Origin of the sequence: Clostridium gallinarum (genome assembly GCF_014836325.1) — a bacterium.
In the GTDB taxonomy this organism is placed as follows: Bacteria; Bacillota; Clostridia; order Clostridiales; family Clostridiaceae; genus Clostridium; species Clostridium gallinarum.
On the sequence record NZ_JACSQZ010000016.1, the window covers coordinates 1 to 57,671 of the forward strand.

A 57,671-nucleotide genomic window follows, 5' to 3' on the forward strand; every position below is an offset into this window, starting at 1 on the left:
AATATAGTTGAAGCTAAATCTTATAAAGAGTTTATAAAGAAATTAAAGCTTTTTGATGATTTTAATTTATATTTAGATAAACAAAAAATAAAAATAACTGAAAAAGAAGCTCAAATTAAATACTTAAATATAGATTTTGTAAAAGAAAATTATAAGGAAAATAAGGAATATATAAATCATATATTAAATTTAGCTAATTGTTATGATATTAATGAAGTGTTATTAATGTTTGCAAAATATGAAGATATTAATAAAGAGGTATTATCTTTAAAAATAGATATTGAAAAGCAAGAAAAATCTATTGAAAAGCTAAATAATGAATTAGATATTAGAGAAAAGAGAATTAGGGAAAAGCTAGAATATATAGGTCTTGAAAATGTAGATTTATATGATTTAGAGGAAAAGCTATTTGAAATTAAAGAAAAAATAAATCAAAAGAATGAAATATTAAAGACCTTAGAAAATATAGAATCAGCTTATAATGCCTTAACAAAGGATAAGGATATAGAAGCTATAAAAGAAGATTTAAAAGATATAATAAATGAAAATATAAATTATAGTTATTCATCAGAAGAAGAAATAGATAATCAGGTTTCTATAAAATCACATGAATTAATAGAAATAGAAAAAGAAATTAAAGATGTTGAAAATCATTTAAATAATAGATTTATAGGTAAAAGACCAATACCTCAAATAGAAGAAGAAATTAATGAGATTAAAGAAAAAATCAATAAATTAGAAACTTTACTTAAGGCTACAGAAATAGCAATAGAAAATTTAAATGAATCTATAAGAGAAGTAAGAGGAAATTTTGGAAATATATTAAATTCTAATGTAATTGATTATTTTAAAACATTAACAGATGGTGAATATGAGGATGTTATGGTATCTGATTCTTATGATATGAAGGTAAGAAAAGGAAAAGAAATACTACCTGGAGCAATATTAAGTAATGGGGCAAATGATCAATTATACTTATCATTAAGATTAGCTTTTATAAATATGATTTATAGGGGGATGGACTTCCCTGTAATCTTAGACGACGCCTTTGTTCAGTATGATGATATTAGAGCAGAAAAGGCTCTAGAAGTTCTATTAGAAGCAAACTTTAATCAGCTTCTTATATTTACTTGTCAAAATAGAGAAAAGAATATATTAGATAACAAAAATATAGAATTTAATTATATATTTTTATAATGATGGTAATAATAGTATTGACAAGGTAGATAATAGAATATAGAATTGTACTTATGAATAATGCAAATCATTTGCATAAACGAGGTGGAATAATGAAGAGAAAATTAATAAGTCTAGGACTTATATTAGGTATATTATTTTCTTTTGCTGGTTGTAAAAGTAATGAAGACTTAGATGATGATAATGGAGAAAGATTAAGAGTAGGAGTTACTATTAATCCATTAAAAGATTTTGCGGAAGCTATAGGTGGAGATAAAGTAGATGTATTTTCAATAATACCAGATGGAAGTGATGCTCATGATTTTGATCCAAAACCAAGGGATTTAAATGATTTAGTGAAATCTGATATTTTCATATATAATGGACTTGGTATGGAAGAATGGATAGATTCTGTTTTAACTACTGTTGAAGGAAAAGATGTAAAGATAGTAGAGGCAAGTACCGGAGTAGATGAAATAAACTTATCAGAAGAAGATGCTCATGAGCATGCTACTGAAGAAGAACATAATGAGAATCATGATGAAGACCATGATCATGACCACGATCATGACCATAATGGAAAGGACCCTCATACTTGGTTAAGCTTAAGTAATGCTATTATAGAAGCAGAAAATATAAAAAATGCTTTTTGTGAAGTAGATCCAGAAAATAAAGGTTACTATGAACAAAATTTTGAAAAGTTAAAAAGTGAATTTAATTCACTATATGAAGAATATGTTCCTAAATTTAATGAATTAAGTAATAAAGATTTTGTTACTGGACATGCAGCCTTTGGGTACTTATGTAGAGATTTTGGATTAACTCAAAATAGTATAGCGGATGTATTTGGAGAAGGAGAGTTAACTCCTAAAAATTTAGAAGCCTTAATAAATTATTGTAAGGAAAATGGAGTTAAAACAATATTTAGTGAATCTACTTCAAGTGAAAAGGAAGCAGAAACTTTAGCTAAAGAAGTATCTGCAAAAGTAGTAAAAGTATATAGTCTTGAAACTAAAGAAGATAATATGAGTTATTTAGAAGGAATGAGATATAATCTAGAAACTATATATAATGAATTAAGTAAATAAAGATAATATAGAATATTATTTAAATTAAGCAAGAATAATACTAAAATAATGAATTAATTTTATAGGATATATATTATATTGAAAAGTCTTGGAGAAAGTTCAAGAGTTGAGCAATATTTTATGTATCCTATAATTTTATTTTATTATACGAGGAAAGTATAAAAAGTTATGCCTTATTATTAACTATTTATACTTTCCTTCCTTCAGTTTGGAAGTGTTAAATATCATAGCAAGGTGACTTGGAGCTTGCGACGGAACCTGGATATGATACTTTAACACTTTTTTATGTAAATTATAAGAGTAAATTAAATATTTTTTGTATTGTAAAAATGAAATAGGTTAATAAGTTTTTGACTGATTTTCTATTTGTATGATACATTACAAAAGATAATTGAAAACTATATAGGTTTTTATGGTAAAATTACTAAGTAAGGTGGTGTATATATGAATAGGGCATTAAAATATTACGAAGAGGAAATTTCTAAAAATGAAGATAAAATAAAAGACTTAAATAAAATTATTAATATAATTTCAATTATAAGACTTGGAATAGTATTAGCAGTTATAGCTGCTGTATATTATTTTTTCAAAATAGAAAATGTAGTTTTACTAATTTTATCTATAGTAATAGGGTTAGCTATTTTTCTTATTGTTGCTATTTTTCATAATAAAAAGATAAGAGATAGAAAAGAAACAAAATTAATTATTTCAATTAACAGCAAGGGAATAGATAGAATTAATGGGAACTTTAAAAAAGTAGAAGATAAAGGGGAAGAGTTTTTAGATGAAAAGCATCCATTTACTAGTGACTTAGATATATTTGGTAGGAACTCCTTATTTCAAATGATAAACTCTACTAAAACTAAGTTTGGGAGAGAAAAACTTAGTGAAATAATTTCTTTAAAAGAAATACCTAGAAAAGAAGAAATAGTAAAGAGACAGGAAGCTATTAAAGAATTAGGAGAAAAAGTTAAGTGGAGGCAAGAGATAGAAGTAAAGTCTACTCTTAAGAAAAGTGGATTAAAGGATATTAATAAATTATTAGAGTGGGCAAACTCTGAAAGAAAAATTAATTCTTTATTTAAAATAATTCCTTATTTTTTCATAGCACTTACTATTATATCAATAGTATTAGTTACTATTAAAATTTTACCTATAACATATTTAATATTAGTATTTATGATTAATTACTTAGTTGTTAAAGTTCTTACAAAGGATTTGTCAGAAGTAATTTCTTTATTTGATAGTCATAAAAAAGATATAGAAGCTTATTCAAATATATTGGAGTTAATAGATAAAGAAGATTTTAAATCAGAGTTATTAATAAGTTTAAAGAATAAACTAAGAAATAATGATACTAATGTAATAAAAGAAATGAAAAGACTAAAGTCTTTAGTTGACTGGTTAGGGGATAGTAGTGCCAACGGATATTATTTAATTTTAAATGTAACTCTACTTTCAGATATATTTATATTAAGAAATTTAGAGGAGTGGAGAAAATTAAATGGAGATAAACTAAAAGAATGGCTTGAAGTCATGGGAGAAATTGAAGCTTTAGCTAGTATTTCAAACTTAGCTTTTGATTTTGAAAGTTGGTGCTATCCTAAGATATATGATGAAGATATTTTGGAAGTAAAAGATTTAGCACATCCAATGCTTGGAGAAAAAGCAGTTTCTAATAGTTTTAATTTAAATTCAAGAAATGGTGTTAGTAGAAAGGTAGCTTTAATTACTGGATCTAATATGTCAGGAAAAAGTACATTCTTAAGAACTATAGGAGTAAATTTATTATTAAGTTATATAGGAGCTCCTGTTTGTGCTAAGGAATTTAGTTGTAGTATTTTTAGTATATATACATGTATGAGAACTAAGGATAACTTAGAAGAAAGTATATCATCATTCTATGCGGAAATATTAAGAATAAAGATATTAATTGAAGCAGCAAAAAGAGGAGAAAAAGTCTTCTTCTTACTAGATGAAATTTTTAAAGGTACTAATTCTAGAGATAGACATGAAGGAGCTATGGTTCTTATAAATCAGTTAGTGAAGAATGGAGCTATGGGCTTAGTATCAACTCATGATTTAGAACTTTGTGATTTAGAAAAAACTAAGGAATGGATTAAAAATTACAATTTCCAAGAATATTATGAAGGAAATAAAATTAAATTTGATTATACTCTTAGAGAAGGAAGAAGTAAAACACAAAATGCTGTTCATTTAATGAAGCTGGCTGGTATTGAATTTAATGAAAAATAATATTATTTTTAGAACTTATAAAAGTCTTAAATAAAACTTTTATAAGTTCTTTTTTATTCTTTAGGAAATTATATCTATGGACAAGTTATGGATAATTTTATTAGAGTAGTAAAATTCGTAGTGTAAGAAATAGAGCTTTTATAATTTCCTTCCTTCAGTTTGAAAAGAGATAAACATTGTATGACGGCGACTTGGAGCGCATGCGACGGAGCAAGGAATATAATGTTTATCTCTTATTTTATTTGAAGAATGTTTTAATAATAGAATTTTAAATTTAAAAATAAATCAGGAAGCAAAGTTTTCTATATAAATTTAGTAAAATTATACAAATAGTAATGAAAGCTAATGAAAAAAATGGCATAATATACTTAGAAGTATAAAAAAATTGAGAGGTATGAAATGGCATTTATAATAATTGATTTAGAGTTCAATAATTTAGAGGAAATACAGAAATATTTTCCTAATATATTTAAAGAAAATCCAAACTTAGAAAGTGTTGCTTTAGATAATGAAATAATTGAAATAGGTGCAATAAAGCTAGATAATTATATGAAGCCACTAAAAGAACTTAAGATGTATATTAAGCCATCAGCAATACCAGTTTTAAATCCTAAGATTTCAGCAATAACTAATATAAGCGAAGAAGATTTAAAAGATGGTCTAACTTTTGAAGAGGGGATAGAGGAGTTATCTAAATTAATAGATGAGGGAGATATAATATGTTCTTGGGCTAAGGATGATATTATAGAAATAATAAATAATGCATTATATTATAATTATAACAATCTAAACTGGCTAAAAAATTATTTGGATCTTCAAGAATATTCTACAAAAATATTAGGAAAGAAAAAATCTCTAAGTTTAAAGAATGCCTTAGAGGAGCTAAAAATTAAGGTGGATAATAACAAATTACATGATGCCTTAAATGATGCCTTATACACATCAGAAGTATTTAAAAGAATATATAATTCTAGAGTATTAAAGAACTATATAATTAATGATATTTATAATATGCCAGCTGTTGAGGTAAAAAATTTAGCAGAATATAAATTAAATAAATATAAAATAAAAAATAAGTGTCCAAAGTGTCAGGAAAATTTTGAGTTAGAGTATGATTTTATACCAATAAAATGGAGATTTGTATCTCTTGGAATGTGTCCCAAATGCAATAATAAGATAATGAATGAAGTTATAATAAAGAAAACCTTTAGTGGGGAAGAAGTTTATAATGAAATTTCTACAATAATTAATGAAATTGAGTATATTAACTGTAGTTATAAGATTAAGAAAATAATTAATAAATTAATTAACTATTAAAATTCCTATAATATTAAACAATTACATTACAAATATGATAAAATATATATAGATAAGTTGCTATAAATGATATTAACTAACTTTATTATTAGTTAAATAAATATTTAAACAACTTATAAAAGTAAATAATATTATGCTTTCATTTTTACTATTTTACTTAAATAAGTCTAATAAATAAAATTGCAAATATATATGTTATTGATTAAACATATATAGCTTAATATTAATTTTAAGTATAGGAGAATAAAGATTATGAATATTGCATTTTTTTTAACACCGAAAAATGAGGTGATTTACGAGTATTTAGATGCAACAATGAGACAAGTTATAGAAAGAATGGAGCATCATGGATATACAGCAGTTCCTCTAATAGATAAAGATGGTAAATATATGGGGACTTTAACGGAAGGAGATTTGCTTTGGAAGCTTAAAAATACTCCTGATTTGAATTTTAAAAATTCTGAGAATATTAGAGTTAAAGATATACAAAGGAAAAGAAAACATAAAAGTGTATCAATAAATTCTGATGTTGAAAGTTTAATATCTTTAGCGACAAGTCAAAATTTTGTTCCGGTAGTTGATGATGAAGGGATTTTTATTGGAATAATTAAAAGAAGTGATATAATTAATTATTGTTATAGTGAAATGAAAAAGAAAAAAATAGTTTAAATTTAGATAAAAGGAGGATTATTATGATAGTAGTTATTTCTCCTGCAAAAACTTTAGATTTTGAGGAAAAAAACAGTAATTTACCAATGAGTGAACCAAGGTTTTTAGAAAAATCGCAGGAAATAATAGATGAAATTAAAAATTATGATAGCTATTCTTTAGAAAAGCTAATGAAAATAAGTACAAAGTTAGCGACTTTAAATAGAGATAGATATCAAGTTTGGACACCTAGCTTAGATACTGCAAAGCAATGTATTCTTGCTTTTAAAGGTGATGTATATAGAGGGCTTGATGTAGGAAGCTTAACAGATTCAGAACTTTTCTATGCAAATGAGCACCTTAGAATTTTGTCGGGTTTATATGGAATTTTAAGACCTTTTGATGGCATTAAGGAATATAGACTTGAAATGGGAACTAAGCTTAAGGTTAATGATTTAAAGGATCTTTATGAATTTTGGGATAGAACTTTAGAAGAAAGTTTAATTGAAGAATTAAACAATCATAATAATAAAACTATAATTAATTTAGCTTCAAATGAATATTTTAAATCAGTAGAAGGATTAATGAAAAGTGATAAGGTAAATGTAGTAACTCCTACATTTAAGGAGTTAAGAGGAGACGAATATAAGATTATATCCTTCAATGCTAAAAAGGCAAGAGGGATTATGACTAGATATATAATACAAAATGAAATAGAAGATATTGAAGATATTAAAAAATTAGATGTAGATGGGTATTTATATAATGAAGAAATGTCTACGGATAAAGAATTAGTATTTATAAGAGAATAGTAATATAAATTAATATACATTACAACATATTTTAAGGAGTGAAGAACATGACAAACCAAAACTTAGAAGGCACAATGGGGGATTTACTAAAAGACTTCGATGTTAAAAGAATAAAAACTGGAGATATATTAGATGGAGAAGTAATTGATGTTACTGATAAAGAAGTTTCAGTTAATATTAATTATGCCTTTGATGGGGTTATAGAAAAATCAGAATTAACTAATATGGATAAAGATCCTAGAGAAGTTGTAAATAAGGGAGATAAAATAAAGGTTTATGTTTTATCACCTAATGATGGAGAAGGATATGTTCAGTTATCAAGAGTTAAAGCTTTAGAAATAACTGAAAGAGAAGATATTAAAAAAGCTTTTGAAAATGAAGAAACTATAAAAGTTTATGTTAAAGAAGAGGTAAAGGGTGGCTTAGTAGCTTACTATGGAAATATAAGAGTATTTATACCAGCTTCTTTAGTTTCAAGAGAAAGAGTAGTATTAGCAGATTATATTGGAAAAGAATTAGAAGTTAAAGTTATTGAATTAGACTTTAGAAATAGAAAATTAGTTGCATCAAGAAGAGTAATTGAAGATGTAATATACGAAGATAATAAAAAAGAACTATGGAAATCAGTTAAATCTGGAGAAAAGAGATCAGGTGTTGTTAAAAAGATAATTAAAGCAGGTGCAATAGTTGATATCGGTGGAATAACAGGACTAATTCACTTAAATGATTTATCATGGGGAAGAGTTCATAGAGCAGAAGATATAGTTAAAGAAGGCGATAAAGTAGAAGTATTCGTTGGAGAAGTAGATGCTCAAAATGAAAGAGTAGCATTAATATTAAAAGATGTAAATGAAGAACCTTGGACTAAATATAGTGAAGGGCTAAAAATAGGTGATATCTTAGAAGGTAAAGTAATGAAGTTCTTAAACTTCGGTGCTTTTGTTGAATTATACCCAGGAATTGAAGGATTAGTTCACATAAACGAAATTACAGAAGAACATATAGCAAAACCTTCAGATGTATTAACACTAGGACAAAAAGTAAAAGTAAAGATTTTAGATGTTGATAAGAATAATAAGAGAGTTTCTTTAACAATAAAAGATGCTGAAGAAAAATCTAAAGAATACTTACAATATAATGATTCAGATGAAGGAGTATCATTAGGAGACTTATTCAAGGGATTATTTGATTAATAAATAATTCAAAACTAAATAAGAAATATAAAAAAGTAGTATCTAATTTTAATTTAATGCTACTTTTTTGTGTTTTAAGATTTAAATGATGAAATTATTGAGTTTTTAAAATATGTAGAGCATTCAGATGATAAAACAGCAAATGAATCTACAGGGACTTTAGTTAAAAATATTCATAAAAAAGTAATTGAAGTTAAGAATAATCCTAAGGTGGAGGTAGAATTTATGACACTTTTAGAACGTGATAGAGAAAAATTGGAAGAAGGAAGACAAGAGGGAAGAGAAGAAGGAATTGAACTTGCAAAAAAGGTATTTAAGCTTTTAGCTATGGGAGAATCAATAGAGAATATAGCTAAAATATGTGGAATATCTGAAGAGAATGTCAGAAAGATAATAGAATAGAAATTAATTGAAGTACCTATAGAGTTAGGTACTTTTATTTTTTAGAAAATATATTAATATACATTATGAGTATTGGCAGTATCAATATATAAGAATGTATAAAAAGTTTTCCAGAGTATTACTTATTTAGTTATATTTCAATATATTTAGGGAAATATAATATGGAATATTAAAACGGAGGTAATAATATGGAAAATAATATGGAGTTAGAATATCCAATGTTTTGCTATCAATGTGAACAAACTGTAGGGGGAAAGGGTTGTACTAAATTAGGGGTATGTGGTAAGACTCCTGAAATAGCAGCTCTTCAAGATTTACTTATTTATCAAGTAAAAGGGATAAGTTGTTATGCAAAAGAAATAATTGAAAAAGGTGAGAATTTAGATAAAGATATAGTAAGTTTTATAGAAAATTCGCTATTTACGACATTAACAAATGTAAATTTTGATGCAGATGTTCATGTAGAAATGCTTAAGAAATCTCAAAAAATAAAAGAAGCTTTAAGAAAAAGAGTGGGAAAAATTAAAAATGATACAGAGCATGCTACATATAATTTAAGTAGCACAAAGGCTGAAATGCTAGAGGATGCTAAAAAAGCAGGAATAATGTATGACAGAAATTTAGATCCAGATATTCGTTCTTTAAGACAAACAATAGTATATGGTCTTAAAGGAATAAGCGCATATGGTCATCAAGCAAGAGAGCTTGGATATTATGATGATCAAGTAGATAATTTTTATGCAAGGGCGTTAGAAGCTACATGTGATGATGCTTTAGATGTGGAAGAATTAATAAGATGGACTATGAGAACTGGTGAGATGAGTGTAGCAGTTATGAAAAAGCTTGATGAAGCTAATACTACAGTTTATCAAAATCCATCACCTCATAAAGTTAATGTTAATATTAAAAAAGGTCCATTTATTATAGTTTCAGGACATGACTTGAAAGATTTAGAAATTTTATTAGAACAAACAGAAGGAAAAGGAATAAATATTTATACCCATGGCGAAATGATACCAAGTCATGGATATCCAGGACTTAATAGATATTCTCATCTTGTAGGGAATTTTGGTTCAGCATGGCAAAATCAACAAAAAGAATTTGATAATATACCAGGCTGTATTTTAATGACAACAAATTGTCTTATGAAACCAAGAGATACATATAAGGATAGAATATTTACAACTAGTGTTGTTGGTTGGGATGGAGTTAAACATATAGGTAAAGGGAAAGATGGCAAAAAAGATTTTAGTGAAATAATAAATAAAGCTTTAGAGCTTGGTGGATATGAAGAAGATCAAGAACCACATGAAATCTTAGTAGGATTTGGACATAAAGCCACTTTAAGTAATGCAGAAACAATAGTTAATGCAGTTAAGAATGGAGATATACGACATTTCTTCTTAATTGGAGGTTGTGATGGAGCAAGACCAGGTAGAAATTATTATACTGATTTTGCAAAGAAAGTACCTAAAGATTGTATAATACTTACATTAGCATGTGGAAAATATAGATTTAATAAACTGAATTTTGGAGAAGTTGCTGGACTTCCAAGATTACTAGATGTAGGTCAATGTAATGATGCTTATTCAGCAGTTAGAATTGCGACAACACTTGCAGATGCTTTTGGTACAGATGTAAATGGATTACCATTATCATTAATTATATCTTGGTATGAACAAAAGGCTGTAGCAGATTTATTAGCATTATTATCACTTGGAATAAAGGGAATATACTTAGGACCTTCATTACCAGCATTCTTAAGTCCTAATGTGCTTCAATATTTAGTTGATACTTTTGATTTAAAACCAATAAGTACACCAGAAGATGATTTGAAATCTTGCTTACAACAAAGATAATAAATAGCCCTCTATTTACTTGTAAAAGTATATAGAGGGCTATTCTTTTTATATATAATTTAAATTTTGTTTTATATCATAGGGGTGAGTATGCATACTAATATTGTTGAATTAGTATATATTAAAATCAGTAATCATAAAGGAGGATTAAGATGTCAAAGTATAATTTACAATCCAATGAATCTTTTATTTTAGAAAACGATCATGTTAGACATGGTAATAGTAATGGCGAGTTAATATTAACTAATTTAAATCTTGTTTATATTACAACAAAAGGCGTTTTTAGAACTAATTATATACATCAAATATATCCAATTAAGCAAATAAAAGTGTTTAATGAGAAAGCTCAAGTAGTTTTGGGTAAGGATGGTAATATTGATATTTACTTTGTAAATGGTATGGAATCATTTAAATTTTGGAATACAGATTCTCTATTTAGCATGAAAAAGGCAGAAAAAGAAGCAAGTAGATGGATAAATGCAATAAACAATTTAATTACTGGACAAGTTTCTGAAATTGACATGGCAGTTACTTCTAAGTCAGTAGATTCAGGAGTAATAGCAGGAGCTATAAAAGATACTTTTGAGGTATTTAAAGGAGCTTTAGGAGGTAAGACTCAAAATAATAATGAAATAGCAAAAAAAGTAGCAAAAAAATGTAGTTTTTGTGGTGCTCCAATTTCTGGAGTGGAAGGGCAAATTGTTAGATGTCAGTATTGTGATGGTGATCAACAACTATAAATGAAAGGAGTTAAAATATAATGGGAATAATTAGAGCATTTACAGGAGCGATTAGTGGAACTTTTGCAGATCAATGGAAGGATATAATTACTGCAGGGAACTTTGATGAGCATACTGTTGTTAATCAGGGAGTATATCAGCAGACTAATAAAGGGCGAGGTTCTAATTTCAATGGTTCTATAGGTGTAATTTCAAATGGTTCAAAAATATTTGTTCCTGAAAATACAGCTGCATTTATTTTTAGTAGTTCTGGAATTGAAGAAATTATTACAACTCCAGGTGGATATGAATATCAGAATGGACAAAAGAGTATTTTTAATGGAGATGGAATAACTAGTGCTATTTTTAATCAAGTAAAAGATAGGATAGCATATGGAGGACAGACGTCTGATCAGAAACAAATTTCATTTGTTAATTTAAGAGAAATACGTGATATAAAATTTGGAACTCGCGGGCCATTAGTTTATAATGATATGTTTTATGGTACTGATTTAGAGATACTTTCTTTTGGAACATTTTCTATAAAAGTGATTGATGCTGAAAAATTTATTAAAAATTATGTTCCAGCTAATAATACTTATTATTCCTTTGATGATATAAAGGCAAGATCTCAAATTATTTCTGAGTTTGTCCAATCATTTACTGTAGCATTAAATTCATTATCAACAACATATCGAATATCTCAATTACCTTCACAGTCTAATCAAATTGCAGAAAAAATATCTTCTGATAACTCAAATGCAGGAACTTGGAAGGAACGATTTGGTTTTGAAATAGTAAAGGTTGGAATTGAAAATATTGAATTCTCACAGGATTCTAGAGAGTTAGTTAAAGAATATTCTTCAAACAAAATGAATCTTAAAGCTTACGAAGATATTTCACAAAAAGCATCAAATATTTCAGCACAACAAAAAATAGCACAAGGGATTCAGGATAATGGACTAGGGGATGGTGCTGGTATGATATTTGGTATGAATATCGCTCAAAATATGAATACTCAGACAGCAGCACCAATAAGTAAAAAATCTGATATGTCCTTGGATGAACAAATAGAGGCGGTAAAAAAGTTGAAGGAATTAGTGGATATTGGTATTCTTTCACAAGAGGAATTTGAAATTAAAAAGAAAGAAATTATGGGATTATAAATACAGTATAATAATACACAAATACTTAAATGGAGGTAAGAGATCATTTAAGTATTTTTTATAACTATAATTAAATTTTTATGAAAAATATAATATTTATATACTAAAATAGTTTAAATAGAAATAGGTGTAGGAACTTATTGTAAATAAATGTAATGTTTGATATGCTTTAAAATAGATATTGATAAATTAGAGTTTTATAAGTGTAAAATACTTTTGACATAAGTAAAATAGCAAATGTCAAATGACTTTGATAGTGAAAATTCATTTTAGATTATAGAATTATTATGCAGGAGGACATTTTATGGAGATTGGAAAACAAATAAAAAAGTACAGAAAAGTGATGGAGCTTTCACAGGAGGAATTAGCTGAAAAGATATTTGTATCTCGTCAAACTATTTCAAATTGGGAAAATAATAAAAATTATCCTGATGTGAAAAGCTTATTATTATTAAGTTCTTTTTTTAATGTCTCTCTTGACATATTAATTAAAGGAGATATTGATGAAATGAAAGAAAAGATTAAAACAGAGGATATTAATAAATTTAAACATGATAGTAATATCTTTGCTGTACTTTTAGTATTAACTATTTTATTACCTATTCCACTTATGAAATTTATGGGACGTGCTGGTATTATAATTTTTGCTACGATTTGTATAGTAGAAATATATTATGCAATTAGAATTGAAAAATACAAAAAGAATTTTAATATCCAAACTTATAAGGAGATTATTAACTTTTTAGAGGGGAAGAGTATAAATGAAGTTGAAAAACATCAGGAGTATGGGAAAAGACCTTATCAGAAAATTTTATTAGCAATGGGATCGGGATTATTAGCAATAGTAGTTTCAGCTATTATGATGTATTTATTGTTATAAAAATGATATAAAAAAGTTATAAAGTAACCCTATAAAATAGATATTAGAAAAAATCTATTTTATAGGGTTTTTATATAATATAATATAATTTTGTATTATACTAGTATTTAAATAATTCTAGATATCTGCATTCTGTAATATCACCTAAATTAATCATCATTTTTTCATCGCCATTTAAAATTCTTATAGGAGTCCAAACACCATCTATAAACTCTCCTTCTTCTAACTTTATTATGTCTGTTTTTAAATTTTCACTTGCTTTGTTTATTATTTGAATTGAACACATCATTCCAATAATATAGAAACAATCATCACTAACTTCGATAATTATTCCAGAACCCAATGGTTTAAAAGGTTGACGAGGTGCATAAGTTACTTTTATATCATATTTACTAAATTTTAAAAGTACGCCGTGATCATATTCAGATTTTTTAACAAAGGCTTTTAATTTACTAGTTCCTCTATATTTTAAATAGAGAGGTGTTATTTCTTTTATTACACTATAAACTTTTGATATATAAGGTTTACAACCTTCTATATCAAAGGCTGTTGGATCTATATTTAATGCCTGCATTACTGCTAGAGGAGGCTTGGATACTTTTGCTGGATCCATTGAATATTCTTCTACTGCAAATAATGAATAGCAAAGAGCGTTACATTGACCAATAGCATAAAGAGCATATGAAGCTGTAACAGCATCTTTTCTTACTTCTGGAACTATTAAAGGATTTCCTGGATAACTATATTCATCCATAACATAAGGAACGTAAGGAACATATATATCTGGAGCAAAGGCTATTATAGAAGGAGTACAAATTCTCCAGATTTTATGTGTTTCTAAAACAGGTCCTCCACTTGGATAAGAACCTGCAAACCAAGGGAATTGTTTTAGCCATGCATTCACATAATATGGAATATCATATTCCTCTTTTCCATATGAAGAAATGTATTCAATAGCTGTAGCAAAAGCATAGGCCATAAAACTCTCAGCAGCATCTTCACCAAATACTTCCTGCCAAGTACCGTCTAACGCAAAATTTTCTTTAATTTCTTTTGGAACGTTTTCATTAAAAGCTAAATTAGCTTGATCACAGTAATCTCTATCGGTATTAAGTAAACCTATTTCATTTTCTATTTGCATCATAATTACAGTGTTTTCTACGGAATCAATATCTCTTATATGAGCCATAAGATTTTTAAAAGCAAGAGCATCTTTTTTTATAGCTTCACTACAAAAAGGTGAAATAGTATTTAAAGATTCACCATTTTTCTTTTTAGCTCTGAAGTATTTTTTTGAGTCTCTTTTCATCCAACTAGGAATATACATAGACTCGGCATTTTTCCATAAACCAAACCATAAAAATATTAAATGAATATTATTTAATCGTGCATTTTTAATAATATTATCAACTAATGAAAAGTCATATATACCTTCATTTTCTTCAATACATTCCCAATAAACTGGAATCAATACTGTGTTTAAATTTAAGTCATTTAAATTAGGCCATAAATTTTCTTCCATATATCTAATATTGCTAGCATTAGAGTTATGTATTTCACCTCCAAGTGCAATAAAAGGTTTGTTATGAACAAATAATGTATCGATACCATCTATATTTTTAATTTCAGGTAAATTTAAATTTGATGTTTCCATTTAATTATCCTCCCATATTTTATATTAGTGTAAAGTTTTTTAAATTACTTTTCTTTATATACTAAGGTTTAGAGAATTTTTTTCATAAAAAACATATGTTAAATTTGAAATTCAATCCTCTTATCTATATTTTAGAACAGCTTGAATTTTATGTAAATGATAATATAATAATATATATAACACTATATTAGGATGGAGTAAAAATAATGAATTTTCAAACCAATATTAATCAAAATAAAAGTGAAAGTGAAAATTTACCTCTTAAATTAATAGCATTTGGAATAGAGTATAATCAAGAACCGATAAATAGGCCTAAAGGAATACAATGTCATCAATGGATTCAATGTGTTAAAGGAAGCGGAGAGTTTATAGTTTCTAATCAAAAATTTTTAATTACAGAGGGTTGCGGTATGTTTATAATGGCAAATACTCCCCATTCTTATAAAGCTATTGATGAAGAGTGGAAAGTAAATTACGTATGTTTTGATGGTACTGCGTGTAATGAGATTTTAGATAGTCTTCAATTAAAGGAAACAAGTGTATTTAAGGTTGTTCAATATAGATTAATAGAAAAAAGTATATATAAGTTATATGATATATATAATACTGATAATACATATATTTATTCACAATATTCTTGTGCATTGTATGAACTCTTAATTAATATTTCTAGAAATATTTGCCGTATATTTAGTAGTGAAAGTATTTCTAAAAACATAGGTATAGAGTTAGTTATACAATATTTAGAGGAAAATTATATGAAGCCAATAACTTTAGAAGAAATTTCACAAGAAACTAATTTTTCAAAAGAGTATTTATGTGCCTTATTTAAGAAGCATATGGAAAAAACAATTATCACATATCTTCAAATAATAAGAATTGCTAATGCAAGAATTTTTCTTTTAAGATATCCTCATAAAACTGTTTCAGAAATAGGTAATTTGTGTGGTTTTGATAATACAAGTTATTTTTGTAAAACATTTAAAAAGCTTGAGGGGGTTACACCACAAGTATTTAGAGAGAAAAAATAATAGCAGTTATTTATAAACCCTATAAAATAGATATAATAAAATCTATTCTATAGGGTTTTTCTATTTGGAATTTTATCTAAGTCTTATAGATACTAATAAAATTAAATAGATAAAAAAATAAAAAATAAGAAAAAAATTTTTTTATAAAAAATCTATTGAAAAAAATTTTCAAGTATGTTATATTTTACCTAGAAAATGTTTACAAAGGGTTTGGGTGTAAATTTAACTTATAACTTAAGAAAAGATATTTTGAAATTATAATATGGTTTAAAGGGAATAAAATTAAATTAGGTACTTTATTAAAAATTAAAATAAAGTTTATTATGGGAGGGTATATTAAATGAAAAAGAAATTATTAGCAACTATACTTGCTGGAATGATGTCCATTTCCTTCGTGGCTTGTGGACAAAAAAGTAATACTGACTCAAATAGTAGCGACACTGGAAAAGACACTGCAAAAACACAAATAACATGGTGGGCATTTCCTACATTTACTCAAGAAAATGCAAGTGATGCAGTAGGAACATGGGAACAAAAAATAATTGCCGCATTTGAAGCAGAAAATCCAGATGTAACTGTAAAATTAGAAACATTAGATTTTACTTCAGGACCTGAAAAAATTACAACAGCAATTGAAGCAGGTACAATAGCGGACGTCTTATTTGATGCACCAGGACGTATAATTACGTATGGAAAAGCTGGTAAATTAGCAGATTTAAATGACATGTTTACAGATGAATTTGTAAAAGATGTAAACAATGATGCTTTACTACAAGCTTGTAAAGCAGGAGATACAGCTTATATGTATCCAATAAGTACAGGTCCTTTCTACATGGCATTTAATAAAGAAATGTTAACAGAAGCGGGAGTTCTTGATTTAGTTAAAACAGGATGGACAACTGATGATTTTGTAAAGGTTTTAGACGCTTTAAAGGCTAAAGGCTATAATCCAGGATCATTATTTAGTAATGGACAAGGTGGAGACCAAGGTACACGTGCTTTCTTCACAAACTTATATAGCACTAGCATAACAAACGATACACTAACAGAATATACTACAAATGATGCTAACTCTGTTAAATCAATGGAATTAATTAAGAGTTTAATAGAAAAAGGTTCATTAATGAATGGATCTCAATATGATGGATCTGCTGATATTCAAAACTTTGCAAATGGACAAACTGCATTTACACTTTTATGGTCATCAGCTCAACCAGGTACACAAGCTAAATTATTAGAAGCTAGTAAGGTTCAATATTTAGAAGTACCATTCCCTTCAGAAGATGGAAAACCAGAATTAGAATACTTAGTAAATGGATTTGCTGTATTTAATAATGGTGATGATGCTAAAATAGCTGCATCTAAAAAGTTCATCCAATTTATTTGTGATAACGAAGAATGGGGTCCAAAGAATGTTGAAAGAACAGGAGCATTCCCAGTTCGTACATCATTCGGTGAAATATATAGTGATGCAAGAATGAAAGAAATTGGTTCTTGGACACAATATTACTCAACTTACTACAATACAATTGATGGATTTGCTAAAATGAGAACTTTATGGTTCCCAATGCTTCAATCAGTATCAAATGGAGAAGCAGATGTAAAAGCAGCTTTAGATGATTTTACTACTAAAGCAAATGAAACAATAAAAAAATAAGTGTATTGAAATAATTTCTTCTTGTACATTAAATCAATGTGCAAGAAGATATTTTTAAAATATTACTTATAGATAGGTGATTGGAGGGAAAATATGAAAGCTTCAAGCAAATTAAAGATGAGAGAAACTGTTGTGTCATACCTTTTTCTTGCTCCTGTATTAATATTTTTTATAATATTTGTTTTAGCTCCTATGATTATGGGATTTGTTACAAGTTTTTTTAATTATACAATGACTGATTTCACATTTATTGGAATAGATAATTACATAAGTATGTTTAAGGATGAAGTATTTATAAAATCGTTAATAAATACTCTAATAATTGTAATAGGATCAGTTCCAATTGTGGTAATCTTCTCCTTATTTGTGGCTTCACAAACATATGAAAAAAGTGCATTTACTCGTTCTTTTTTCCGCTGTGTATTCTTCTTACCTGTTGTTACAGGTAGTGTAGCTGTTACAGTTGTATGGAAATGGATTTATGATCCATTATCAGGTATATTAAATTATATTTTAAAAACAGGAAATTTTATTGATCAAAATATTAGCTGGTTAGGTGATAAGAGATATGCATTAATTGCAATTATAGTTATATTACTTACTACGTCAGTTGGTCAGCCAATTATACTTTATATAGCATCACTAGGAAATATAGATAAGTCCTTAGTAGAGGCAGCTCGTGTAGATGGTGCTAATGAATTCCAAGTTTTCTGGAAAATAAAGTGGCCAAGCCTATTGCCTACAACACTTTATATAGTAGTTATAACAACAATTAATTCATTCCAATGCTTTGCTTTAATACAGTTATTAACATCTGGAGGACCAAACTATTCTACTAGTACAATTATGTACTATCTATATGAGAAGGCATTTAAACTTTCTGAGTACGGATACGCTAATACAATGGGAGTATTCCTAGCAGTATTAATTGGTATTATAAGCTTTGCACAATTCAAAATTTTAGGTAATGATGTAGAATATTAGGAAGGAGAGAGAGCATAATGAAGAAAAAAATCACACCTTTTGGGGTAATAACAATAATACTTTTGAGTATCTTAACTATTATTTTTGTCTTTCCTTTCTATTGGATTATGACAGGTGCCTTTAAGTCTCAGCCAGATACTATTAAAATTCCACCGCAATGGTGGCCAACAGCTCCAACAATGGAGAATTTTAAACAGTTACTTATTCAAAATCCAGCAGGAAAATGGTTATTCAATAGTATTTTTATAGCAGTAGTTACAATGCTTTTAGTATGCATAACATCTTCACTTGCAGGATATGTTTTAGCTAAGAAGAAATTTTATGGTCAAAAGTTTTTATTCTCAGTTTTTATAGCAGCAATGGCACTTCCAAAGCAAGTTGTATTAGTTCCTTTAGTTAGAATCGTAAACTTTTTAGGAATACATGATACATTAGCAGCTGTTATCCTTCCTTTAATTGGATGGCCTTTTGGAGTATTTTTAATGAAACAATTTAGTGAAAATATTCCAGGTGAGTTATTAGAATCAGCAAAAATTGATGGTTGTGGTGAACTTAGAACATTTATAAATATTGCTTTTCCAATTGTAAAACCTGGCTTTGCGGCACTAGCAATATTTACTTTTATTAATACATGGAATGATTATTTTATGCAATTAGTAATGCTTTCATCAAGAGATAAACTTACAGTTTCACTTGGTGTAGCAACTATGCAAGCTGAAATGGCAACAAACTATGGATTAATAATGGCAGGTGCAGCACTATCAGCAATTCCAATAGTTGCAGTGTTTCTAATGTTCCAAAAATCATTTACACAAGGTATCACAATGGGAGCTGTAAAAGGTTAAGTTATATAAATGGAACTATCAAAGCACAATGACCTTTAACTAGCAGGCATGTGAAAGGTAGTTCCATTTTAGTTTTCTAAGAAAAGGGAGAATTTGTATGATATATGATGTTATAAAGAATATTGGTAAATATAGAGGACAACCTATATGGTTAGATAAAGCAATTAGTTTTTTAGAAACTACAGATTTAAATTCACTTCCGATTGGACGTACAGAAATAGAAAAAGATAAAGTATTTGTAAATGTAATGGAAGCTAATGCTAGAGAAGAAGATGAGCTACAGTTTGAAATTCACAAAAAATATATGGATATTCAAATTGATATAGAGGGATCTGAAAATATTAAGATTGGATTTGATGTAAATAATGTTTTTCAGTCATATAAAGAAGAGATAGATTTTGGAGCTGTTGATTGTACTGAATCAATAAGTTGTAGATTAGGAAACGAAAGGTTTATTATTTGTATGCCAGATGAACCTCACAAACCTGGAATCGCTACAAGTGATAATACTTATCTAAAAAAATGTGTAGTAAAGGTAGCTGTAAATTAGTAGTTAGAATATTTGATAGGAGAAGAGTATGTCAGGAAATAGAGGGGATTTATCAAGTAAAATATTTAATCTAGACAATTGGATTATGAGATTTTTTTCAAGAATATTTGATGTTGTAATATTGAATTTTGCATTTATCATATGTTGTATTCCTATTATAACAATAGGAGCATCACTTACTGCTATGTATTCAATAACATTAAAAATGGTAAGGAATGAAGAATCTCATATTATAAGAGGTTTCTTAAAAGCATTTAAACAGAATTTTAAACAGGGAACTGTAATTGGAATGATAGCAATTATAATAACATTTTTCATTACAGTAGACCTAAGAATTATAGGAATAATTGGAGATGATAAGTTTAAAGTGTTACAAGTGTTGTGCTATGTATTAGCAATTTGGGCATACATTATATTTCTATATGCATTCCCACTTTTAGCTAAGTTTAAAAATACAACAAAAGAAGTGTTTAAAAATTCTTTTATACTTAGTGTTATTAATTTAAAATGGACAATACTTCTTATACTTCTTAATATTCCATTTGTTTTAATGTTATTTTATTCTGGGTTATCTATGTTTTTACTTTTTACAATATTAATTATATGTGGGTTTTCTGGCCTAGCACTAATTCAATCATTTATTTTTGGCAAAGTATTTGAGAAATATGAAAGTTAAAAGTTAATTAGATAAATTTAAAATAATGTGATATAGAAGGGAAAAAATTATGAGTGATAAGGTTAATAATTTAAAAGGTAATTTAATAGTTTCATGTCAAGCCTTACCCAATGAACCGCTTCATTCCTCGTTTATTATGGGGAGAATGGCACTTGCGGCTAAAGAAGGTGGCGCGGCTGGAATTCGTGCAAATACAAAAGAAGATATTGCTGAAATAAAAGCACAAGTGAATCTACCTATTATTGGTATTGTAAAAAGGGACTATGATGATTCTGAAGTTTATATTACGCCAACTATGAAAGAAGTTGATGAGCTTATGGAAGTAAAACCAGATATTATAGCAATTGATGCTACATCTGCACTAAGACCAGAAGGAAAAACTTTAGATCAATTCTTTAAAGAAGTAAAGAATAAATATCCAGATCAACTACTTATGGCAGATTGTTCTACTGTAGAAGAAGCTCTTCATGCAGATGAGTTAGGCTTTGATTTTATAGGGACAACTATGGTTGGTTATACAAAGCAAAGTGAAAATCTTAAAATAGAAAATAATGATTTTGAGATTATTAGAGAAATTCTTTCAAAAGCAAAACATCCAGTAATTGCAGAAGGTAATATAAATACACCTCAAAAAGTTAAGCGTGTAATTGAATTAGGATGCTATAGTGTTGTAGTTGGTTCTATTATAACAAGACCACAACTTATTACAAAATCATTTGTAGATGAGTTAAAAAATAATAAATAAATTAGCCTTATGTGGCAGAAGGAGATTATTATGAGAGATTTAAATAAATATAAAGGAGTAATTCCTGCATTTTATGCATGTTATGATGATAATGGAGAAATAAGCCCAGAAAGAGTAAGAGAGCTTACAGAATTCCATATAAAAAAAGGTGTTAAAGGTATTTATGTAAATGGATCTTCAGGAGAGTGTATTTATTTAAGTGTAGAAGAAAGAAAGCTTGTTCTTGAAAATGTAATGGCAGTTGGAAAAGGAAAGCTTACTGTAATTGCCCATGTTGCATGTAATAATACAAAGGATAGTGTAGAACTTGCAAAACATGCAGAAAGCTTAGGGGTAGATGCTATTGCAGCAATTCCACCAATATATTTTAGACTTCCTGAATATGCAATTGCAGATTATTGGAATGCTATGAGTAATGCAGCTCCTAATACAGATTTTATAATATACAATATCCCACAACTTGCAGGTGTTGCTTTAACACAAGGACTTTATGCAGAAATGCGTAAGAATCCTAGAGTAATTGGAGTTAAGAATTCATCTATGCCAGTACAGGATATTCAAATGTTCTGCGCAGCTGGTGGAGAAGATTATATTGTATTTAATGGTCCAGATGAACAATTTATTAGTGGACGTGCTATTGGTGCAGAAGGTGGTATTGGTGGTACATATGGAGCTATGCCAGAATTATTCTTAAAGTTAAATGATTTTGTAATTGAAAATAGAATGGAAGAAGCTAAAAAGCTTCAATATGATATTAATGAAATTATATACAAAATGTGTTCATGCCATGGAAATATGTATGGAGTAATTAAAGCAATCCTTCGTATTAATGAGAATTTAAATATAGGAAGTGTAAGAGAACCTTTAGCAGCTTTAGTTGAAGAAGATATGGAAGTTGTAAAAGAAGCTGCTACTATGATTAAAAATGCTATTAAAAAATATTGTTAATATAAATACTCAGAAGAGGTGAAAATGTGAAAAACTATGTAAGTATTGATATTGGAGGAACTGCAATAAAATACGGAGTCATTTCTGAAGATGGAATAATATTAATAAAAGATAAAATGGATACAGAGGCACATAAGGGTGGCCCTGAAATTTTAAATAAAGTCTTTAAAATTATAGAAAACTATTTAGAAAAATATAAGATAGAAGGAATTTGCATTTCAACAGCAGGAATGGTTGATACTGAAAAAGGAGAGATATTTTATGCTTCCTCTTTAATTCCAAATTATATAGGAACAAAATTCAAAGAAGAGATAGAAGGAAAATATGGAGTACCTTGTGAAGTTGAAAATGATGTTAAATGTGCAGGGCTAGCAGAAAGAATTTCAGGAGCAGCTATTGATAGTAAAGTAACATTATGCCTTACTATAGGTACTGGAATTGGTGGATGTATTCTTATTGATGACAAAGTATTTCATGGTTTTAGTAATAGTGCCTGTGAAATAGGATATATGAAGATGTTTGATAGTGATTTTCAAACACTAGGAGCAACTAGTATTTTAACAAAAAAAGTTTCAGAGAGAAAACAAGAATCAATAGAAATATGGGACGGATATCATATATTTGAAGAAGCTAAAAAAGGTGATGATATATGTATAGAAGCTATTGATGAGATGGTAGATATAATTGGTCTTGGAGTTGCTAACTTATGTTATGTAATTAATCCAGAAGTAGTTGTACTAGGTGGAGGAATTATGGCTCAAGATACTTATTTAAAGCCTAGAATAGAAAAAGCTCTAAAAAAATACCTTTTACCAAGTATTTATGAAAAAACAAGATTAGAATTTGCAAAGCATAAAAATGACGCAGGAATGCTAGGTGCATTCTATAACTTTAAAAATAAACATGAATAAAAATATATTTTAAATGGATAGGAAAGTATAAAAAATTATATCTTATTATTAACTTTTTATACTTTCCTTCCTTAAGTTTTTAAGTGTTAAAGTATCATAGCAAGGTGACTTGGAGCGCATGAGACGGAACCTGGATATGATACTTTAACACTTTTTTAAATTTTTTCTATTTTAAGCATATTAGTTCCACCAGTAGTAGCACTTGGCATGCCTGCGGCAACTATTATGTCGTCGCCTTTCTCAGCGATAGATAAATTAGTTGCAACCTTCTTTGCCTCAAATAATATTTCATCAGTTGTTGTAAATACTTCACATTTAGTAGGGAATATACCGAAATTAAGATTTAATCCTCTTCGTACTTCATCATAAGGAGTTATAGCAATAATAGGGCACTTAGGTCTATATTTAGATATAAGTTTAGCTGTAGCTCCACTATTAGTAGCTGCAACAACAGCTTTTGAATGTAATAAAGTAGAACTTCTGCAAGCAGAATAGCTAATAGCTTCTGAGAATGAAGTTAGTGAAGGCTCTTTTAATCTTTTATTTAAGTAGTTATAATCTAAATTTGCTTCCGTTTCAATTGATATACGAGACATCATTTCAGCAGCTTCTATAGGATAACTTCCACTAGCACTTTCACCACTTAACATAATTGCATCAGTTCCATCAAAAATAGCATTACATATATCACAAGCTTCTGCTCTAGTAGGAAGGGAATTTCTTATCATAGAATCTAGCATTTGAGTTGCTGTAATTACTATTTTTCCAGCTTCATTACATTTTCTTATTATGTTCTTTTGAATTATTGGAACTTTTTCAATAGGAATTTCAACTCCCATATCACCTCGAGCTACCATTATTCCATCAGAGGCCTCGATTATTTCATCTATATTGTCTACACCTTCTTGGTTTTCGATTTTAGCTATAATTTGAATATAATCTCCACCATGCTGTTTGAGTACATCTCTTACATCTTGTATATCAGAAGCTTTTCTAATAAAAGAGGCAGCTACAAAATCTATTTCATTTTCACAACCAAAAATTAAATCTTCTTTATCTTTTTCTGTAATTGAAGGTAAATGTATTTTAACATTAGGAACATTAACTCCCTTATGATTTTTAATAGTCCCACCAACAGTAACTATACATTTAATTTCTTTATCTACAATTTCTTTGATTTTAAATTTTAAAAGCCCATCATCAACTAAAATTTCTCCACCTGGCTTTACATCTTTATATAATTCTTTATAGGAAACAGTACATTTTTTATTATCTCCTAAAATTTCATCATCACAAATAAAAGAAAATTCATCATTTTCATGAAGTTCTACTCCGTCATTAATAAAGTTATGAGTTCTAATTTTAGGTCCTTTTATGTCAAGAATAATTGCTGTTGGGGAATTTAAATCATCTCGTACTTTTTTGATAAGATCTATTTTTTCTTTATGAGTTTCATGTGTTCCATGAGAAAAGTTTAATCTTGCAGCACTCATTCCAATTTGGATAAACTTTCTTAGAACTTCTTCTGTATCGCTTGCAGGGCCTATGGTAAAGATCATTTTTGTTTTTTGCATAACATCACCTCAAATTAAATATTATGAATATTGTGAATAATTATAATAAAAAAATAAAATTTAAGTATTATATATACTATGATATACTTATTTCATAATATAATTCTAACATAATTTAGCATGAGAGGAGAGAATAAAATGAATATTTTACAAAATTTAGAACCTAAAAAGGTTTTTCAATATTTCGAGGAAATTTCTCAAATACCAAGAGGATCAGGAAATGAAAAAGCTATAAGTGATTATTTAGTAGGTGTAGCTAAGAAGCTTAACTTAGAAGTGCATCAAGATGAAGCTTTAAATGTAATTATTAAAAAGCCAGGAACAGAAGGATATGAAAACTCTACAACTGTTATCCTTCAAGGACATATGGATATGGTTTGTGAAAAAAATAAAGGAACAGACCATGATTTTGAAAAAGATCCATTAAAATTAAGAGTTATAGATGACATGGTATATGCAACAGATACAACACTTGGAGCTGATAATGGTATTGCAGTTGCTTATGCATTAGCAATATTAGATTCAACAGATATTCCACATCCACCATTAGAAGTATTAATTACTACAGATGAAGAAACAGGAATGTCAGGTGCAATGGCAGTTTCTAAAGAAAATATAAATGGTAAAATTCTTTTAAATTTAGATAATGAAGAAGAAGGTCATTTATTAGTAAGTTGTGCTGGTGGTATTAGAAGTAAGCATACATTAAAGGTTAATTTAGAGGAAATAGGAGACTACAATAACTTTTTACATATTGCAGTAAGAGGATTAAAGGGTGGTCACTCAGGAATGGAAATTAATAAAGAAAGAGGAAATTCTAATAAAATAATGGGTAGAATTTTAAAATCTTTATTATCTTCTGTAGATTATAAATTAGCATCATTAAACGGTGGATCCAAAAATAATGCTATACCAAGAGAAGCAGATGCTATAATTGCTCTTAAAGCAAGTGATGTAGAAAAGGCTAAGGAAATAATTAATTCATGGAATCCAGTTTTATTAAATGAATTAAAGGCACAAGATCCAGGTGTTAAAGTTTCTATTCTTGAAAATACTGAAAAGGTAGAAAAAGTATTTACAAAGGGAGATACTGAAAAGACTGTTAATTTACTTTACTTAATACCAAATGGAATTAACACAAATAGTGTTGAAATAGAAGACTTAGTTGAAAGCTCAACTAACTTAGGTGTAGTTACAACAGTTGGAGATAAGGTTGAATTTGATAGTGCTATAAGAAGTTCTATTGCATCATTAAAGGATGAAATAGTATTAAGAAGCAAAACAGTAGCAGATTTAATTGGAGCAGAGTTTGCAACTACAGCTAGCTATCCAGAATGGCAATATGATAGTGAATCAAAGGTAAGAGGAATTTGCCAAGATGTTTATAAGAGAATGTATGGAAAAGATGCTAAAATAGTAGCTATACATGCAGGAGTTGAGTGTGGATTATTTAATGAAAGATTAGGAAAGCTTGATATGATAAGCTTTGGACCAAATCTTTATGATGTTCATACACCACAAGAACATATGAGTATTTCATCAGTTAAAAATGTTTGGGATTACTTATTAGAAGTATTAAAAGAACTTAAATAAGTTTAGATAATATTTTATATGAATTAAAAAATCGATGACTATAAAAAGTCGTCGATTTTTTTTTGAAAAATTGTTTTACATAATGAATATTGTAAGGAAATCTAGAATATATATAAAGTATGAAAGAGGGGGAGGATAAAGTGAAATACACAAAATATCAATACAAAAAGAAAAATAAAGGAATAAAACTATTAACTTCCTTGTTAATGACAACACTTGCAGCAATAGCAATTGGAATATTTGCAGCATGGTTTTTATTAAAGTTTATTCCAAATATCGATGCTTTAGGAAAAATAAATAACAAACCTCAATCAGAAGAAAATAACAATAGTGGAAGTACAGAAGTTGTAGATTTAGAAAATTTTGCTTTAATTCAATGTGGATATTTTTCTAAAGAAGAAAATGCAAAGCAGATATTAAATAAAATAGATAGTGAATTTAATCCTTTTATTGCAGAAGATTCTGAAGGGAAATATAGAGTTATTGCAGGAATAACTACAGAGGAAAATAGCTATGAAATTGTTGAAAAGTTAAAGGCAAGTGGAGTAGAAACAGCCAAAATAAAAATTAATTTAAATAAAAATGATGAAGTTCAAAATCAAATAACTGCAATTACAAATGGATATTTAGAAATATTAAATACAGTTAATGAAGAAGAAGTTAAAGAAATAAACACTTCTGACTTTAAAAGCTGGGTAAATGAATTAAAGGAAATTACAGAAGGGGATAAATTGGAAGTATTGGGAGAATATAAAGCACATATAAGTGAATTACCAGAAGTTGTAGATAAAACAATTACGGTGTCGGAATTAGAGTATATTTATTCCATATTAAATAAAATTCAAAGTTAAAATAACGTTATAAGGGTAAATATAACAAAAGTATTACAAATAAATAAAAATTGAATAAAGAAGGGCAAAGCTACTTGTTTCAAAGCTTATATAGTGATAAACTATATTAGATATAAGATAGGGACAATTATCTTTGTCTTTATTTTTGGTTTTAAAGATGCCAATTTTGTCAATGCTATAAAAATATATAAAAGTAGGATGTGATAGGTTTGAAATATGTTTTAGCATCGTCATCAGAGAGACGTCAAGAACTATTACATAGAATAATTAGCGACTTTAAAGTAGAAGTTAGTAACTTTGATGAAAGTACTGTATCATTTAATGGAAACATAGAAGAATATGTAATTAATTTAGCGAAAGGTAAGGCCATTGCTGTTAGGGATAGTCTTAATGAAGAAGCTATAATTATTGCAGGTGATACTGTAGTCGTATTGGAAAATGAAATTTTAGGAAAACCTAAAAATGAAGAAGATGCATATAGGATGCTGAAAGAATTAAGTGGAAAAGCTCATAGAGTTTATTCAGGTATAGTAGTGATTAATATGTATAATAATAAGATAGAAGAGGCTGCTTTACATACTGAAGTTAAAATAAGCACCTTAACAGATAAGGAAATATTAAGTTACATAAAAACTGGGGAGCCACTTGATAAGGCAGGAGCCTATGGAATACAAGGCTATGGTGGTGTTTTCGTAGAAGAAATACATGGATGTTACTACAATGTTGTAGGATTACCATTAAATCTTCTAAATAAAATATTAAATAAGGTTAGGGATTAGGATTTTGGGGTATATTTATAAATAAATTACTATTTGAGGTGTTTATTTATGAATAATAGCATAAAAGTTATAGATATTCCAGAAGAAGAGAGGCCAATTGAAAAATTGCTCATGAATGGTCCTGAAACCTTAAGTAACGCAGAACTTCTTGCAATAATTTTAAGAACTGGTACTAGAGGAGAAAATATTATCTCATTAAGTACTAGAATTTTATCAGAATTTAATGGACTAGATGGTCTATTAGAAGCTGGTTTAAATGAAATTACCAGTATTAAAGGAATTAAAAATATCAAAGCAAGTCAGATAATGGCTATAGGTGAGCTTGTTAGAAGAATCAATATGTTAAACTTAGTTAAAGAAAGAAAAAGTATTGTTTCTCCAAGTGATATAGCAGAAGTTGTAATGAAAGAGATGGTATTTTTAAAACAAGAAGTACTTAAGTTAATAATGCTAGATACAAAAAATAATATAGTAGGAATAAAAGATGTTTTTAAAGGAAGTTTAAATACATCGATAGTACATCCTAGAGAAATCTTTAAAGAAGCTTTAAAGAAAAGTAGTTCTAGTATAATTATTTGTCATAATCATCCTTCAGGAGATCCTACGCCAAGTAAGGAAGATATAAATATAACAATTAGACTAAAAGAATGTGGTAAGATAATGGGCATTGATTTATTAGACCATTTAATAATAGGAAAAAATAAATATATTAGTTTAAAAGAAAAAGGAATAATATAAGCGAAAGGGGAATTCATATGGGATTTTTCAGCAGTAATAAAGACATGGGAATAGATTTAGGAACAGCAAATACGCTTGTTTTTGTTAAAGGTAAAGGAGTAGTATTAAGTGAACCTTCAGTAGTTGCAATAAATAGTGTAACAAGAAAGCCACTTGCAGTAGGGGCAGAAGCTAAACTTATGATAGGAAGAACTCCTGGAAATATAGTTGCTATTAGACCTTTAAAAGATGGTGTTATAGCTGATTTTGATGTAGCTCAAACAATGCTTAAAAAATTAATAGAAAAAGTAACTAGCAAGAGTGCTTTTACTAGCCCAAGAATAATAGTTTGTTATCCATCAGGAGTAACAGAAGTTGAAAGAAGAGCTATAGAAGAAGCAGCAAAATTTGCAGGAGCTAGAGATGTTGTTTTAATGGAAGAACCAATGGCAGCAGCAATCGGAGCAGGACTTCCAGTTGGAGAACCTACAGGTAGCATGATAGTTGATATCGGTGGAGGTACAACAGAAGTAGCTATAATTTCTTTAGGAGGAATAGTTACTAGTAAGTCATTAAGAGTAGCTGGAGATGAATTAGATCAGTCTATAATAGCTTATATTAAAAAAGAATTTAATCTAATGATTGGTGAAAGAACAGCAGAGCAAGTTAAAATGGAATTAGGTTCAGCATATAAAGTTGATGATGAAGTAAGAGAAATGGACATAAAAGGAAGAGATATGATAACAGGTCTTCCTAAGACAGTAAAGGTTACTGAAGATCAAATAAGAGAAGCTTTAAAGGAACCAGTATATGCAATAATTGAATCTATAAAGACTACTTTAGAAAAGACACCACCTGAATTAGCAGCAGATATAATGGAAAAAGGAATAATGTTAGCTGGTGGCGGAGCATTACTAAGAGGATTAGATGCACTAATTAATCATGAAACAAATATGCCTGTACATATAGCAGAATCACCATTAGATTGTGTTGTATTAGGAGCAGGTAAGGCATTAGATAACTTTGATGAGTTAAGCAGAACTCAAAGAGGTCAATAATGAAGCTTCGTAAGAATAAACTGGCAGCTACTGTAATAGTGCTGTCAGTTGCCTTTTTAGGCATAATTATTTATACGATTAATAATGAACAAAAAAGTGCAATTTCAAGTGGTGTTGGTAGTGCTATAAATCCATTACAAAAAGTAGTATATTCTATAAATAATAAAATAAAGGGGAGCTTAGATTTTTTCTTGAATTTTTCTAAAATAAAAGAAGAAAATAAGGAATTAACTAAAGAAAATATAGAATTAAAGAATAAACTTTTAGAGTATGATAAATTTAAAGAAGAAAATGAAAGATTAAGAGAAGTTTTAAATTTTAAAAACTCTAAAAACAATTATAGTTATATAGGTTGCGAGATAATTGGTTATAGTGGGGAAAGTTTTTCTGATGGATATATTATAGATAAAGGTGAAAATGATGGATTAAAAAAAGATATGATAGTTATTTCTGATAAGGGATTAGTTGGACAGGTTACCAGTACAGGGACTAATTGGGCTATAGTGGAAAGTTTATTAAATGAAAATATAGCTGTTTCTGTTATGGTTGATAGTACAAGAGAAACTACTGGAATTTTAAAAGGATATGTTACTCGTACCAATTCTGGTTTAACAAAGCTTACTAATTTACCATTGGATTCAGAGATTAAGGAAGGGGATGTAATTCTTACATCAGGACTTGGTCAAATATATCCCAAGGAAATTAGAGTAGGTGAAGTTATTTCAGTGGAAACAGATGAAATAAAAGTTATGAAAACAGCTATAGTAAAACCTTATGTTGATTTTGATAAACTAGAAGAGTTATTCGTAGTAATACCAAATGAAACAAGAGAAATAAAATATGAAAATTAGAGGTTAGTGTATGAAAAAGTGGGTTTTGATTTTAATTTCAGTAGTACTCTTAATTCTTGATAATTCTCTTATGCCATTTTTAGCTATTAGAGGAGCTTTTCCAAGTTTACTTTTTACATTTGCAATAGCTTGTTCAATCGTTAGTGGAAGAAAGGAAGCAGTAACTATTGGAGTTATATCTGGATTATTGCAAGATATATATTTCTATGAAGGATTTGGAATTAACTCTTTAACTAATATGTTAATATGCTTACTTGCAGCCATTATAGGTGAAAATATATATAGAGAAAAGAAGCTTATTCCTGTAATATCTATGTTTTTTTTATATGTATTAAAAGTAATTTCAATATACTTAATATTAAAAATAGCAAATAAAACAATAAATATTCATATAGGAATATATGCTTCACTTTATAGTACTTTAATAATGTTCTTTGGGTATAATTTTGTTTTAAGGCTTTATGATAAAAAATATAAGAATAGATCATGGAGGTTTAAATGATAGTAAATAAACCGAAAAAGAAAAAGAAAATTTCTAGATATGCTGTTTTAAATATATTAATGATAGCTCTTTTTGCTACTTTTATTACAAAATTAGTATATCTTCAAATTTATAAACATGAAAATTATAAGGAAAAAGCAGATATTAGTTCTACAAGACTTATTTCAGAAGATGCACCTAGAGGGAAAATTTATGACAGTGAAGGTAATATTTTAGCTACTAATATTCAAACATATACATTAACATATACTAAACCTAGTGATGATAGTGAAAACTTTTATGAAACTATGGAGAAAGTATTTAAGATTCTTTCGGAAAATGGAGAGACCTTTGAAGATGATTTAATGATTAAAATAGATAGTAACGGAAAATTCTATTTTGATTTTAAAACAGATGATGCAGATACTAAAAAAATAGTAGAAATCAGATTTAAAAGAGATAGAGGACTAAATGAAGAAATAGAAAAAGAACTTTTTGATAGTGAAAAAACTGATTTTACAGATGAAGAAACTGAACAAGTTAATCAAGAATTATTAAAAATATCTGCAGAAGAAACTTTCTATAAGCTTATAAAGTCTTATAGTCTTCAAGAACTTGTAAATCCTACTCCTGTTCAAGAAGAAGGAGAAAGCAATAAGGAATATAATGCAAGATTAGAGGCTTATAATGATAAATATGAAGAGTTATCTGGTAAAGAAATATTAGATGAAATTTTAACTAAGTATTCTCTTCAAGATGTTAGAAAATTTTTAGTTGTTAAAGATGCAATAAAGATGCAAAGTTTTAAAGGTTATAGAGCTGTAAAAATTGCATCAAATATAAAAAATGATACAGCAGGGATTGTATATCAAAAATTAAATGATTTGCCAGGGATAGATGTAACTATAGAACCAATTAGAATCTATCCATATAATAGTTTAGCTTCAGGAGTAATAGGATATTTATCTTCTATTGATTCCTCTAAGGAAGACAATTATGAATTAAGAGGATATGATGTATCTTCTGATTTAATTGGTGTTGCAGGTATAGAATCTGCGTTTGAAGATCAGTTAAGAGGTACTAAGGGTGGAACAACTGTTAAAGTTAACTCTAAAGGAAGAGTTACAGAAGAGTTATTTAAGTTAGATTCGTATCCAGGAAATAATGTACATTTAACTATAAATAAAGATGTTCAATATGCTGCAGAACAAGCAATGGAAGATACTATGGAACGTATAAAAAGTATAGCTCCAAATGCTACAAGAGGTGCTGTAGTAGCTATTGAAGCTAAAACAGGTAGAATAGTAGCAATGGTTAGTTATCCAGGATATGATCCTAATGTATTCTCTGTTCCAGGATTACTTACTGATGAATTATCTCAAGAATATTTTAATCCTGATATAAGTAGTTATGCAGAGGAGTATATAAAAAGAACAGGAGCTACAGGAGGAATAGATTACTTATTTCCTGTAGATGAGGATACAGGGGAAAGAGAAGATAAGTTTGATACTTATCCAAAAAGATTTTTTAACTATGCGACTCAGGGTTTACTTCCAGCAGGGTCTACATTTAAACCACTTACATCAATTGCAGGTTTAATGGAAGGTGTAGTTACAACATCAGAAGTTATGAATGATACTAATGGTACATGGAGCAAAGAAGATTTACCTGGACTTATATTAAAAAACTTCGAAGGTGTACCTAATGGACTTACTGACTTAAGGAAAGCTCTACAAGTTTCCTCAAACTATTATTTCTATGAATTAGGATATAGACTTTGGAAGAGTAATGGAGAGAATATTGAAGCATTAGATACTCTTGCAGAATATGCATGGAAGTTTGGACTTGGAGTAGATCCTGACAAACAAAATTCAATTAGCTTATCTACAGGAATACAAATTGAAGAAAACTTTGGGCAAGTTTATAATTTTACATCATGGAAAAAGCAAATATTGGATACTCCAATGTATGAAATAGTAGATGCATTGAACCAAGGTATTTATTATAGTTATTCCTTTGTTCCACTTAATATAAGTGATAGTGATGATGATTCAGAGGAATTAAAAGAAGCAAAAACAGCTTTAAAAACTTATATGAAGGAAACTTTAGAAAAAGTAGGTACTGATGAAGAAGTTAGTGATACTACTAAATATGCAGAGAGTTTAGTTCCATATATAAAGAAAGTTATGGATTTATCTGATGAATTTAAAGCTTCAGTAGTTTCGATATCTCAAAAAAGAACTGTTGATATAGATGAAGAAGCGGGGATTATATCAGATGCAATAGCATATTACATTATTAGTAATGTAACAGTTCAAATTAAAACTCCCGGACAACTTATATCAAGTGCTATTGGTCAAGGTATGAATAATTTTACACCAGTACAAATAGCAAATTATGTGGCAACTCTTGCTAATGGAGGAGTTAGATATAAACTTACTCTTGTTGATAAAATTACATCACCAACAGGGGAAGTAATAAAAGAATATACTCCAGAAGTAGTCGATACAATAGATATACCAGAAGAATACTTACAAGCTGTTAAGGATGGAATGTATAGAGTTAATACAAGTTCTAGTAATGGAACAGCTTATACAAGTTTTGCTAATTTCCCAATTAAAGTTGGAGGTAAAACAGGTACAGCTGACTTTAGTACTGATGAAAATTATGTAATTCAAGGAAGACTAGCATATGGTAACTATATTAGTATGGCTCCATTAGATGACCCGGAATTAGTTATATTCTCAACTATTTATGATGGTAAAAGAGGTAGTGAAGGTGCAACTATTCACAAGGCTATATATGAAGCATATTTCAAAGAAAGATTATTAGAAATAGATCCTTCTTATGCTTCTAAATCAGAATCTTTTAGAAAATATGTTTTAGAATCACCTCTTAAAGATAATAAAGAAGGTGCTGAAACAGAAGAGACTACTGAAAGTAGTGAAAATACAGAAAACAATACGGAAAATACAAATTCTAATAACTAAAAAGCTGAGTTTACTCAGCTTTTTTTATAATTTTCATCATTCAGTTTTTAAGTATTAAAATATCATAACAAGATGAGTTAGAGCTTTATATGAAATTTAGATATGATATCTTAATACTTTTTTATTATTTTAATAAAAATAATGGATATTTTTATTCTTTTTTTAATTTAATACAAAATTAAGTTGTTAAATTATATAATATAATTGTATAATTGTAAGTATGTAATAATATTAATAATAAGTTATTGTGATAATTGGTGGAGGGTGGCCAATGAAAGTACATAGTATACAAATAAGGGGTACTAAAGAAGGTATTAATGCGACTATAGATATGGAGAAATTTGATAGTTTTCAAGATATGTTAGATGCATTAGTTAAAAAACTATCAGTTGGTAAGAGTTTTTATAAAGGCGCATCCCTTAAAATTGAAACAAATTTAAATTTATTAAAAGAAGAAGATGCAGAAAAATTAAAAGATGCTTTATTTGAAAATATACAAGTAAAGGATTGTATATTTGAAGAAATAAAAAAAGATGAATCTAATGAAAAAAAAGAAAATAAAGAAAACAAAGAAAATAAGATGTTCACTGGTATTTATGAAGGAAAAACAAAGTTTATTAAAAAAACTATAAGAAGTGGGCAACAAATAAAATATTATGGTAACATAGTAATAGTTGGAGATATAAATCACGGTGCAGAAGTATATGCAGGAGGCAATATAGTTGTTTTAGGAACTATAAAAGGACAAGTTCATGCAGGAGTTAGTGGAAATAAAAAAGCTATAATTTCAGCTTTTAATCTACAACCAGAAATATTGCAAATTGCAGATATAGTCACTATTGCTCCTGAGGATGGAGTTAAACCATCTTATCCGGAATTAGCAAAAATTAAAGATAATACTATTGTTGTAGAACCATATTTACCAAAGAAATATATATAGTGTTGGAGGGAGAATAAAATGGGAATTTCTATAGTAATTACATCAGGAAAAGGTGGGGTTGGTAAAACAACAACTACTGCTAACATAGGTACAGCATTAGCAGCATTAAATAAGAGGGTTGTAGTTGTAGATGGAGATACTGGTCTTAGAAACTTAGATGTATTAATGGGACTTGAGAATAGAATAGTTTATACAATTTCAGATGTTATTGAAAATAGATGCAGATTAAAGCAAGCTTTAATTAAGGATAAAAGATATCAAAATCTTTGCCTTTTACCAACTGCTCAAACAAAGGATAAAGATGATATAAGACCTCAAGATATGTTAAAAATAGTAAATCAATTAAAAGAGGACTTTGATTATGTAATAATAGACTGTCCAGCTGGTATTGAACAAGGATTTGAAAACTCTGTAGTGGGAGCTGATAAGGCAGTTGTGGTTGTTAATCCAGAAATTACTTCAGTTAGAGATGCAGATAGAGTTATTGGAAAGCTAGATGCTAAGGGGTTAGACGATCATTCAGTAATCATAAATAGATTAAACTATGAAATGACTCAAAGAGGAGACATGTTAGATGTACCTGACATAATCGAAACTTTATCAATAGAATTATTGGGGGTAGTTCCAGACGATAGAAATATTACAGTTTCAACTAATAAGGGAGAGCCTATAGTTTTAGATGAAAAATCAATGTCTGGACAAGCTTTTAGAAATATAGCTAGAAGATTAACAGGGGAAGAAGTGCCTTTACTTGATTTAAAGACAGAGGGAGAAGGATTCTTCGCATCATTAAAAAGACTATTCAAACGTTAAAGGGGGAGTGAGAGGTGGACTTTTTTAGAAAATTTTCAAATAAGCCAACACCGAAAGATGTTGCAAAAGATAGACTAAAGCTAATATTAATACATGATAGAGGGGATTTGCCTCACGAAACCCTTGAAAAGATAAGAATGGAAATATTAGAAGTATTATCAAAGTATATAGAAATTAATGCAGAAGATGTTGAAATTGCAGTAAGCAAAAGTGAAAATGTAGATGGTAATAATCCAGCTTTAGTTGCAAATATTCCGATAAAGAATATTAAAAACTAAATAATTTGAATTTAAAACTCCTACGGGGGTTTTTTCTTTTGAGTGAAATTATATCGAAATTAATTAATAAATTCTTAAATTTTAGCTTTTTATTAGATATGTTATAGAGAAATACTTTATTTTTGGATATAATAAATCTAGGTTGAAAGATGGAGGTGAAATACAAAAGATGATAAGATTATCAAAGTTTAGAATAGACTTTAAAAAGCTAAAGGAAATAGATAAGGTGATATTATTCTCGATGATTTCTTTGATGATATTTGGAATAATAAATATTTATTTAGCAAGTTCAGCTGAGTATGGAACACTGTTTTTAAAAAGACAATCTATATGGTTTGTTGTTTGCCTAGTTGCGTTATATTTTATGCTAGCAATTGATTACACATTATTAAAATCCTATACTCCTTTATTTTATTGGGGGTCTATAGTATTACTTATAGTTACAATGTTTATAGGAACTGATATAAATGGAGCTAGAGGATGGATAAGACTTGGACCATTATCTTTTCAACCAGCAGAGTTAGCAAAGATAGCAACAATAATGATGTTAGGTAAAACACTAGAAGAAATGAATGGAACTATAAATGATTTGAAAAACTTCTTTACTATGGCATTTTATTCTGCTGTGCCAGCTGTATTTATAGTAATTCAACCAGATATGGGAATGACTATGGTTCTATTTTTTATAGTAGTAGGAATCTTTTTTATAGCTGGACTAGATTTAAGAATAATAGGTGGAGGATTATTATCTTTACTTTTAATTATTGTAATAGTTTGGAATTCGGGGTTGATACAAGATTATCAAAAAACAAGAATAACTTCATTTATGAATCCTGAGTCAGATACATCTCAGTCTGGATACCAACTAAGACAATCGTTAATTAGTATAGGTAATGGAGGAACTTTTGGACTACAAGGAAATACTATAACTAAAGAAAATTCTGTTGGTTATGCTGCACAATATGTTCCAGAGGTTCAAACTGACTTTATTTTTGCTAGTATAGCTGAACAATGGGGATTAGCTGGAGCAATTTTCTTATTTGTACTTTACGGATTATTAATATCAAGAATGATAGCAATTGGAAGGACGGCTAAAGACACATTTGGATCAATCATTTGTGTTGGATTAGTAGCATATTTTCTATTTGCTTTATTACAGAATATAGGAATGACTATTGGACTTATGCCAATTACAGGTATAACTTTACCACTTCTTAGTTATGGAGGTAGTTCATTACTTACTACAGTAATGTCAATAGGCTTAGCCTTAAATGTAGGAATGAGAAGAAAAAAGATATATTTCTAGTAAATGTATGATGTAAAATGAATAATGTAGAATTAATGATGTAATTTGTACCAAATTACTAAAAATACATATAAAGAAAAATCTGCTGTTTTAAAACTGCAGATTTTTCTTTTTTTAACGCATAGGAAAGTATAAAAAGTTATGCCTTATTATTAACTATTTATACTTTCCTTCCTTCAGTTTGCAAAGAGATAAACATTGTATGACGGCGACTTGGAGCGTATGCGACGGAGCAAGGAATATAATGTTTATCTCTTTTTTATAGCATAAAATTATCAAATATTAAATATAAATACATTATTAAGGATAGGGGAGAGAGGTGTATGGTTAATAACTATAATGAAGCATATAGAGATTATTATGAAAGGATGAGAAAAAGAACTAGTGGGAGTACAAGGGAAGTAGATAAGATAGTTAGCAGTAGAGAGGATATATATCCAAGTATGACAAATGTACGGAATAATTATAACTATAATAGAGGTACTTATGGAATTGTAAAGGAAAAGAAAAAGTTCAAATATATAGATAGATTTATATTGAGACTTATAATTACATTTACATTATTCTTAGGAGTTTTTACATTGAAAATAATGCCTAACCAAAAAGCGAAAGAGATTTATGAAACTTGTAAAACAGCTATAAATAGTAACATTGATTATAATGAAGTATTTTCTAAGATTGGGAAGTCTGGTACTAGCTATAATGATATTTTAAAAAATATAGAGGAAAAATATTCTGAAATTATAGAGGATATTAAATTAGAAGATTTAAATAAAGCTTTTAATCTATAGAGTATAAAATTTTATTAAGTAGAAGGTGATTTTATAGAATTGTAGCAATTAATAGGGAGATTTAAATGAAGAGAGAGACAAAAAAGATTTTAGCAGAGATATTTTTAATCTTATTGATATGTAGTTATAATCCAATGTTTATATTTGCTTTTATATGGGTATTTTTACATGAGGTAACTCATATAATGGTAGCATTAAAATATGGATGTAAATTTTATAATATAGGTTTTCATATATTTGGATTAAATGCAGAACTTTCAGATATAGATATACTAAAAGACAGGGAAAAGGTTAATATTTATCTTTCGGGAGCTATATTTAATATATTTGCTTCACTTTTATTATATCTAATTAGTTTTAGATATAATAACAATTTTATTGAAGCTAGTATAAGTTTAAACATAGGGTTAGCTATATTTAATTTACTGCCTGCCTATCCATTAGATGGATCAAGAATTTTAGAGATAGTTTTATCAAAAAAAATTCTGTTTAAAAAAGCTCAAAGAATTATAAGTATAATAAGTTTTACAATAGCAGGTTTATTTATTGTTATTGGGATGTACATTTATATATTTCTACATAGTGTAAATTTTAGTATTATCATAGGAGCAATAATTATAATTTATGTTACTAGGATGGAAGAGCATACTTCCATGTATATAACTATGGGAAACGTAGTTAAAAAAAGAAAAAAGCTTTTAAAGGATAATTATATAGAAAATAAGAATATATCAGTTTATTACAAGCAAGGACTTGTTAATGTATTAGCTTTAGTTGATAGAAATAAGTTTAATACTTTTTATATTTTAAATGATGATATGAAGCTAATATATGTATTATACGAAGATGAATTGATAGAAGCTTTAAAAAGTTATGGGAATATGACTGTGGAGGAATATGTAAATAAAAAATCCTTAAAATTATAAAAAAGGATTAAATTATAATTAGCATATGTATTAGTAATAGATTTACCTTTAGTTTTATATATGCTAGAATAGAAAGTATGCATGGCTGTCTTAAGGCAGCCATTTTAAATTCTTGATTTAGGAGGAATGATTATGAGAAAAATTACTGATCATATTTTATATAAGGTTGAAAAGCCATCAAGATATGTTGGTGGAGAATTAAATCAAGTAGTTAAAGATCCAAAGGATGTTGACATAAGATTTGCTTTTTGTTTTCCAGATGTTTATGAAGTAGGAATGTCCCACTTAGGAACAAGAATTCTTTATCATACAATAAATGAAAGAAAAGATACATATTGTGAAAGGGTTTTTGCTCCATGGCCAGATATGGAAGCAGAGCTTAGAAAAAATGAGATTCCTTTAATGACTTTAGAAACAAAGGACCCTCTTACAGAGTTTGATATATTAGGTTTCACTCTTCAATATGAAATGAGTTATACAAATATATTAAATATGCTTGATATGGCAGGAATAACTTATAGAGCCTCAGAAAGAAGAGAAGATGAACCAATAATTATGGCTGGTGGACCTTGTGCTTACAATCCAGAACCATTATATGACATAGTTGATTTCTTTGAAATTGGTGAAGGTGAAGAAATCATGAATGATGTTCTTGATGTATATAAAAAGTACAAAGGAAAAGGAAAGAAAAAGGAATTCTTAAGAGAAATAGCTAAAATAGAGGGAGTTTATGTACCTTCTTTATATGATGTTACTTATAACGAAGATGGAACTATAAAGGAATTTAAGCCTAAATTTGAAGATGTTCCAGCTAAAGTAAAGAAGAGAATAGTAAATAATTTTGATAAGGTAGACTTCCCATTAGATATGATAGTACCTTATTCTGAAATAGTACACGATAGAGTAGTTTTAGAAACTTCAAGAGGATGTACTAATGGATGTAGATTCTGTCAAGCTGGTATGATTTATAGACCAGTTAGAGAAAAGACAACTAATACATTACTAGAACAAGCAAGAAAAATGATAGATGCAACAGGATATCAAGAAGTATCATTAGCTTCATTAAGTATTTGTGATTATTCAGATATACAAAACCTTGTAAGTAGTTTAATAATGGAACATGGAAAGAAAAATGTAGGGGTAGCTCTTCCATCTATTAGAGTAGATGCCTTTTCAGTTGATTTGATTAAAGAAATTCAAAAGGTTAGAAAAACTGGATTAACATTTGCTCCAGAAGCAGGATCTCAAAGAATGAGAGATATTATAAACAAGGGATTAACAGAAGAGAGAATATTAGAAGCTACTAAAAGTGCCTTTGAATCAGGCTGGAGCACTATTAAATTATACTTTATATTAGGACTTCCATATGAAGAATTATCAGATGCTGCAGGTATTGGTGAACTTGCAGAGAAAATGGCTGCAGTTTACTATGAAATTCCAAAGGAAAAAAGAGCAAAGGGATTAAAAATTACAGTAAGTACTTCAATACTTGTACCAAAACCATTTACTCCATTCCAATGGGCACCAATGGCTAGACCAGATGAAGTATGGCAAAAAATAGATGCTGTTAAAGGTGCTATAAAAACAAGAGCTATTCACTATAATTATCATGAGCAAAAAACTTCATTTATGGAGGCTGTATTTGCTAGAGGAGATAGAAGAACTTGTGACCTATTAATAAAAGCCTTTGAAAAAGGTGCTAAATTTGATGGTTGGTCAGAGTACTTTAATTATGATATATGGATGGAAGCTATGAAGGAATGTAATATCGATGAAGATTTCTATGTTTATAGAGAGAGAAGCTATGATGAAATACTTCCATGGGACTTTATAGATATTGGAGTTAATAGAAGATATCTAGAAGTTGAAAATGAAAAAGCAAAGAAAGCAGAACTTACACAAAACTGTAGAAAAGGATGTACAGGATGTGGAATTAATGTAAACTTTAAAGAAGGGAAGTGTTTTGAAGGTGCGTTATGTAATTAAGTTTACTAAGGAATCAGAAATTAAATTTATATCTCACTTAGATTTAATGAGAACTCTACAAAGAGTAATAAGAAGAGCAAATCTTCCAATGGAATACTCAAAGGGATTTAATCCTCATATGGCAATGTCAATAGCACAACCTTTATCAGTTGGTGTTTATTCAGATGCTGAATATATGGATATAGTATTAGTAGAAGAATTAAATGAAGAAGAAATAATAAATAGATTAAATGAAAAAACTGCATCAGGAATTAAATTTTTAACAGCTAAAAAGGTAGTAACTAAAGAGGGAGAAAAGAAAGTTCCTCAAACTATGGCATTAGTAGATGCAGCAAGGTTTACAGTGAAAATCTTATGTGAAGATGCTAAAGTAGTAGAAGAAAAAATGAAAGAATTAGAAAATAAGGCTGAATGGACTACTATAAAGAAAAGTAAAAAAGGTGAAAAAGAAGTTAATTTAAGAACTATGATTAAGGAAATGAAATATTGGATAAATGATGACGAACTAGTATTAAATATCCTTATTTCATCAGGAAGTAGAGAACATTTATCACCAGATTTAGTAGCAAGCTATATAAAGAGTAATATTGATGAAATAGTAGAAGATGCCTTTATAGATATAAAAAGAGAAGAAATGTATGTATTAAAAGATGATAAATACGTACCAATTTATAAATTTATTTAGGGAAGTGTATTTTTATGAGAGAAATTTTCATTGAAAGAGATGAATTGCTTTTAAGAATAGCCATAAAAGATAATGGAAAGCTTGAGGAGTGCTTCTTTGAGGAAGCCTCCAAAGACCCTAAAATAGGAGAAATTTATAAGGGAAGAGTAAAAAACATAGTACCTGCTATAAATTCTATTTTTGTAGATATTGGATTAGAAAAAGAAGCTTATATGTATCTTAGTAATGAATTAAGAAATGAAGGAATTAAAAAAGGTGATGAAATTCTAGTAGAAGTAATAAAAGAGCCAATAAATAATAAAGGTGCTAAGGTAAGTAAAAATGTAAGTATTCCAGGAAGATTTATGGTGCTAACTTTAGGTGGAAATGGAATAAACTTCTCTAAGAGAATTAATAGTCAAGAAGAAAAAGATAGAATATTAAAGGCTATAAGCAATGTAGATGGATATGGAATAACTATTAGAACAGAAGCAGTACATGCCGGTGATGATGATTTAATAAAAGAAAAAGATAGACTTTTAGTTGAGTTTGAAACTCTTATTAAAAAATTACAATATAGCTTAAATCTTGGTAAGGTCTATGGTGAAAATATTATATTAAATAAAGTTCTTACTGAAAATTTGAATACAAAATGTAAGATATTTACCAATAATGAAGAAGATTTAAATGAAATATATTCTTTAATAGAAGAAAGCAATGACATAGTTGTAGAAAAGTTTAATAATGCTAGAAGCCTATTTGATTTTTATGGCATAGAAAAAGAAATATTAAAGCTTAGACATAAAAAGGTAGCTTTAAACTGTGGTGGGAATATAGTTATAGATAAAACTGAAGCTATGTATGTTATAGATGTAAATTCCTCTAAAAATATTAAAGGAAGAAGCTTTGATAAAACTATATTAGAAACTAATTTAGAAGCAGCCAAAGAAATAGGAAGACAAATTAGGCTAAGGAATTTAGCTGGAATTATTGTTATAGATTTTATAGATATGAGAGATTTTTCTCATAAATCAATAGTTATGGATGCATTAAAAGAAGCATTAAAAGAAGATAAAGGAAATATTAAGATATTCCCATTTACAGAACTAGATTTAATTCAAATTGCAAGAAAAAGAAGAGGGAAATCTATATATGAATATTTAGAGGAAAAATGCAAGAGATGCCATAGTGAAGGTTTTGTTTTAAAACTATCATATATAGAAAAGTTAATAAGAAATGAAATTATAAAAGTAGAAGAGGAAAGCTCAATAAATTCTTTCTATATTGAATTAGATAGAAATTATGAAGAAATAGTTAGAGGAGATGAGTTTTCATTTTTGGCAAATATAAGTTCATTGAAAAATGAAATTTATTTAAATTTTGTAGATGGAATTGAAGGATATAAAATAGAACCTTTAATTTTTAAAAGTCAAAAAGAAAATGTGAAAAATTATCTTATAAATGCTTATGAAAAATATGAATAAATTGCTTTACAATCTACATAATAGTATGGTAAAATAGCAGATGTTAAACCGCACATAAGAGGTTTTTAGTTAAACAAAGTTTAGAGCTTTGTACCTCGGTTGGCGAGACCGTAATAAGAGGAGGTGTTTTTAATGTACGCAGTATTATCTACAGGAGGAAAACAATACAGAGTTCAAGAAGGAGACGTAATATTCGTTGAAAAACTTAACGCTGAAGTTGACTCAACAGTTGAATTAACTGAAGTATTAGCCGTTTCAAATGGTGATTCTTTAAAAGTTGGTACACCAGTTGTAGAAGGTGCTAAGGTTGTAGCTAAAGTTGTTGCTCAAGGCAAAGCTAAGAAAATCACAGTTTTCAAGTATAAGCCAAAGAAGGACTACAGAAAGAAAACTGGTCACAGACAACCATACACTAAATTAGTAATCGAAAAAATCGAAGCTTAATTATTATGATTAAGATTAGGATTTTCAAAAAAGATGATTTGAGACTTGGTTTTAAGATAGAAGGGCATGCTTTATCAAGGTCTGAAATAGAGAAAAGTGGAAATGCTTATGATTTAATTTGCAATTCAGTTTCTGTATTATCTCAAGGTGCTTTAATAGGTATGGAAGAGGTTTTAAAGCTTGATATTAAGTATGAAATAAATGATGGATTTTTACATATAAATTTATCAAATCTTAAGATTGAGGACTTAGAGAAGTGTCAAGTATTACTTTTAACTTTTGAAAAAAGTATAGAAAGCTTGATTGAATCTCTTAAATTAACTTTTGGAAGTAAAAAAGATAGTGAATATATAAGATTATTGAAAAAGGAGGTGCAATAGTATGTTAATAATGAACCTTCAATTATTTGCCCACAAGAAAGGGGTAGGTAGCTCTAAGAACGGTAGAGACTCTGAAGCTAAAAGATTAGGAGTTAAAGCTGCTGACGGAGAGTTCGTTTTAGCTGGTAACATTTTAGTTAGACAAAGAGGAACAAAGATTCATCCAGGAACTAATGTTGGTAAGGGTGGAGATGACACTCTTTTTGCTAAAGAAGACGGAATTGTTAGATTTGAAAGAATGGGTAGAGATAAGAAAAAAGTTAGCATTTACCCAGTAAATCTTGAAGAAATAGCAGAATAATTTATTTTCATAAAGCACCCTATCTAGGGTGCTTTATTTTGTGAAAATAATAAATTTAAATGGGCAATTGACAATGAATAAATTTGCCCATTGTACACTGTCAATTGTCCATTTACATATAATTTGTGAAATATAATGGATACTTATTTAAATGTAATAATTAAATAATAATATTATTCACAATTATGATATAATAAACCTTACAAAGTTTGAAATAATAAGAATAAGGTTAGAATAATTTATGAAAGATAGGTGATTTTATGTTTATAGATAAAGCGAAAATATTTGTTAAATCTGGAGATGGTGGAAACGGATGTGTATCCTTTAGAAGAGAAAAATACGTTCCATTAGGTGGACCAGATGGAGGAGACGGCGGAAAAGGCGGAAGCGTAGTTTTTGAAGTTGATCCAGGTCTAACTACACTTTTAGATTTTAAATATAGAAAGAAATTTGTAGCTGAAGCTGGTGGAAAAGGTGAAGGCTCTAAATGTTATGGAAAAGATGGAGATGATCTACATATCAAAGTTCCAATGGGAACTATTATAAGAGACTTTGAAAGTAATAAGATAATAGCAGACCTTTCTCATAAGGATGATACTTTTGTAATTGCAAGAGGAGGAAAGGGTGGAAAAGGAAATTGTAAGTTCTGTACACCAACTAGGCAAGCACCTCATTTTGCAGAGCCAGGTATGCCAGGAGAAGAAAGATGGATTACACTTGAACTTAAGTTATTAGCAGATGTAGGACTAGTAGGATTCCCGAACGTAGGAAAATCAACATTCCTTTCAACAGTAACAGCAGCTAAACCAAAGATAGCAAACTATCATTTTACTACTTTAAAACCTAATTTAGGTGTTGTTAAAGCAGAAGGTATGAATGCTTTTGTTATGGCAGATATTCCAGGTATTATTGAAGGAGCTGCTGAAGGTGTAGGTTTAGGATTAGACTTCTTAAGACATATAGAAAGAACTAGATTATTAATACATGTTGTTGATATATCAGGAATAGAAGGAAGAGATCCATTTGAAGATTTCGTAAAGATTAACGAAGAACTTAAGAAATATTCAGTTAAGCTTTGGGATAGACCACAAATTGTTGTAGCAAATAAAACAGATATGCTTTATGATGAAGAAGTTTATGAAAACTTTAAGAAAAAAGTAAATGAATTAGGCTTTGATAAGGTATATAAAATGTCAGCTGCTACTAAATCAGGAGTAGAAACAATAATTAAAGAAGCTGGTAGAATGCTTTCAGAAATTCCAGTTACAGAATTAGAAATAAGTGAAGATGAAAGATTTATACCAGAAGAAAAGAGATTTACTTATGATGTTTCTATTGAAGATGGAGAAGATGGAAACAAGGTATATGTAGTTTATGGATCATTCGTAGATAGATTATTAAACTCAGTTAATATACATGATGCTGATTCTTTAAGATATTTCCATAAGGTATTAAATAACAAGGGTGTATTTGATAACCTTAGATCAATGGGAATTGAAGATGGAGATATAGTAAGATTAAATGACTTTGAATTTGAGTATTTATTATAATTAGGAGGAAAAATATGATAACAGGAAAACAAAGAGCTTACCTAAGAGGACTTGCAAACAATATGGATCCAATATTTCAATTAGGTAAAAATGGAATAGAAGAAACTTTCTTAAAGCAAATAGAAGAAGCTTTAGAAGCAAGAGAATTAATTAAAATTAAAGTTCTTGAAAATAGCGGTTTAAATACTAGAGAAGCATCTAATGAAATATGCGAGAAAATAGGATGCGAAGGAATTCAAGCAATAGGAAGTAAGATGGTTTTATATAAAAAATCCTCTAAAAAGCCTAAGATAGAATTACCAAGGTAATTATATGAAAAAGATTGGTATATTAGGAGGAACCTTTAATCCTATTCATTTAGCTCATTTATATATAGCATATGAAGCTAAAAGCCAATTAAATTTAGATAAAATAATTTTTATACCAGCAGGAAGCCCTCCACATAAGAAAAATCAAAATATTGTAGAGGCTTCCTTAAGGTATAAGATGGTATATGAAGCCATTAAAAATTATGAGGATTTTGAAATAAGTGATTATGAAATAGAGAAAAAAGGCTTTAGCTATACTTTTGAAACCTTAAGGAATTTTAAAGATAAAGATAATGAATTATATTTTATTACTGGAGCAGATTGCCTTGTTAATATAGAGAAGTGGAAAAACCCAGAAGAAATATTTAAACTTTCAAAATTCATTGTTTTTAATAGACCAGGCTACAATAAAGATGAATTAGAAACTCAAAAGATTAAAATTGAGGATAAATTTAACACAAAGATTACTTTTTTAGATATAATAGACTTAGAAATTTCATCTTCTATGATTAGAGAAAGAATATCAGAAGGTAAAAGAGTAGATTTTTTCTTATCTAAAGAAGTTTTAAATTTCATTAAAGAAAACAATATATATAATTATAAAAATATAAAGTAGTAAAAGAGGTTTAAGGAGAGGATTATGCTTAGTATAGAAGAAATGAAAACCTACCTTAAAAACAATTTAATGGAAAGCAGATATATTCATACTTTAGGTGTAGTTGATACTGCTATAAGATTAGCAAAGATTAATGAGGTAGATGAGAAAAAAGCAGAAATTGCTGCATTAGCTCACGATATAGCTAAAAATAAAACTATCTATGAACTAAAAGATATTTTAGATAAAAATAATATAAAATTAACTTATGATGAAGAGAAAAATCAAGAACTTTGGCATAGTATGGTTGGACCAATTTTGGCGAAGGAAGTCTTCAAAATAGAAGATGAGGAAATTTTAAGTGCTATGAGATGGCACACAACTGGTAAAGAAAACATGAGTAAGCTAGATAAAGTTATTTATATGGCTGATATGATAGAACCAAACAGAAAATTTCCAGGTGTAGATATATTAAGAAGAGAGTGTTTTAAAGATTTAGATAATGGGATTCTTCAAGGATTGAATCATACTATTGAATACTTGCTAAATAAGGGCATTCCTATTGATATAAATAGTATCAAGGCAAGGAATTATTTATTACTTCATAAATAAATAGTAGAGAGGAATTAAATGATGGGGAATATCAGAGAAGATCTTCAAAATAGGGGAAAAAGAAGACCACTTACTAAAGAAGAAATGATAAAAAGAAGAAAAGCTATAGAAGCTAAAAGAAGAAAAAGAAGAAGAAAAAGAATATTTGTTTCTATAATTTCTATTATTTTAATAACTGTATTTGGTAGTGCTTTCTATGCTTATTCATTTATATCAGGATTAAAAACAAATAAATTAGGAAGTGGAAATCCACCAGCATCATCAAGTGATCCTATTAATATTTTAGTACTAGGTATGGATGTAGGAGATACAGATAATCAACAAAATAAATCTATTAGAAGAAGTGATACCATAATGGTATTTAACTATAATCCAAGTACTAAGAAGGTTCATTTAGTTTCTATACCAAGAGATACTCTAATTGAAGTTGATGCATATTTAGATACAGGTGAGTATCAAAGATATTGGAAAATAAATGCTGCCTATGCTTTAGGTGGTGAAGAAGAGGTTACAAAGCATGTAGAATCACTGCTTAATATAAGTATTAATTATATTGTGGAAATAGATTATAATGCTTTTAGAAGTATTGTTGATGCCCTTGGTGGTGTAGAGATGACAATAGAGCAAGATATGTTCTATGATGATGAAGCACAAGACCTTCATATAAACTTTAAAGCAGGGGAAACAGTACATTTAGATGGAAAAAAAGCAGAAGAGTTCTTTAGATGGAGACAAAATAATGATGGAACTGGACTTGCAAATGGTGATTTAGATAGAATAAAAAATCAACAATTATTTATAAGTAAGTTAGTAGATAAAGCCTTAAGTCCAAGTATAGTATTTAAGGTTCCTGATATATTAAATGCAATCAGCGAAAATGTAGATACAAATATTCCAGCTAAGAATTTAGTATCCTTAGGTATGAAAATGTTAAGATTAAAATCTACAGATATTATAATGACTACATTACAAGGTGATCCAGAAGATATTTATGGTCAGTCATTTTTAGTTGCTGAAAGAGAAGATAATATAGATTTAATACATGCATTAAATACAGCAAATTCATCAATAGCTAATAAAATAACTACTGTAGATAGAGCAAATTTAAAGCTACTAGTTTTAAATGGTACAAAAATAGATGGATTAGCATCCAATGCTAGAGATACACTTAAGTCATTAGGATATACTAATATAGAAGTAGGAAATAGTGATATTGCAGTATCTAAGAGTGTAATACAAACTGAAAATAAAGATTTAAAAGAATTACTAAAAAATGATATAGAAATAGAAAAGTTTGAAAAAATAAGTAAATCTGAATACAAAGATTATGATGCAGTAATAATAGTAGGTGAAGATTATAACTTATTCAACAATAGGTAGAAAGTCATAGATTTTCTACCTTTTTTCTAGGAGGAAAAAATGAGCAGTATAAAGAAAGTCGTTGATAAAGCTTATGATGGAAGAAAAATAAGAGAATATTTAAAGGAAGAATTAGGGCTTTCATCTAGGTTAATTAGAAGTGCTTCTGTTGATAAAAGAATTTTTGTAAATAACAAAGCAGTTAAAATGAATTACATATTAAATGCAAATGATAATATATTAATTGATTTAATGAAGGATGAAACACAAAATATAGATCCAGAAAATATTCCAATAGATGTAGTTTATGAAGATGAAGATATTATAGTTGTTAATAAAGGACCTAATATGGTTGTTCATCCTACTAAAAGACATCAAAGTGGAACTTTAGCTAATGCTTTAATGTATTATTTTAAAGAAAGTAATCAAAAATGTATAGTTAGACTTGTTAGCAGATTAGATATGGATACTTCAGGTCTAATTATTATAGGTAAAAATCAATATGCACATATGGAATTATCAAAAGAAATGACTTTAAATAATATAGAAAAAAGATATTTAGCTGTAGTACATGGACATATGGAGAATGCTGAAGGAACAATAGATTTACCTATTTATAGACCAGAAGAAGAGGGAACTATTAGAAGAGTTGTAGATGAAAGAGGCCAAAGAAGTATAACTCATTATAAAGTTGTAGAAAGATACAAAGATTCAGATTTAGTAGAATGTTTATTAGAAACGGGAAGAACACATCAAATAAGAGTACACTTAAGCCACTTAGGACATCCAATTTGGGGGGATACCCTATATGGAAAAAAAGATGATAATATAGTTATAAAAAGGCAAGCACTTCATGCTTATGGACTAGATTTTAAGTCACCAAGAACTAAGAAAGAATTAAGCTTAAGAGCAAAATTACCTAATGACATTGAAAATCTAATTGAATCTTTAAAGTAAAAAATAAGGAGATAAATCTTATATGACGTCGACGTAGAGAATGAATATAAGATTTATTTAGTTAATAAAATATTTAAAGGAAATTATAAAAACGATACCCTTGAGAATAACGTTTTTATAATTTCCTTCCTTTAGTTTGTAAGAGATAAACATTGTATGACGTCGACTTGGAGCGTATGCGACGGAGTAAGGAATATAATGTTTATCTCTTTTTTTATAGATTAAATTTTGAGCGTTTTTTTCTAAGTCTTCGTCTTTTTCTAGAAATAACAATGAAATTTCTGATTATAAGTAAAGCAAGTATTACAAGAACTGTGTAAAGTATATTTAAAGGTTTTTTTATAAATTCTAATATGCCTTCTTTAGTTTTAATTTTCGTATCATATTCTCTATTAGCTCCACTTATTAAATCTATAGTAGATACAGTTTCACCGTTTATATTAATTTTAGCTTTATATAAAATATCACCAGTTTTAATAGCTTGTTTACTAATATCGGTTTTATCATAATCTAAATAGTATATAGGATTATCTTCAGCTATTGATGTAGTATAATAAAAATCAGTTTTAGCTAATAAGGGTATTGTAATATCATCATTTATTTTATATGTATCTAATTCATCATTTGCACTTATTAGTTTTACTGTTTTAAAGTTATCAAATCCATAATCAAATAATTTTCCTATATTTGTGTAAAAATTATCTTTATCAGTAGCATTTATAAATGCTGCTACTAGCATTTGCTCATTCTTAACTGCTGCGGCAGTATATGCATGATTTGCCTCTGGAGTATATCCGTTTTTACCACAATATGTACTTGAATAATAATAAGCGCTATATTCATTTAAAAGTTGATTTCTATTAGTTGCCCATTTTTCACTACCATCTGAAAATGGTTGATTTACATATTTATAAGATTCAGTTTGCGAAAGTCTTACATATTCTTTGTTATGTGCAGCAGCTTTCATCATAAGGGCTAAGTCATAAGCTGTAGTTAAATGACCATCTTCATGTAATCCACTAGGGTTTTTAAAATTTGTATTTAAAGCACCTAACTCCTTTGCTTTAGCATTCATAAGTTTAGCAAATTCTTCATTAGATCCAGAAACATATTCAGCCAAGGCTTCAGCACAGTCATTTGCAGATTCTAATAAAAGACCATACATAAGCTCTTCAACTGTATAAACTTCGCCTTTTTGAATACCTAGTGCAGATCCATCTACTAAAGGAGGATTTTCTCCAATAGTTACTTTATCACTTAAATTTGTATTTTCAAGAACAACTAAAGCTGTCATTACTTTTGTTGTTGAAGCAGGCTCAAATTGTGTATTTTCATTTTTAGAATATAATATTTTGCCTGTTGTTCCATCCATTAGTATAGCACCTTCTGAATAAACAGGTGGTAATTCAGTGGCTTTTGTTTTAGTTATATGAATTGTATTAAATAAACTACCTATAACTAAAGTTGATACTAAAATTTTCTTTATTAATTTATTCATAATAATCTCCCAAATATACTTTTTAATATATACAAAATATTCTATCAAAAATAAAAGAATCATTCCATATTTTATTAACATTTAAATGAAAAATAGTTTAAATTTTAATAATAAGTTAATAATTAAGAGGAAGATTTATGATATAGGAGAGAATAATGGATAAGAAAATAAAAAATCTGTTAACTTTAAAAAATATAATTTTAATTACTTTAGGAATATTTTGCATTATAACATCCTTCTATTTATATGGTAGAAATAAATCAAAAGTATTTAAAGATGAGTATATGAATAATATTTTTGTTGAAGAAAATATTACTGAAGAAAGTATTTCTGTAAGTGGAGAAAATATAATTAATAACAATAATTCCAATAAGATATTTGTAGAGATAAAGGGAGAAGTATCTAAACCAGATGTATATGAAATTGATGAAGGAAGTATAATAAGAGATTTAATTGATAAAGCTGGAGGATTAACCCCTGAAGCTAATATTGATAATATCAATAGAGCAGAGAAACTTATAAATAATCAACTTATAGTAATACCAAATAAAAATGATGAGGTAATAACACAAAATAACAATACAGGGAATACTGCAAGCTCAGGAATTACAAAGGATGGAATGATAAATATTAATAAAGCAAGCTTATCAGAGCTTCAAGAAATTACAGGAATAGGAGAGGTTAAAGCTAAAAGTATTATAGATTATAGAGAAAAGAATGGTGGATTTAAATCCATAGAAGATATTAAAAATGTAGATGGTATAGGAAGTAAGACTTTTGAAAAAATAAAAGAACAAATATGTATTTAAAAATTTATAAAAATCTTATTTAAGAATGATAGATAAAATTTACTTGATAATAAAATGTATAAAAGTGAATATGATGTGCTTATGTGACAGTTAGGTGTCAAAGACTTTTAAAATGCGACCTTTAGTGTTATAATAAGATGAATTTAGGTAAAAATAATATATATTATATGGGTTTAAAATCCTAAGGGGGATCTTATGATAAAAAAATTTTTGATAGCAATTTTAAGTGGAGTGATGGTAACATCTTTAGTTTCATGTAGTCCTTCCAATAATGAAAAAGCTGATGAAAGTCAAATAGCTGCAAAGAGTTCAATAACTCAAGAGCAAGAAAACTCATTTATAGGTGAAGGAGAATGGGCAACAGATTATACAAGAGAAGAAGTTACAGCATTAAATGAAGAAATAACAGCAAGAATGGAAGAAGTATGTAACTTTTTAGGATTAGAATATATAAAAGAAGAAAAGATTAAAGAAGAAAATTCAGAAAGTGTTAATGATAAATATATATACTTTGATAATTTAAATCCAGAACCAAATAAAATAGAAAGTATGTATTATGGTTTTAAAACATATGGTTCAAATATGGCAAAAGGCAATTTAAATTTAAAAATAGGATTAAAATTAGATTTAGATCAAATAAAAAATGAAGAAAAATTCGATTTAAAAGAAACATCTATATCAAACTTCTCTGAAGCTATGACTAATGATATTGAAAGAGATTATACTGAGATAAATGAGAAGATAATTGACATAGTAAAAAATCAAAATTCAGATGGGACAATAGAAACTAACTTAAATGGGCTAGTTGAGACTATAACAATTAAGGATGAATTTTTATTATATAGATTAGATTCAAAAATGTATGATTTCAAAAAATAGTTTAAATTAGGAGGAATGAGGGTTTGGATAATAAAGAATTAAATAATGAAGAAATGGTAAATGAGGTTAAAGAAGAAGTAGTTGAAACTACTAATGAGGTAGAAACAGAGGTTTCTTTAGAAGAAGTAGCAGGAGAAATGTTTACAGAAACTAAGGAAGATAGTAAGGCTATGAAGTTTTTAAAGAAAGCTTTAGCTGGATTAGTAGATCAAATAATAGGTATTGCTGTATCATTGGTATTATTAATAGTTTTAGATTTTATATTAAAACTAGTTGGTTTTTATATTGCAGAAAGAGAACCAATGTTTTTAATAATGTACGTATTATTTAATATTTTCTATAGACCTATTTGTTCATTAACAAAGTTAAAGGATACTATAGGAACAAGAACAATCATAAAATAATTTCAATTAGGAGTTAAGATGAGAAAAGGAAGTACTGTACAAGTTAGAATAGATAAAACTGAATTTCCATCAATAGGGATTGGAAGCTTAGAAGGTAAGAAGATATATGTAAAAGGTGCTTTTCCAGGACAATTAGTAACTGGTAGAGTAAAGAAAAAAAGAGAAGGCTTTGCAGAATTAAAGTTAATGTCTGTGGATGAAAGAGCAGATTATGAAATAAATCCATCATGTGAGCATTTTGGAATTTGTGGAGGATGTACTTCACAAAATCTAACATATGAAAAACAATTAGAACTTTTAAGTGAAGAATTTAAAGCATTATTAGAAGAGGCTGGCTTACCAACTAATAACTATAAAGGTATAGTTGGTAGTAAAGAACAATGGGAATATAGAAACAAAATGGAATTTACCTTTGGTGATTTTGAAAAAGGTGGAGAATTAACACTTGGAATGCACATGAAGGGAAAATCCTTTGGAATTATAACAGTAGATAAATGTTTAATAGTAGACGAAGATTTCAGAACTGTAATTAAGGCTACAGTAGAATACTTTAGAACTCAAAACTTACCTTATTATAGAGTTATGAAAAGAGAAGGCTATTTAAGACATTTAGTTATAAGAAAAGCTATAAATACTGGTGAATTAATGGTTAATTTAGTTACAACAACTCAAATAGACTTTGATTTATCAGAGTACGTAGAAATATTAAAAAATCAAAACTACAAAGGTGAATTAGTATCAGTACTACATACAGAAAATAACTCATTTTCAGATGCAGTAGTACCAGAAAAAGTTAACCTACTATTTGGTAAAGACTATATAATGGAGGAACTTCTAGGACTTAAATTTAAAATATCACCTTTCTCATTCTTCCAAACTAACACTAAAGGGGCAGAAAGCCTTTATAGCATAGTTAGAGATTATATAGGAGAATCAAATAATAAAGTAGTATTTGATTTATACTGTGGAACAGGAACAATAGGGCAAATAGCAGCTTCAAATGCAAAAAAAGTAGTTGGAATTGAACTTATAGAAGAAGCAGTAGAAGCAGCAAAAGAAAATGCTAAACTTAACAATTTAGATAACTGCGAATTCCTAGCAGGAGACGTAGCAGAAATAATCAAAAACGTTAAAGATAAACCAAACACAATAATACTAGATCCACCAAGAAGTGGAGTACACCCAAAAGCTCTAGAATATGTAATTAAATTCAATGCTAAAGAAATAATTTACGTATCATGTAATCCAAAAACTTTAGTAGAAAACTTAAATACACTAATAGGAGCAGGCTACAAAATAGTAGAAAGCTGTGTTAAAGACATGTTCCCAAACACACCACACGCTGAGGCAATTGTTAAGCTGGCATTGAACGCTTAATGAATATGAGCGAATGCGAAATATGAATTTAGCGAGAAAGCCCGTATTCTGAAGCTTGTCTGAAGAATGTGTTCATTATAAAAGAAGCTGTTACAATTACCCATGCAAGGGATGTCCAAGAAAGATTGTAGTTTAAACTACAGTCTTTCTTGTTGTATTGTGTAATTTTTAATTAATAAATCTATGATTAACTACATAGATTTATTAATTAAAAATTTATTAGTTAGTTTATGAAAGCTTTGTAGATTCCTATTTATAAATATAGATATTTTTAAATAATTTTGAATATATTTAAAAAATATTCATAAATTACTTGTAATAAAGAATAAATTGTGTTATTATAAATAAGTAGCCAAGAGCTAACAAAAAAGTTTCAAATTTAGGTAAATAGTTTCTCAAGAGTTAGAGATTATATATCAGTTTAGAATCTTTAATTTCAGGAGGAATATTTATGACAGATAAGACAATAACATGTAGAGATTGCGGAAGCGAATTCATTTTTTCAGTAGGAGAACAAGAATTCTATAAGGAAAAAGGATTTGACAACGAGCCAACAAGATGCGTATCTTGTAGAAGAGCTAGAAAAGAACAAAATAGAAGATAATTTTAGATTATTACAGGTTGTAGTTTGAACTACAGCCTTTTTTGTTGTATAAAAAACCACTAGTTATACTAGTGGCAAAATGTTAAAGATTTATAATTGAAATTATAAAACTCTTTTATATATAATAGGTTCATCAAATCCAAAAGTCTTTTTTCCCTTTACTTCCATAGATTCAGAAACCTCTAAGCATTCCTTTGAAAAACGTTCAAATAAAGTAAACTTTAATACTGGTGAGAACATGCTTGTGCTACCACCTTCCCATACACCATTTTTTTCAACATATAGTGCAGGAGTAAACTTTTCTGATACTTTTAAATCATTAAAATCTATAGTAGATAAATTTTTATAAGTGAAAGAATTTTTGTCATAGCCATTAGGAATTTCATAAGAAGTTAATTTAATTCCTTCATCTTCTTCTGTAAATAAAAATAAATGTGGGGTAGCATGTGTGTTTTCACCAGATGTATAATAACTTTCTTCAACCATAAATATTCCATTAAAATCAGCAGGTAAATTTACTATTTTGTCATTACAAATTGTATTTACATGTTCAGCATAAGGAAATTCTTTATTATTATTTTTCATAGCTTCAAACTGCTCAGAGTTATTAAAACTTCCTACTAAAATATTCATAAATTCATTTAATTTTGTCATAATAAAACCTCCAACTATTAGTCAAAATTTATATTTATTTAATTATATTTTTATTTTCAGATAAAACTGCTTTTTTTATAAGTTTCATCAACTGATCTCTTTCATCATTAGTGAAAGATGATAAGACTAAATCATCCCATTCATCAAATAAGCTGTAACTTCTTTTAAATACTTCTTGACCTTTTGATGTAAGAGTAAGTATATTTGCTCTTTTATCATTTTCATTTTTAGTTTGTAAAATAAAATCACTTTCTATTAACTTAGATAAGGTTCTGTTAAGATGCCCGGCATCTAAATTTAATGCTTTTGAAATATCTTTAGGAGAACAACATTCATTTTTACCAATATAAATTATGATAAATACTTGCCCGTAAGTTACTCCTATTTCTGAAAGCTTTTCTGAACAAAAATCAGTAAAGTTCTTTCTAAGATATGATATATAAAATGATAAAGAATCTATCAACAAATTAATCCCTCCATTTACTTGATTAAGTCAAGTATAATACTATTAGTTGACTAAGTCAAATTATTTGCGCGAAATATTAACTAAATATAAATAAGTTTAAAAAATATTAATAAATTCCTTGTAATAAAGTTTAAATTGTGTTATTATAAATGAGTAGCAAGTTTGCTAACAAAAAAAGTTTCAAATTCAGGTAAATAGTTTCTCGAAAGTTAGAGATTATTATATCAATTTAGAATCTTTAATTTTAGGAGGAATATTTATTATGACAGATAAGACAATAACATGTAGAGATTGCGGAAGCGAATTCATTTTTTCAGTAGGAGAACAAGAATTCTACAAGGAAAAAGGATTTGACAATGAGCCAACAAGATGCATATCTTGTAGAAGAGCTAGAAAAGAACAAAATAGAAGATAATTTAGATTATTATAGGTTGTAGTTTAATAAACTACAACCTTTTTTAATTATAATGAATAGATATTTCAAATATAAAAGCCTAATCTAAATATTATAATTTAGTATCTAGAATAATTAGGTAAGAGAGAAGGAAAATTAATGAATTTAATTAACATAAAGGTAGACCATAAAGTATTTGGTGAAGGTGTTATTATAGAAAATGAAAATTCCTATGTAACTGTAAAGTTTAAAAATGATGAGAAAAAGTTTATGTATCCAAGTTCATTTGATGGATATTTAACAGTTCAAAGTATAAAGGCTGATGAGAGTATAAAAGAGGAAATAAGAGCTATTAAAAAGCTAGAAAAAGATGAAAAATTAAGATTAGCAGAAGTAGAAAGAAAAATTAAAGTTGAGAAACTTAATAATAGTAAAAAGGCTAAAGCCAAGGTATATCCAAGAGCTAATATTGCATTTAAGT

Annotated in this window: 59 protein-coding genes (1 of these 59 running past the window's edge); 54 read left to right on the top strand and 5 right to left on the bottom strand. The window is 28.1% G+C overall.

The window, feature by feature from the left end:
* The 12 genes from H9660_RS06205 to H9660_RS06260 form a co-directional block, all read left to right on the top strand.
* On the top strand, window positions 1-1,197 hold a 1,197-nt coding region (locus H9660_RS06205), incomplete at its 5' end, for an ATP-binding protein (protein WP_423739002.1).
* Window positions 1,198-1,289: 92 nt separating this feature from the next.
* Entirely contained in the window at window positions 1,290-2,264 is a 975-nt protein-coding gene (locus tag H9660_RS06210) for a metal ABC transporter solute-binding protein, Zn/Mn family (protein WP_191749499.1), read from the top strand.
* A 444-nt stretch (window positions 2,265-2,708) separates the two neighbouring features.
* Window positions 2,709-4,520 (top strand): MutS family DNA mismatch repair protein, encoded by a 1,812-nt coding sequence (locus H9660_RS06215; RefSeq protein WP_191749500.1) that lies wholly within the window; start codon window positions 2,709-2,711, stop codon window positions 4,518-4,520.
* 399 nt (window positions 4,521-4,919) lie between these two features.
* The gene (locus tag H9660_RS06220) at window positions 4,920-5,837 is read left to right on the top strand and encodes a 3'-5' exonuclease (protein ID WP_191749501.1); all 918 of its coding nucleotides are present in this window, start codon (window positions 4,920-4,922) and stop codon (window positions 5,835-5,837) included.
* Window positions 5,838-6,089: 252 nt separating this feature from the next.
* Window positions 6,090-6,506 (top strand): CBS domain-containing protein, encoded by a 417-nt coding sequence (locus H9660_RS06225; RefSeq protein ID WP_191749502.1) that lies wholly within the window; start codon window positions 6,090-6,092, stop codon window positions 6,504-6,506.
* A gap of 23 nt (window positions 6,507-6,529) precedes the next feature.
* The gene (gene yaaA / locus H9660_RS06230; RefSeq protein ID WP_191749503.1) at window positions 6,530-7,297 is read left to right on the top strand and encodes a peroxide stress protein YaaA; all 768 of its coding nucleotides are present in this window, start codon (window positions 6,530-6,532) and stop codon (window positions 7,295-7,297) included.
* Window positions 7,298-7,344: 47 nt separating this feature from the next.
* The gene (rpsA, locus tag H9660_RS06235) at window positions 7,345-8,490 is read left to right on the top strand and encodes a 30S ribosomal protein S1 (protein WP_191749504.1); all 1,146 of its coding nucleotides are present in this window, start codon (window positions 7,345-7,347) and stop codon (window positions 8,488-8,490) included.
* 225 nt (window positions 8,491-8,715) lie between these two features.
* Window positions 8,716-8,892 (top strand): hypothetical protein, encoded by a 177-nt coding sequence (locus tag H9660_RS06240; protein WP_191749505.1) that lies wholly within the window; start codon window positions 8,716-8,718, stop codon window positions 8,890-8,892.
* Between the two features lie 188 nt (window positions 8,893-9,080).
* The gene (hcp, locus tag H9660_RS06245) at window positions 9,081-10,751 is read left to right on the top strand and encodes a hydroxylamine reductase (RefSeq protein WP_191749506.1); all 1,671 of its coding nucleotides are present in this window, start codon (window positions 9,081-9,083) and stop codon (window positions 10,749-10,751) included.
* Between the two features lie 152 nt (window positions 10,752-10,903).
* The gene (locus tag H9660_RS06250; RefSeq protein WP_191749507.1) at window positions 10,904-11,491 is read left to right on the top strand and encodes a hypothetical protein; all 588 of its coding nucleotides are present in this window, start codon (window positions 10,904-10,906) and stop codon (window positions 11,489-11,491) included.
* 20 nt (window positions 11,492-11,511) lie between these two features.
* Window positions 11,512-12,636 (top strand): SPFH domain-containing protein, encoded by a 1,125-nt coding sequence (locus tag H9660_RS06255; RefSeq protein WP_191749508.1) that lies wholly within the window; start codon window positions 11,512-11,514, stop codon window positions 12,634-12,636.
* A 304-nt stretch (window positions 12,637-12,940) separates the two neighbouring features.
* A complete protein-coding gene (locus tag H9660_RS06260; RefSeq protein WP_191749509.1) occupies window positions 12,941-13,516 on the top strand; it encodes a helix-turn-helix domain-containing protein in 576 nt (191 codons plus the stop codon).
* A gap of 100 nt (window positions 13,517-13,616) precedes the next feature.
* Here H9660_RS06260 and H9660_RS06265 read toward each other — a convergent pair whose 3' ends face one another.
* Window positions 13,617-15,170 (bottom strand): DUF5597 domain-containing protein, encoded by a 1,554-nt coding sequence (locus H9660_RS06265; protein WP_191749510.1) that lies wholly within the window; start codon window positions 15,168-15,170, stop codon window positions 13,617-13,619.
* A 206-nt stretch (window positions 15,171-15,376) separates the two neighbouring features.
* On the opposite strand from H9660_RS06265, the gene H9660_RS06270 reads away from it, so the two are divergent.
* From H9660_RS06270 to H9660_RS06310, 9 genes are all read left to right on the top strand, one after another.
* Complete coding sequence (locus H9660_RS06270) at window positions 15,377-16,201, top strand: AraC family transcriptional regulator (protein WP_191749511.1); 825 nt, start codon at window positions 15,377-15,379, stop codon at window positions 16,199-16,201.
* Between the two features lie 340 nt (window positions 16,202-16,541).
* Window positions 16,542-17,858, top strand: a complete 1,317-nt coding sequence (locus H9660_RS06275) for an ABC transporter substrate-binding protein (protein ID WP_191749512.1) — start codon at window positions 16,542-16,544, stop codon at window positions 17,856-17,858.
* Window positions 17,859-17,951: 93 nt separating this feature from the next.
* Window positions 17,952-18,842: a carbohydrate ABC transporter permease gene (locus H9660_RS06280; protein ID WP_191749513.1), complete on the top strand. Its 891-nt coding sequence runs from the start codon at window positions 17,952-17,954 to the stop codon at window positions 18,840-18,842.
* 17 nt (window positions 18,843-18,859) lie between these two features.
* Window positions 18,860-19,687, top strand: a complete 828-nt coding sequence (locus H9660_RS06285) for a carbohydrate ABC transporter permease (RefSeq protein WP_191749514.1) — start codon at window positions 18,860-18,862, stop codon at window positions 19,685-19,687.
* Between the two features lie 97 nt (window positions 19,688-19,784).
* The gene (locus H9660_RS06290; protein WP_191749515.1) at window positions 19,785-20,237 is read left to right on the top strand and encodes a NanQ anomerase/TabA/YiaL family protein; all 453 of its coding nucleotides are present in this window, start codon (window positions 19,785-19,787) and stop codon (window positions 20,235-20,237) included.
* Window positions 20,238-20,265: 28 nt separating this feature from the next.
* Window positions 20,266-20,913 carry a YesL family protein gene (locus H9660_RS06295; protein WP_191749516.1) on the top strand — a complete coding sequence of 216 codons (648 nt, stop codon included), beginning with the start codon at window positions 20,266-20,268 and terminating at the stop codon, window positions 20,911-20,913.
* A gap of 49 nt (window positions 20,914-20,962) precedes the next feature.
* The gene (locus H9660_RS06300) at window positions 20,963-21,658 is read left to right on the top strand and encodes an N-acetylmannosamine-6-phosphate 2-epimerase (protein WP_191749517.1); all 696 of its coding nucleotides are present in this window, start codon (window positions 20,963-20,965) and stop codon (window positions 21,656-21,658) included.
* A gap of 30 nt (window positions 21,659-21,688) precedes the next feature.
* Window positions 21,689-22,606, top strand: coding sequence for a dihydrodipicolinate synthase family protein (locus H9660_RS06305; protein ID WP_191749518.1), 918 nt, complete (start codon window positions 21,689-21,691; stop codon window positions 22,604-22,606).
* 26 nt (window positions 22,607-22,632) lie between these two features.
* A complete protein-coding gene (locus H9660_RS06310) occupies window positions 22,633-23,517 on the top strand; it encodes an ROK family protein (protein WP_191749519.1) in 885 nt (294 codons plus the stop codon).
* A gap of 155 nt (window positions 23,518-23,672) precedes the next feature.
* Here the strand turns inward: H9660_RS06310 and pyk are convergent, their stop codons facing one another.
* Entirely contained in the window at window positions 23,673-25,091 is a 1,419-nt protein-coding gene (gene pyk, locus H9660_RS06315) for a pyruvate kinase (protein ID WP_191749520.1), read from the bottom strand.
* 138 nt (window positions 25,092-25,229) lie between these two features.
* On the opposite strand from pyk, the gene H9660_RS06320 reads away from it, so the two are divergent.
* The 26 genes from H9660_RS06320 (at window position 25,230) to H9660_RS06445 (ending at window position 50,105) form a co-directional block, all read left to right on the top strand.
* A complete protein-coding gene (locus tag H9660_RS06320; protein WP_191749521.1) occupies window positions 25,230-26,684 on the top strand; it encodes an aminoacyl-histidine dipeptidase in 1,455 nt (484 codons plus the stop codon).
* Window positions 26,685-26,824: 140 nt separating this feature from the next.
* On the top strand, window positions 26,825-27,535 hold the full coding sequence (locus H9660_RS06325) for an SPOR domain-containing protein (RefSeq protein WP_191749522.1): 711 nt from the start codon (window positions 26,825-26,827) through the stop codon (window positions 27,533-27,535).
* A gap of 209 nt (window positions 27,536-27,744) precedes the next feature.
* Entirely contained in the window at window positions 27,745-28,314 is a 570-nt protein-coding gene (locus tag H9660_RS06330; RefSeq protein WP_191749523.1) for a Maf-like protein, read from the top strand.
* 48 nt (window positions 28,315-28,362) lie between these two features.
* Window positions 28,363-29,052 (top strand): RadC family protein, encoded by a 690-nt coding sequence (gene radC / locus H9660_RS06335; RefSeq protein WP_191749524.1) that lies wholly within the window; start codon window positions 28,363-28,365, stop codon window positions 29,050-29,052.
* A gap of 17 nt (window positions 29,053-29,069) precedes the next feature.
* Window positions 29,070-30,089, top strand: coding sequence for a rod shape-determining protein (locus H9660_RS06340; protein ID WP_191749525.1), 1,020 nt, complete (start codon window positions 29,070-29,072; stop codon window positions 30,087-30,089).
* Complete coding sequence (gene mreC / locus H9660_RS06345) at window positions 30,089-30,940, top strand: rod shape-determining protein MreC (RefSeq protein WP_191749526.1); 852 nt, start codon at window positions 30,089-30,091, stop codon at window positions 30,938-30,940. Before H9660_RS06340 ends, mreC begins: the two co-directional genes overlap by 1 nt.
* A 10-nt stretch (window positions 30,941-30,950) precedes the next feature.
* The gene (gene mreD / locus H9660_RS06350; protein ID WP_191749527.1) at window positions 30,951-31,442 is read left to right on the top strand and encodes a rod shape-determining protein MreD; all 492 of its coding nucleotides are present in this window, start codon (window positions 30,951-30,953) and stop codon (window positions 31,440-31,442) included.
* A complete protein-coding gene (locus H9660_RS06355; protein ID WP_191749528.1) occupies window positions 31,439-34,411 on the top strand; it encodes a peptidoglycan D,D-transpeptidase FtsI family protein in 2,973 nt (990 codons plus the stop codon). The genes mreD and H9660_RS06355 overlap by 4 nt, the downstream gene beginning before the upstream one ends.
* 271 nt (window positions 34,412-34,682) lie before the next feature.
* Window positions 34,683-35,351 (top strand): septum site-determining protein MinC, encoded by a 669-nt coding sequence (gene minC, locus H9660_RS06360; RefSeq protein ID WP_191749529.1) that lies wholly within the window; start codon window positions 34,683-34,685, stop codon window positions 35,349-35,351.
* Window positions 35,352-35,369: 18 nt separating this feature from the next.
* Window positions 35,370-36,164 carry a septum site-determining protein MinD gene (gene minD, locus H9660_RS06365; protein WP_191749530.1) on the top strand — a complete coding sequence of 265 codons (795 nt, stop codon included), beginning with the start codon at window positions 35,370-35,372 and terminating at the stop codon, window positions 36,162-36,164.
* A 14-nt stretch (window positions 36,165-36,178) separates the two neighbouring features.
* Entirely contained in the window at window positions 36,179-36,442 is a 264-nt protein-coding gene (minE, locus tag H9660_RS06370; protein WP_191749531.1) for a cell division topological specificity factor MinE, read from the top strand.
* A 169-nt stretch (window positions 36,443-36,611) separates the two neighbouring features.
* On the top strand, window positions 36,612-37,748 hold the full coding sequence (rodA, locus tag H9660_RS06375) for a rod shape-determining protein RodA (protein WP_191749532.1): 1,137 nt from the start codon (window positions 36,612-36,614) through the stop codon (window positions 37,746-37,748).
* A gap of 323 nt (window positions 37,749-38,071) precedes the next feature.
* Window positions 38,072-38,539, top strand: a complete 468-nt coding sequence (locus tag H9660_RS06380; RefSeq protein ID WP_191749533.1) for a peptidase M23 — start codon at window positions 38,072-38,074, stop codon at window positions 38,537-38,539.
* Between the two features lie 65 nt (window positions 38,540-38,604).
* Entirely contained in the window at window positions 38,605-39,465 is an 861-nt protein-coding gene (locus H9660_RS06385) for a site-2 protease family protein (RefSeq protein WP_191749534.1), read from the top strand.
* Between the two features lie 132 nt (window positions 39,466-39,597).
* Entirely contained in the window at window positions 39,598-41,451 is a 1,854-nt protein-coding gene (locus H9660_RS06390; RefSeq protein WP_191749535.1) for a TIGR03960 family B12-binding radical SAM protein, read from the top strand.
* Window positions 41,435-42,136 (top strand): TIGR03936 family radical SAM-associated protein, encoded by a 702-nt coding sequence (locus H9660_RS06395; RefSeq protein WP_191749558.1) that lies wholly within the window; start codon window positions 41,435-41,437, stop codon window positions 42,134-42,136. Before H9660_RS06390 ends, H9660_RS06395 begins: the two co-directional genes overlap by 17 nt.
* 14 nt (window positions 42,137-42,150) lie before the next feature.
* Entirely contained in the window at window positions 42,151-43,599 is a 1,449-nt protein-coding gene (locus H9660_RS06400; RefSeq protein ID WP_191749536.1) for an Rne/Rng family ribonuclease, read from the top strand.
* Between the two features lie 132 nt (window positions 43,600-43,731).
* The gene (rplU, locus tag H9660_RS06405; RefSeq protein ID WP_191749537.1) at window positions 43,732-44,043 is read left to right on the top strand and encodes a 50S ribosomal protein L21; all 312 of its coding nucleotides are present in this window, start codon (window positions 43,732-43,734) and stop codon (window positions 44,041-44,043) included.
* Between the two features lie 5 nt (window positions 44,044-44,048).
* Window positions 44,049-44,423, top strand: coding sequence for a ribosomal-processing cysteine protease Prp (locus tag H9660_RS06410; protein WP_191749538.1), 375 nt, complete (start codon window positions 44,049-44,051; stop codon window positions 44,421-44,423).
* 1 nt (window position 44,424) lies between these two features.
* Complete coding sequence (gene rpmA, locus H9660_RS06415) at window positions 44,425-44,724, top strand: 50S ribosomal protein L27 (protein WP_191749539.1); 300 nt, start codon at window positions 44,425-44,427, stop codon at window positions 44,722-44,724.
* Between the two features lie 260 nt (window positions 44,725-44,984).
* Complete coding sequence (obgE, locus tag H9660_RS06420) at window positions 44,985-46,274, top strand: GTPase ObgE (RefSeq protein WP_191749540.1); 1,290 nt, start codon at window positions 44,985-44,987, stop codon at window positions 46,272-46,274.
* Between the two features lie 14 nt (window positions 46,275-46,288).
* The gene (gene yhbY, locus H9660_RS06425) at window positions 46,289-46,582 is read left to right on the top strand and encodes a ribosome assembly RNA-binding protein YhbY (protein WP_191749541.1); all 294 of its coding nucleotides are present in this window, start codon (window positions 46,289-46,291) and stop codon (window positions 46,580-46,582) included.
* Window positions 46,583-46,586: 4 nt separating this feature from the next.
* The gene (nadD, locus tag H9660_RS06430) at window positions 46,587-47,198 is read left to right on the top strand and encodes a nicotinate-nucleotide adenylyltransferase (RefSeq protein ID WP_191749542.1); all 612 of its coding nucleotides are present in this window, start codon (window positions 46,587-46,589) and stop codon (window positions 47,196-47,198) included.
* A 24-nt stretch (window positions 47,199-47,222) separates the two neighbouring features.
* The gene (gene yqeK, locus H9660_RS06435; protein WP_191749543.1) at window positions 47,223-47,789 is read left to right on the top strand and encodes a bis(5'-nucleosyl)-tetraphosphatase (symmetrical) YqeK; all 567 of its coding nucleotides are present in this window, start codon (window positions 47,223-47,225) and stop codon (window positions 47,787-47,789) included.
* An 18-nt stretch (window positions 47,790-47,807) separates the two neighbouring features.
* Window positions 47,808-49,169 (top strand): LCP family protein, encoded by a 1,362-nt coding sequence (locus H9660_RS06440; RefSeq protein WP_243190610.1) that lies wholly within the window; start codon window positions 47,808-47,810, stop codon window positions 49,167-49,169.
* Between the two features lie 39 nt (window positions 49,170-49,208).
* Window positions 49,209-50,105, top strand: a complete 897-nt coding sequence (locus tag H9660_RS06445) for an RluA family pseudouridine synthase (protein ID WP_191749544.1) — start codon at window positions 49,209-49,211, stop codon at window positions 50,103-50,105.
* A 214-nt stretch (window positions 50,106-50,319) separates the two neighbouring features.
* Here the strand turns inward: H9660_RS06445 and H9660_RS06450 are convergent, their stop codons facing one another.
* Complete coding sequence (locus tag H9660_RS06450) at window positions 50,320-51,603, bottom strand: D-alanyl-D-alanine carboxypeptidase family protein (RefSeq protein WP_191749545.1); 1,284 nt, start codon at window positions 51,601-51,603, stop codon at window positions 50,320-50,322.
* Window positions 51,604-51,758: 155 nt separating this feature from the next.
* On the opposite strand from H9660_RS06450, the gene H9660_RS06455 reads away from it, so the two are divergent.
* The 5 genes from H9660_RS06455 (at window position 51,759) to H9660_RS06475 (ending at window position 55,676) form a co-directional block, all read left to right on the top strand.
* The gene (locus tag H9660_RS06455) at window positions 51,759-52,412 is read left to right on the top strand and encodes a helix-hairpin-helix domain-containing protein (protein ID WP_191749546.1); all 654 of its coding nucleotides are present in this window, start codon (window positions 51,759-51,761) and stop codon (window positions 52,410-52,412) included.
* A gap of 195 nt (window positions 52,413-52,607) precedes the next feature.
* Window positions 52,608-53,291, top strand: a complete 684-nt coding sequence (locus tag H9660_RS06460; RefSeq protein WP_191749547.1) for a hypothetical protein — start codon at window positions 52,608-52,610, stop codon at window positions 53,289-53,291.
* Window positions 53,292-53,314: 23 nt separating this feature from the next.
* Window positions 53,315-53,695 carry a hypothetical protein gene (locus H9660_RS06465; protein WP_243190611.1) on the top strand — a complete coding sequence of 127 codons (381 nt, stop codon included), beginning with the start codon at window positions 53,315-53,317 and terminating at the stop codon, window positions 53,693-53,695.
* Between the two features lie 18 nt (window positions 53,696-53,713).
* Window positions 53,714-55,072, top strand: a complete 1,359-nt coding sequence (rlmD, locus tag H9660_RS06470; RefSeq protein WP_191749548.1) for a 23S rRNA (uracil(1939)-C(5))-methyltransferase RlmD — start codon at window positions 53,714-53,716, stop codon at window positions 55,070-55,072.
* A gap of 451 nt (window positions 55,073-55,523) precedes the next feature.
* Window positions 55,524-55,676: a zinc-ribbon domain-containing protein gene (locus H9660_RS06475; protein ID WP_191749549.1), complete on the top strand. Its 153-nt coding sequence runs from the start codon at window positions 55,524-55,526 to the stop codon at window positions 55,674-55,676.
* A 102-nt stretch (window positions 55,677-55,778) separates the two neighbouring features.
* Here the strand turns inward: H9660_RS06475 and H9660_RS06480 are convergent, their stop codons facing one another.
* Window positions 55,779-56,330: a hypothetical protein gene (locus H9660_RS06480; protein WP_191749550.1), complete on the bottom strand. Its 552-nt coding sequence runs from the start codon at window positions 56,328-56,330 to the stop codon at window positions 55,779-55,781.
* A gap of 34 nt (window positions 56,331-56,364) precedes the next feature.
* Window positions 56,365-56,796, bottom strand: coding sequence for a bilirubin utilization transcriptional regulator BilQ (bilQ, locus tag H9660_RS06485; protein WP_243190612.1), 432 nt, complete (start codon window positions 56,794-56,796; stop codon window positions 56,365-56,367).
* Between the two features lie 262 nt (window positions 56,797-57,058).
* Here bilQ and H9660_RS06490 point away from each other — a divergent pair, with 262 nt between their 5' ends.
* A complete protein-coding gene (locus H9660_RS06490) occupies window positions 57,059-57,211 on the top strand; it encodes a zinc-ribbon domain-containing protein (RefSeq protein WP_191749551.1) in 153 nt (50 codons plus the stop codon).
* A 138-nt stretch (window positions 57,212-57,349) separates the two neighbouring features.
* Window positions 57,350-57,671, top strand: partial view of a hypothetical protein gene (locus tag H9660_RS06495; protein WP_191749552.1) — the start only. It continues 545 nt past the right edge of the window; the window shows 322 of its 867 coding nt (coding positions 1-322); its start codon is at window positions 57,350-57,352; its stop codon lies off the right edge, out of view.

Excerpts from the sequence above, each read along its gene's own strand:
- H9660_RS06300 (WP_191749517.1), top strand. The coding sequence starts at position 20,963 with ATGAGTGATAAGGTTAATAATTTAAAAGGTAATTTAATAGTTTCATGT.
- H9660_RS06265 (WP_191749510.1), bottom strand. The coding sequence starts at position 15,170 with ATGGAAACATCAAATTTAAATTTACCTGAAATTAAAAATATAGATGGT.
- H9660_RS06410 (WP_191749538.1), top strand. The coding sequence starts at position 44,049 with ATGATTAAGATTAGGATTTTCAAAAAAGATGATTTGAGACTTGGTTTT.
- mreC (WP_191749526.1), top strand. The coding sequence starts at position 30,089 with ATGAAGCTTCGTAAGAATAAACTGGCAGCTACTGTAATAGTGCTGTCA.
- H9660_RS06355 (WP_191749528.1), top strand. The coding sequence starts at position 31,439 with ATGATAGTAAATAAACCGAAAAAGAAAAAGAAAATTTCTAGATATGCT.
- rpmA (WP_191749539.1), top strand. The coding sequence starts at position 44,425 with ATGTTAATAATGAACCTTCAATTATTTGCCCACAAGAAAGGGGTAGGT.
- H9660_RS06445 (WP_191749544.1), top strand. The coding sequence starts at position 49,209 with ATGAGCAGTATAAAGAAAGTCGTTGATAAAGCTTATGATGGAAGAAAA.
- minC (WP_191749529.1), top strand. The coding sequence starts at position 34,683 with ATGAAAGTACATAGTATACAAATAAGGGGTACTAAAGAAGGTATTAAT.
- H9660_RS06380 (WP_191749533.1), top strand. The coding sequence starts at position 38,072 with ATGGTTAATAACTATAATGAAGCATATAGAGATTATTATGAAAGGATG.
- obgE (WP_191749540.1), top strand. The coding sequence starts at position 44,985 with ATGTTTATAGATAAAGCGAAAATATTTGTTAAATCTGGAGATGGTGGA.
- pyk (WP_191749520.1), bottom strand. The coding sequence starts at position 25,091 with ATGCAAAAAACAAAAATGATCTTTACCATAGGCCCTGCAAGCGATACA.
- H9660_RS06260 (WP_191749509.1), top strand. The coding sequence starts at position 12,941 with ATGGAGATTGGAAAACAAATAAAAAAGTACAGAAAAGTGATGGAGCTT.
- minD (WP_191749530.1), top strand. The coding sequence starts at position 35,370 with ATGGGAATTTCTATAGTAATTACATCAGGAAAAGGTGGGGTTGGTAAA.
- H9660_RS06270 (WP_191749511.1), top strand. The coding sequence starts at position 15,377 with ATGAATTTTCAAACCAATATTAATCAAAATAAAAGTGAAAGTGAAAAT.
- H9660_RS06225 (WP_191749502.1), top strand. The coding sequence starts at position 6,090 with ATGAATATTGCATTTTTTTTAACACCGAAAAATGAGGTGATTTACGAG.
- yqeK (WP_191749543.1), top strand. The coding sequence starts at position 47,223 with ATGCTTAGTATAGAAGAAATGAAAACCTACCTTAAAAACAATTTAATG.
- H9660_RS06210 (WP_191749499.1), top strand. The coding sequence starts at position 1,290 with ATGAAGAGAAAATTAATAAGTCTAGGACTTATATTAGGTATATTATTT.
- nadD (WP_191749542.1), top strand. The coding sequence starts at position 46,587 with ATGAAAAAGATTGGTATATTAGGAGGAACCTTTAATCCTATTCATTTA.
- H9660_RS06255 (WP_191749508.1), top strand. The coding sequence starts at position 11,512 with ATGGGAATAATTAGAGCATTTACAGGAGCGATTAGTGGAACTTTTGCA.
- H9660_RS06340 (WP_191749525.1), top strand. The coding sequence starts at position 29,070 with ATGGGATTTTTCAGCAGTAATAAAGACATGGGAATAGATTTAGGAACA.
- yaaA (WP_191749503.1), top strand. The coding sequence starts at position 6,530 with ATGATAGTAGTTATTTCTCCTGCAAAAACTTTAGATTTTGAGGAAAAA.
- H9660_RS06460 (WP_191749547.1), top strand. The coding sequence starts at position 52,608 with ATGATAAAAAAATTTTTGATAGCAATTTTAAGTGGAGTGATGGTAACA.
- radC (WP_191749524.1), top strand. The coding sequence starts at position 28,363 with ATGAATAATAGCATAAAAGTTATAGATATTCCAGAAGAAGAGAGGCCA.
- H9660_RS06285 (WP_191749514.1), top strand. The coding sequence starts at position 18,860 with ATGAAGAAAAAAATCACACCTTTTGGGGTAATAACAATAATACTTTTG.
- hcp (WP_191749506.1), top strand. The coding sequence starts at position 9,081 with ATGGAAAATAATATGGAGTTAGAATATCCAATGTTTTGCTATCAATGT.
- H9660_RS06490 (WP_191749551.1), top strand. The coding sequence starts at position 57,059 with ATGACAGATAAGACAATAACATGTAGAGATTGCGGAAGCGAATTCATT.
- rodA (WP_191749532.1), top strand. The coding sequence starts at position 36,612 with ATGATAAGATTATCAAAGTTTAGAATAGACTTTAAAAAGCTAAAGGAA.
- H9660_RS06475 (WP_191749549.1), top strand. The coding sequence starts at position 55,524 with ATGACAGATAAGACAATAACATGTAGAGATTGCGGAAGCGAATTCATT.
- H9660_RS06280 (WP_191749513.1), top strand. The coding sequence starts at position 17,952 with ATGAAAGCTTCAAGCAAATTAAAGATGAGAGAAACTGTTGTGTCATAC.
- H9660_RS06220 (WP_191749501.1), top strand. The coding sequence starts at position 4,920 with ATGGCATTTATAATAATTGATTTAGAGTTCAATAATTTAGAGGAAATA.
- H9660_RS06215 (WP_191749500.1), top strand. The coding sequence starts at position 2,709 with ATGAATAGGGCATTAAAATATTACGAAGAGGAAATTTCTAAAAATGAA.
- H9660_RS06385 (WP_191749534.1), top strand. The coding sequence starts at position 38,605 with ATGAAGAGAGAGACAAAAAAGATTTTAGCAGAGATATTTTTAATCTTA.
- H9660_RS06295 (WP_191749516.1), top strand. The coding sequence starts at position 20,266 with ATGTCAGGAAATAGAGGGGATTTATCAAGTAAAATATTTAATCTAGAC.
- H9660_RS06320 (WP_191749521.1), top strand. The coding sequence starts at position 25,230 with ATGAATATTTTACAAAATTTAGAACCTAAAAAGGTTTTTCAATATTTC.
- mreD (WP_191749527.1), top strand. The coding sequence starts at position 30,951 with ATGAAAAAGTGGGTTTTGATTTTAATTTCAGTAGTACTCTTAATTCTT.
- H9660_RS06250 (WP_191749507.1), top strand. The coding sequence starts at position 10,904 with ATGTCAAAGTATAATTTACAATCCAATGAATCTTTTATTTTAGAAAAC.
- rlmD (WP_191749548.1), top strand. The coding sequence starts at position 53,714 with ATGAGAAAAGGAAGTACTGTACAAGTTAGAATAGATAAAACTGAATTT.
- H9660_RS06480 (WP_191749550.1), bottom strand. The coding sequence starts at position 56,330 with ATGACAAAATTAAATGAATTTATGAATATTTTAGTAGGAAGTTTTAAT.
- H9660_RS06305 (WP_191749518.1), top strand. The coding sequence starts at position 21,689 with ATGAGAGATTTAAATAAATATAAAGGAGTAATTCCTGCATTTTATGCA.
- yhbY (WP_191749541.1), top strand. The coding sequence starts at position 46,289 with ATGATAACAGGAAAACAAAGAGCTTACCTAAGAGGACTTGCAAACAAT.
- H9660_RS06390 (WP_191749535.1), top strand. The coding sequence starts at position 39,598 with ATGAGAAAAATTACTGATCATATTTTATATAAGGTTGAAAAGCCATCA.
- rplU (WP_191749537.1), top strand. The coding sequence starts at position 43,732 with ATGTACGCAGTATTATCTACAGGAGGAAAACAATACAGAGTTCAAGAA.
- H9660_RS06455 (WP_191749546.1), top strand. The coding sequence starts at position 51,759 with ATGGATAAGAAAATAAAAAATCTGTTAACTTTAAAAAATATAATTTTA.
- H9660_RS06290 (WP_191749515.1), top strand. The coding sequence starts at position 19,785 with ATGATATATGATGTTATAAAGAATATTGGTAAATATAGAGGACAACCT.
- H9660_RS06440 (WP_243190610.1), top strand. The coding sequence starts at position 47,808 with ATGATGGGGAATATCAGAGAAGATCTTCAAAATAGGGGAAAAAGAAGA.
- H9660_RS06400 (WP_191749536.1), top strand. The coding sequence starts at position 42,151 with ATGAGAGAAATTTTCATTGAAAGAGATGAATTGCTTTTAAGAATAGCC.
- H9660_RS06450 (WP_191749545.1), bottom strand. The coding sequence starts at position 51,603 with ATGAATAAATTAATAAAGAAAATTTTAGTATCAACTTTAGTTATAGGT.
- H9660_RS06240 (WP_191749505.1), top strand. The coding sequence starts at position 8,716 with ATGACACTTTTAGAACGTGATAGAGAAAAATTGGAAGAAGGAAGACAA.
- rpsA (WP_191749504.1), top strand. The coding sequence starts at position 7,345 with ATGACAAACCAAAACTTAGAAGGCACAATGGGGGATTTACTAAAAGAC.
- H9660_RS06275 (WP_191749512.1), top strand. The coding sequence starts at position 16,542 with ATGAAAAAGAAATTATTAGCAACTATACTTGCTGGAATGATGTCCATT.